The organism is Simplicispira sedimenti, from assembly GCF_022760965.1.
Classification (GTDB): Bacteria; Pseudomonadota; Gammaproteobacteria; order Burkholderiales; family Burkholderiaceae_C; genus Simplicispira; species Simplicispira sedimenti.
Genome location: NZ_JAKVIJ010000013.1, coordinates 57,672 through 115,342, shown reverse-complemented (window position 1 = coordinate 115,342; position 57,671 = coordinate 57,672). Strand labels below are relative to the sequence as shown.

Below are 57,671 nucleotides of genomic sequence, written 5' to 3'. Positions count from 1 at the left end.
TAGGACACATTCTGAAACGGCGGCGGGAGCTTGAAATTCAGCCCCGGCTCAGTAATCACTTCCTTGATCTGCCCCAGGGCATACACCACGCCGAACTGGCGCTGGTCAACCACAAACACCATCGAGCTGAGCAAAGCCAAGGCCACCAGAATCGATGTTGCAAAAAAACCTACCTTGTTCACACTGCTCTCCTAACGGGATTCACGGTCACGCGAACGGCTGAGATCGCGAGACCTGGAGTCATTGGATGCCGCTCCTGGGAGCGCAGGTACGGCCCCTGCGGCAATTCCTGCGCCAGAAGAGGCAGAACCATCTTGCGCAAGCACAGCAGGCTGCTGTGCCACGCTTTGCATGATTTTGTCCAACGGCAGGTACAGCAGATTGGATCCCTGGCGAGAGTCAACAATCACCTTGGTCACATTCGAATACACCTGCTGCATCGTGTCGAGATACATGCGATCGCGGGTCACCTGTGGGGCTTTCTGGTACTCCGCCAACACGGAACTGAATCGCTGCGCATCACCTTGCGCCTGGGCCACGATACGTGCTTTGTAGGCCTCCGCCTCTTCCTTGAGCCGGGCAGCAGTACCTGTCGCCCGGGGGATCACGTCATTTGCGTAAGCCTGCGCCTCATTCTTGGCACGCTCGCGCTCCTGACCCGCCTTGAGCACATCATCAAAAGAGGCTTGCACCTGTTCAGGTGGTCGCACGCCTCCCTGCTGCAAGTTGATTCCTACGATCTCCACACCCACCTTGTATCGATCCAGAATGGTTTGCATAAGGGTGCGCACCCTGGGAGCGATCTGATCGCGCTCATCCGCCAAGGCGGAATCCATACGCATCTTTCCGACCACCTCGCGCACGGCCGTTTCTGCGGCCTGAACGACGGCTTCCGCTGGATTGCGGCTCTCAAACAACCACGCCCGAGCGTCGCTGAGGCGGTACTGCACGGCAAACTTGATTTCGACGATATTCTCGTCTTCGGTCAGCATCGCCGAATCCCTCAAGCCCGTGGCCTTGATGATGGTGTCCCGCCCCACATCCACAGAACGGATCTGCGTCACGAACACCAGCTCATGGCGCTGGATGGGATAGGGCAGGCGCCAATTGAAACCGGCACCTACCGTGCTTTTGTATTTGCCAAACTGGGTGATGACCGCCTGCTGGCCTTCCTGCACGATAAAGAAGCCGGTACCTAGCCAAATCAACACTGCCACGCCAGCGATAAGCCCAACGCCCACACCAGCGCTCTTCATGTCTGGCTGAAAGCCGCCACCACCGCTGTTGGTCGGACCTCTTCCGCCACCATTCTTTCCGCCAAAAAGACCTGATAGCTTGCGATTGAGATCACGCCACAGCTCATCCAGGTCGGGCGGCTGCCCTCCCTGCTTCGGATCACGCCCACCGCGATCATTGCCTTGCTGCTCGGAGGAAGGACGGGTTGAATCGGGACGCGAACCCGCATCGTCATCACCCCTGCCCCATCGAGGATCATTGAGGTTGAACATCCCTCGCATGCGCTGAGGCAAGCTGGCCCAGCGGCGGACGTTGTGTTCAGAGTTCATGCGCAGTTTCTCAGGTTCTCTATCATGGTTGGCCCGGCGATTGTGCCCAATCATCCGGGGTATCCTGCAATGGAGCATCAAGTTCTGGGGACATCGTTGTCAAGCGCGCTTCCAGCACCCGTTCAGCCAACTCGGTGCGAAGAACCTCCAGGCCCTGTGCATTGCGCGCACTGAGGAAAAGGCGTACGACCTGTCTTCCCTCCAAATCGTAGCTGTCCTTGAGCACACCAGGGCGCGCTTCAGGATCCACTGCGTCCAGTTTATTGAATACAAGGATCTGCGGTATCTCATCTGCACCAATCTCCCTCAGCACCTTCTGGACTTGTTGAATCTGCTCGGGGTAGTGGGGATTGGCCGCATCAACGACATGCAGCAACAGATCAGCATCCACAGCCTCCTGCAACGTGGCCTGAAATGCGGCCACAAGCCCATGGGGAAGATCGCGGATGAAACCCACCGTATCGGAGAGAGAAACCGAGCAGCCAGCAGCCTCCAGATACATCTGTCGGGTGGTGGTATCCAGGGTGGCAAACAGCTGGTCTGCCGCATAGGCCCGCGCTTTCACCAGTGCGTTGAACAGCGTGGATTTGCCCGCATTGGTGTAGCCGACCAAGGAAACATTGAAGACCGCTGTCCTCTCCCGCTGGCGTCTCTGCGTCGAACGCTGGCGCTTCACCTTGACCAAGCGCTCTTTGGTTCTCTTGATCGCATCGTCGATCATCCGCCGATCCAGCTCGATCTGCTTTTCCCCTGGACCGCCTCGCACGCCCGCACCGCCCGTTTGGCGTTCGAGGTGCGACCAGCGACGAACCAAGCGTGTGCTCAGGTATTGCAGGCGCGCGAGTTCCACCTGCAACTTACCTTCATGGCTGCGGGCTCGCTGAGCGAAGATTTCAAGAATCAGCAGCGTGCGATCATTCACCGGCATTTCCAGATGCCTTTCGAGATTGCGCTGCTGCGCCGGACTCAGCGACTGATCGAAGAGCACCTCCTTCGCACCATGCATCTGCGCCAGCATACGAATCTCATCGGCTTTGCCACTGCCCACAAAAAGCGCAGCGTCAGGCGCCTTGCGCTTGCATGTCAGGTGCGCTACCGGCTCCATCCCTGCGGTCTTGGCGAGCAGGGCGAGCTCTTCTAGCTCCCCATCAAAATGGGGAAACCCGAAGTCCACTCCGACCAACAGCACGGGCGCTGGCCGACGATGGGTTGCAGAGGAATCGCTCAAGTCAGCAGTATGGGTACGGGCGCATGCCAAGGGTGACCGCGCTGTCGGCCATCAGACCATTCATGCAGGTGCAGAGCCTGGATCCGCAGTATCAGTGACCGAGAAGCTCACTGGGCGGCCCGGAACAATCGTAGAGATCGCGTGCTTGTAGACCATCTGGGTCACGGTGTTGCGCAGCAACACCACATACTGATCGAAAGACTCGATCTGCCCCTGAAGCTTGATCCCGTTGACCAGATAGATGGACACCGGCACATGCTCTCTGCGCAAGGCATTGAGAAAGGGATCTTGAAGGAGTTGGCCTTTATTGCTCACGATATTCTCCGTGTTCAAAAGTTATTCTTGGGAAGACACCTTACCACAGCCCGGTGCCTCGGCGCGAAAAGCAGACAACACCCCACTCGGGGCACAGGGGATCATCAAGAGCCCGATGACTCCGCGTACGGATTGTGGGAAGTTTTGAATTCAATGCGCAAAGGGGTTCCGACCAGGTCGAACTCCTTGCGGAAACGCCCTTCCAAAAACCGCTTGTAGGCGTCCGACACATGCTCCAAGGAGTTGCCATGGATCACGATCACTGGTGGATTCATGCCACCCTGATGGGCGTAGCGCAACTTAGGTCGAAACATACCGGAGCGCTTGGGACTCTGGAACTGCACCGCTTCCAGCAACAGCCGGGTCAGCACTGGTGTGGGCATTTTGCAGGTGGCGGCCTTGTACGCCTGAATGATCGACGCCCACAGGGGCCCCAGGCCCTGGCGCTTTTTCGCCGAAATGAAATGCATGGAAGCAAAGCGCAGAAAGGCAAGCCTCGTTTCGATGGAACGCTCCAATAGCTGGCGCTGGTAATCGTCCACCGCATCCCACTTGTTCACCGCCAGCACCACGGCACGGCCACTCTCCAAGATGTAGCCTGCAATATGCGCATCCTGATCTGTCACGCCCTGTGTCGCATCCAACAACAGCACCACCACATGCGCGGACTCAATGGCCTGCAAGGTTTTGACGACAGAAAATTTCTCGATCGCCTCAAAAACACGGCCCTTGCGTCGCAGACCTGCGGTATCCACCAACTCAAAGCGCTGGCCATTGCGTTCAAAGGGGACAGTAATAGCATCCCTGGTGGTGCCAGGCAAGTCGAATGCCACCAAGCGCTCTTCGCCGAGCCAGGTGTTGATCAAGGTGGATTTGCCGACATTGGGACGGCCGGCCACCGCCAGCCGTATGGTGGACTTGTCCGACGAAAGATCCTCTTCCTCGGGCTCTGGCAAATGCAACAAACCCAGTGCCATCTCCACCAGGCTGCGGATACCCTGGCCGTGCGCAGCAGAGATGCCGTGGACCTCACCCAAGCCCAACTCGTAAAACTCGCTGAGTTGCGCGCCCTCCTGCATCCCCTCCGCCTTGTTCGCCACCAAGACGCACGGCTTGCTCAAACGCCGCAGGTAATTGGCGATGTCATGGTCCTGCGCCGAAACACCCGCTCTGGCGTCGACTACAAATACCACCACATCGGCCTCCGCCACCGCCTGCTGGGTCTGCCTGGCCATCTCGCGGTAGATACCGCTGGACGCATCGGGTTCAAACCCGCCGGTGTCGATGACGATGTACTCGTGCTTTCCTTGCCGACCGTTACCGTAATGTCGGTCGCGGGTCAGCCCAGCGAAATCCGCAACGATGGCATCACGAGATTTCGTCAAACGGTTGAAGAGGGTCGATTTCCCGACGTTCGGCCGCCCCACGAGGGCGATTACAGGCTTCATGGCACGCTTCGTTTCATCAATCCGGTCGGTAGGCAAAAACCCCGCCGTTGCGGGTCACCACCACCAGCGTATCGGCCGCAACCACAGGTGCAGCCACTACCGCACTGCCATCGGTCGCCATACGGTTGAGCGGGGAACCATCTTCGCGCGATAGCAAGTGCACCCAACCCGTATCGTCCCCCACCACCACAGAGCGCCCCAACGCAAGCGGAGCGGTCAATTTGCGGTGTTGCAGACGCTCGGAGGTCCACATACGGCTACCGTCGTTGCGCCGCCATGCCACCACTGTGCCATTGCTCTCAGTGCCAAAGAGGACTTGGTCTGTGCCATGCACTCCCTGACCCGAACTGGCTTTCTGCACCCAATCCACCGTTCCGCGGGCCGTGTTGACGCAACCTACAGCGGCTTGGAATGCTCGCACACAAACCGAGGCATCGATCCGGCTGGCGGGCCCCACCAACTCTACCAAGCGCTCCACATCGTTCGTGCCACGGGAACTGGCGATAGGTGCCTCCCACCGCACCGTACCGGTATCTGGGTTCATACCGACCAAGCGCCCCGACTGGCCAACCACCAAGGTATCGCCCTGTGCCAACAGCACCCCTTGCTGACGCAACACCAATGGGTCACCTGGGCGGGTCTGGCTCCACAGCTTGGCTCCATTCTTGGCGTCAAAGGCAGACACTGACCGGTCCGAACCGAGCACAAAGACCCGGGCCCCTGCCACCAGGGGCGCAGTGAAAACCTGGAAGCCAAGGCTCTTGCGCCATGCCTCTCGTCCGGAATCCAGAACGATGAGTTCGTTGTCCCGAGAAACCACTGCTGACCAGCGACCATCACTTCCAACGCCAGCAGACAGTGCCGTATCCAGGCTGGCGCGCCACACCTCGCCACCCGTCCGTGCGTCCAACGCGGCCACCGCGCCATCGGCGGAAGCCAGGATCAATTGCGATCCCTGAACCTGAACCGCCAGAGGCAGGTTGTGGACAGGCGCGAGTTTGGCCATCCATACCTGGCGCACACCCAACACCGGCACATTCGGCCCCAAGTCTGCTGGTTTGGGCTTGTCGGAGCCCCCACCCCACAGTGAACAACCCACCACAGACGCCCCCAGCGCAAGAGCCAGGAATGCCCGCCCCCATACAACCACAGAGCGATGCGATACGTTCACTTGGATGCCTCCGTTGAACCCTTGGCTGACAGGCCTTGTGCCTGTACACCCAATGCATTGAGCTTCACTTCCACCAGACGCCGATATTCCATCGACTCAGAAAAAGCCTGGTAGGCACGGGAATACTCCTCCACGGCCTCCTGCTTCTTTCCTTGCAGTACCAGCACATCGCCCTTGCGATCTGCCACCACCGCGGCGTACTCTGCCGCAAAAGGCACGGAGAGTTGCTTGAGTGCCTCGTCATAGGCCTTCTCTTCCATCAACAGGGCCGATAGACGCAAGCGCGCAATGGCCTTGTGACCGTCGTCCTTGGCACTTTCAGTCACCCAGGTCAAGGCCGACTTTGCCAAGGCCGAATTGCCTGCCGACGATGCGGCCTTACCCACAGTCAGCCCCGCAAGCCCTGCTTGAGCGGTGCCGCCAAACTTGCTGCGCATATCCGAGAACGCCTGCTCCAAGCGCCCCATGTCGCCACTGGCTGCCGCCACATCCACAGCATCCAGCAGGGCTGCGGCTTGCCCGGCCTGGCGGTTCTGCCAGAACTGGTAACCGTTCCAGCCCGCAAGGCCTAGCGCGATCACCAGCGCCGCAGAGCTGATGAGCGTTCCCCAGGTGTTCCAGAAATGCTTGAGCTGGTCTATCTGTTCTTGTTCTTCGAGGTCGAGATGGTTTGCCATGGCTTGAGATGGAATTAACGCTGGGATTGTAGGTGGCCCGCCCAGGATGCCACGTCCTGCAGGGATTGTTCGACTTGCTGACCGCTGCCGTCACGCAAGGCCTTGACGAGGACAGTCCCCCGCAGCAGCTCGTCGGCACCGAACACCAGCGCAAATGCAGCCGCACTGGCATCGGCCTTCTTGAACTGGGATTTCATACTGCCCATGCCATCAGCCGCGCCCGTGGGGCTGTGCATCTGGGCACGCACCCCGAGGGCGCGCAACTGTTGCAGGGTCTTGATGGCAATCGGCAAGGCAGATGCCTCTGGGATGATGGCATACACATCCGGTACTGGTACCGGACTGTCCAGTCCTTGCTCTTTCAGCAACTCCAGCACCCGCTCCACGCCGAGCGCCCAGCCCACCGCCGGTGAGGGCTTGCCGCCAATCTGTTCAATCAGATAGTCGTAGCGTCCTCCACCACAGATGGTGCCCTGTGAGCCCAGGCGATCTGTAATGAACTCAAAGACCGTCAGGTTGTAGTAGTCCATGCCTCGAACCAGACGGGGGTTGAAGCGCCAGGCCACGCCGTTGGCGTCGAGAATGGCCTTGACCGCATTGAAATGTGCCAGCGATGCCTCCCCGAGATAGTCCACCAAACGCGGAGCACCCTCCACCAGTGCCTGCATGGCTGGATTCTTGGTGTCCAGAATGCGCAGCGGGTTGGTGTAAAGGCGCCTGCGCGCCTCCTCATCCAGTTGCGACGCGTTCTGCTCCAGATAGGCAATCAAGGCCGCACGGTGCGCCTTGCGCTCCTCCGGCTGCCCCAGGCTGTTGATCTCCAGGCGCACATCGGTCAAGCCGATTTCCTTCCAGAGCGCGTCAGCCAACAGAATCATCTCCGCATCGATCTCCGCCCCCGGAAAACCCAGGGCTTCCGCGCCAATCTGGTGGAACTGCCGATAACGTCCGCGTTGTGGACGTTCATGCCGAAACATCGGCCCCATGTAGTAAAGACGCTTGCCGCCGTCATAAAGCATGGAATGCTCCACCGTGGCACGCACTACGCCGGCAGTGCACTCCGGACGCAGGGTCAACTGCTCGCCATTGAGCCTGTCTTCGAAGGAGTACATCTCCTTCTCGACGATGTCTGTCACCTCACCCAGGCCGCGGACAAACAAGGCGGTGGGTTCGACAATCGGCGTGCGAATGTTGCGGTAAGCGTAACGCGCCATCAAAGTTCGAACCTTGTCCTCCAGCCATTCCCAACGACTGGACTCGCCCGGAAGAATGTCGTTCATTCCCTTGACGGCGAGCAGTTTTTCCGCCTTGGCAGGCGTCGATGCCTTTTCTGTGTTCACAGCACTGATGTTTGAGAGAAGTTAGAGGGGATGCGTCGATCTCGATCCTTCAAGGCGGCCGTCGCCTTGTTCAGGGTTTCGAGAATCCACGCCTTATGGATGGCCGCTCGGAGAACCAAACCGCTTTTCGATGTACGACTGCACCAGTTGATGAAACTCCTGGGCGATATTGTCACCACGCAAGGTCATCGCTTTTTGGCCATCTATGAAGACTGGGGCTGCAGGCGCCTCCCCCGTTCCGGGCAGGCTGATCCCGATATCTGCGTGCTTGCTTTCCCCTGGGCCATTGACGATGCAGCCCATCACGGCAACCTTCAGCGCTTCCACCCCGGGATACTGCTCGCGCCAGACGGGCATTTGCTCACGCAGAAAATCATCGATCTGCTTGGCCAGTTCCTGGAAGGTGGTGCTGGTCGTGCGGCCACAACCCGGGCAGGCAGTCACACTGGGCACGAACATGCGCAGCCCCAGGGCCTGAAGGATTTCAGACGCGACCACCACCTCCTGAGTACGTGCCTCACCCGGCTGGGGTGTCAAGGAGACCCGGATCGTGTCGCCAATACCTTCCTGCAGCAAAACCGCCAGCGCGGCCGAAGAAGCCACCGTCCCCTTGGTTCCCATGCCGGCTTCGGTCAACCCCAGATGCAACGCGTAATCGCAGCGCCTGGCCAATTCGCGGTACACCGAGATCAGATCCTGCACACCGCTGACCTTGCAGGACAGGATGATCTGGCTGCCATTGAGCCCCATGCGCTCAGCCTGCAATGCAGAATCAATGGCAGAGGCAATCAACGCCTCGTACATCACCTGACGGGCATCCCAAGGTTCTGCACGCTGGCTGTTGGCATCCATCAGACTCGCCAGCAGTTCCTGGTCCAGACTGCCCCAGTTCACACCAATGCGCACGCATTTATTCCAACGCACCGCCGCCTCGATCATCTGGCCGAACTGGCGGTCTCGCTTGTCCCCCTTGCCCACGTTGCCAGGATTGATGCGGTACTTGGACAGTGCCTGTGCACAGTCAGGGAACTCCGTGAGCAGTTTGTGTCCGTTGTAGTGAAAATCACCGACCAGAGGTACATCCACTCCCATGCGGTCGAGTTGTTCACGGATATAGGGCACAGCCTGAGCGGCTTCCGGGGTGTTGACGGTAATACGCACCAATTCAGAGCCAGCCTGGGCCAACTCCTTGACCTGGATGGCAGTGGCGATGGCATCGACCGTGTCAGTGTTGGTCATCGATTGCACACGCACCGGTGCGCCACCACCAATGGTGACCACTCTGCTGCCCCATACTGCGCGTGCTTGGCGCGTCTGGCGCTGGCGAGGGGTTGCGATGTCTATTGGAGCGTTGTTTGGCTGTGCCATCAGGGCTTCACCTCAAAGCGAGCAACGTTTTCACGGGTCACCGGGGCAAGGTCAAAAGGTTTGCCACGCACAAAGACCTCTGTGGCATCGGCCTTGCCGATGACCACCGACAGTGGCGGTTTTCCTTCTGCCACCACCGTCTCTCCCGCGGCCACGATACGCTGCAAGGTGGTTGCTCCCGAAGCATCCCGCACCTGAATCCAGGAAGCGCTTTTGGCCCGCAAAGCAAGCAAGTAGTCTCCGATCACCGGGCTGGACGCTGTCTCCACCGCTGCTTGCGCGACCAGCACCTCCGAAGCCGCAGGCTCGGCAGGACGCTGAACTTCTTGCACCGTAGCGGCGACAGGCCCTGCAGGCAGGACCTGCGGTGATGGCGACGGAGGCGGTGGTGCCGACTCGGTGGACAAAGGCGCCGCAGACTTCTCAGACACAGTCATGCGCTCGCCCATGGAGACCAACTCAGTCACCAGACCGGGGAAAAAGGCCAATACGGCCGCCCCCGCCAACAACAAAGCCACGGCCAAGAACATCGGACGTGTCAGAAAACTCAGTGCAGGCCCCACCCGGGAGGGCTCCGTTCCGTCACGGAAAGCCGTATTCACATCTGGCGCCTGAGGCTGCAAACGGGGCGCCGGGCCTGTCGGCATCAACGCAAGAATCGAAGCCGAATCGATTTTCAGGGCACGGCACACACTGCCCGCCAAAGCCCTGGCAAACACGGTGTCGGGCAAATGCTGGTAATCATCGGCTTCCAGCGCCCGCACCTTGCTCACAGGCACCTTCAACGACACCGCCAAGGCCTCGATGTGCATGCCTGCTGCCTCACGCGCAGTGCGCAGCATGGCCCCTGGAGAAGCCACTGCGCCCTGCCCCACATCGGTACCCACCCCTTCAGCGACGACGCCCATGTCACTCATCGAACGCCCCTCGATCCAACGCTGCCGTTTCCTTGGCTTGCGGGAAGCGCTTGCGCAGTTGCTCTGACAGCTGGCGCATCGCGACCGTCTCACCCAAGGCCCTCTCGACCTTGACGCCCAACCACAGGGTTTCAGCGTTGGCCAGCTCGCTGTTGTTGATGCGTCGGATGTAAAACTGGGCCCTGGTCAACTCACCCTTGCGGAAAAAGATGTCGGCAAGGTTGTAGCCCACGACGGGATTGGCCGTGTCCAGTTCATAGGCACGCAAAAAAGTCTTTTCGGCCTGAGCCAAATCACCGGCACGGGTCTGGCACAAGCCCTGGGCCATCAGCGTCTTGGTGCGAGCGGTGTAGCCCGGGTTGGCCAATGCCTCGATAAAACGCTTGTCGGCCTCGCCGTACTTTTGCTGGAGACACAAGAGCCAGGCATGGTTGTGCAACACGTTGGCATCACCGGGCCTGAGGCTCAACGCACGGCGAAAACTCTCGTCCGCCATCGGCAGATCGCTGAGTTGCATGTAGATCAAACCGCGCAGATTGTAGGCATCGGCAAAGCCAGGATCGGAAGCCAGAGCCTGCTTCACTTCGTCCAGCGCGAAAGCCACCTTGCCCGCTTCGAAATAACCCACCGCCAATTCCAGACGGATGCGTGCACGGCGCCGAGCGTCTGATTCATCAGAGGGCGTGACAATCTCTGCCGCAGCCCCTTGGGGTGCAGCGGCAGTGGAACAAGCCTGCAACGCAAGAACGCCAATCCACGGCAGCAGCATTGTTGCCAAGCGCACCCCAAACGCACTCCTAAGAGCCCTGCCTTCCGTCATGTCATGCCTCCTTGTTGTCAGATCCTGCGCCCATCACGGCAATGGGTATGGTGCGACGCTTGGCCATGCGTTGCGCAACGCGGGTGCGGTCCTGCACTTCTCCGGCCAGTTGACCGCACGCAGCATCAATATCATCACCCCGCGTTTTGCGTACCGTGGTGACAATCCCTGCCTCGCTGAGTATGCGTGCAAAAGCACTCACTTGCGCCGATTCAGATCGCCGCAACCCAGATGCGGGAAAGGGATTGAAAGGAATCAGATTGAACTTGCACCACACGCCTTTGCCGGCGTGCTTGCGCACCAATTCGACCAACTGGTGCGCGTGCTCCGGCTGATCGTTGACGCCATCGAGCATGCAGTACTCGAAGGTAATGAAATCCCGGGGTGCATGCACAAGGTAACGATTGCAGGCGTCCAGCAATTCGTCGATCGGATACTTGCGGTTGAGCGGCACCAGCACATCACGCAGCGCATCGTTGGGCGCATGCAGGGACACTGCCAAGGCCACCGGACAATCCGCAGCGAGCCGATCCATCATGGGGACCACACCGGACGTAGAGACCGTCAGGCGACGACGGGAAAGACCGTAGCCATGGTCGTCCAGCATGACACGCAACGCGGGAACCAGGGCCGAATAGTTCTGCAACGGCTCCCCCATACCCATCATCACCACATTGGAGATGACGCGGTCCTGGGTCTGGAAACGCTTGCGCAGCACATGCTCGGCAAACCACAGCTGCGAAACGATTTCGCCGGTGGTCAGGTTGCGGCTGAAACCTTGATGACCCGTGGAGCAGAAACGGCATCCCACCGCGCATCCGGCCTGCGAAGACACACAGAGCGTTCCTCGGTCGTCCTCGGGAATGAACACTGCTTCAACCGCGTTGCCCGCACCCACATCAAAAAGCCATTTGACGGTGCCATCTGCCGATTGGTGCTCACTGACCACCGGCAAGGGCAACACCTGGGCGCAACCCTTGAGCTTGTCCCGCAAGGACTTCGCCAGATCACTCATCTGGTCGAAATCCTGCGCGCCGCGCTGGTGAATCCAACGGAACAATTGGGTTGCGCGAAAACGCTTCTCCCCGAGCTGCTCACAGAAGGCCGTGAACCCATCGAGGTCGAAATCCAGCAGATTGACCGTCATGAGCTGGATTCCTGTTGGCAGATCCACAAGACACCGCAAGGCCCAGGGGCCACACGGCCGAGCCGGGGTTGCGGAATATGCAGCCTGCCAAAAACCATGTCAGCGGGAGTAAACGTTCAGGCCGGCAAAGAAGAATGCCACTTCCACCTGGGCGGTTTCTGCAGCGTCCGAACCGTGCACCGCGTTGGCATCGATGCTGTCGGCAAAGTCGGCGCGGATGGTGCCAGGGGCTGCCTTCTTGGGGTCGGTGGCACCCATCAGTTCACGGTTCTTGAGGATGGCGTTCTCGCCTTCCAGAACCTGGATCATGACGGGACCGGAAACCATGAAATCCACCAGGTCCTTGAAGAAGGGACGCTCTTTGTGCACAGCATAGAACTGCTCGGCCTCCAGGCGCGAGAGGTGCTGCATGCGTGCGGCAATGACCTTCAGGCCGGCAGCCTCAAAGCGGGCATAGATCTGACCGATGACATTCTTGGCAACTGCATCGGGCTTGATGATGGAAAGGGTACGTTCGATGGCCATTTTTTGTTCCTGGACAATGGGTTGAAGGTTATTTTTGCCGCCTTGGCAAAGCTTTTGATTTTAACCTGCGCGCGTGGGTGCCGTGATGTCAGCGTCCGCCACGTCGGCCTCCGCCCCCCGGCCCCGCTCGGCGCTGGGCCTTTCGCTGGCGCTGCAGACTGTCAGAGCCGATGTATCCGATGGACGTCTTGAGCGGGTCAGGCTGCCCAGCACCCGCTGCCGACCGCCCTGGTGTCTTGGGCCCTGCGACCCGGCCCGGCGCGGGCGCTCGCCCCCTGGGGGCTTGGGCGCGCCCATTGCCCTGACCAGGCTTTCCACGCCGCTGCGTGCCCTCACGGCCCGCCGCAGGTGGATTCCACTGTGCACCCGCAGCCCGCATCAGTGCGGCGATGTCTTGTGCATCCAGTTCCATCCAGGCACCGCGTTGCAGCCCCCGCGGCAGCACCATGGCGCCGTAGCGGATGCGGATCAGGCGGCTGACGGCATGCCCCACTGCCTCGAACATGCGACGCACCTCGCGATTGCGCCCCTCTGAGATGGTGACCCGGTACCAGCAATTGGAGCCTTCGCCCCCACCTTCCTCGATGGAGCCGAACGCCGCCACACCGTCATCCAACTGCACGCCCTCCAGCAAGCGGCTCTTTTCGTCCTGGCTCAGGGCGCCCAGAACACGCACCGCGTATTCGCGCTCCAGCCCAAATCGCGGGTGCATGAGCTTGTTGGCCAACTCCCCCGAATTGGTAAACAGCAGCAAGCCCTCCGTATTCAGATCCAGCCGTCCAACGGACTGCCACTTGCCCTGCGCCAGCCGGGGCAGCTTGCGAAAGACGGTGGGACGGCTTTGCGGGTCGTCATGGGTCACCACTTCACCCACGGGCTTGTGGTACGCCAGCACACGCGGTGGCGGCGGATCGATCCGAAAGCGGATGGGCTTACCGTTGACCTTGATCTGGTCACCGTACTGGATGCGCTGACCAATGTGCGCAGGCTCGTTGTTGACCGAGATACGGCCTTCCAGGATCAGTTGCTCCATCTCCAGACGGGAGCCCAGGCCTGCCTGGGCCAGCACCTTGTGCAACTTGGGCGTCTCGACCTGGGGCTGCAACACCCGCTTGGCTGGTGAGGGCACATCGGTTCGGGTCTCGTCTGCATCGAACTGCCCCGACACCACATCGGCGAACGCATAGCCTTCGACGCGCTCGGCTTGGTCTGCGGAACGGCGCGCACGCTGGGGCCGCACCGGTTCGGTAGAAGCCTCCGGCTCCACCGTCGAAGGTGTGGCAGTGGGCTCAGGGGTTGGTGTGTCGTTCATGGCTTCAAATCCAATAATGGGTCGGCGGGCGGGTCGTCACTGGCGGGCGCCTCCAGCAAAGCTGGCGGCTCTTGCGGCGCGGAAGCGTCGGCAGAGTCAGCCAGCTCGGGCAATGAGGCCTGGGCTGGGTCGGTGTCTTCCGAAAGGCCTGCCAGCAAACGCTCTTGCACGGACGACTCTTCCAGAGCCGGCAACTGATCCAGAGAAGACAGCCCCAGGTCATCCAGGAACTGTCTCGTGGTCGCCAGCAGTGCCGGGCGTCCCACGGTTTCGCGGTGGCCTATCACTTCCACCCAGCCCCGGTCTTCCAGTTGCTTGATGATGAGGCTGTTGACGGTGACCCCCCGAATGTCTTCGATGTCTCCGCGCGTCACGGGTTGCCGATAGGCGATGATGGCCAGCGTTTCCAGGGTGGCGCGCGAGTAGCGCGGAGGCTTCTCTGGATGCAACCGGTCCAGGTACACCCGCATCTCGGGGCGACTCTGAAACCGCCACCCCGACGCCACCTGCACCAGCTCCACGCCTCGCTGTGCCCATTCGTACTGAAGCTCCTGCAACAACATTTTGAGCGTATCGGAGCCCAGTGCATCATCGAACAGCGTCCGCAGCTCGCGCAAGGGCAAGGGCTGCGGTGCGCAGATCAATGCAGTTTCAAGGACCCGTTTGGCATCCACCGTGTTCATGGTTCAGCGGTTCCGGGAAAAAATGGGCCCCAGATTCCCTCTGGAACACCATACAAACAGAAGAAGCCCATCAAGGGGGGCTGGAGCTGCAGCGATCTTGTCGCTGCGCCATCGCCATTGCAGGCGAGGGCCTGTGGGCGACGAAAACACCGGCACGGATCAGCGAATGCCCGCCCAGGTCATTTCGGCGGATTGTAGCCCAGTCCCGCCGCAGCCAGGGCCTGCTGCATATCTGGCGGCAGGGGCGCGTGAAACTCCAGCGCAGTCCCCTGCACGGGATGGTTGAACGCCAGACGAAACGCATGCAGTGCCTGGCGCTGCAAGCCCAGCGCGGGATGACCGCCGTAGAGCGCATCGGCCACCAATGGGTGCCCCAGGTGGGCCATGTGCACCCTGATCTGGTGGGTGCGACCCGTGTGCAGGGTGCATCGTACCCAGCATACCTGGTCGTTACCGGCCAGCAGCTCCACATCCGTGCGCGCCGGCTTGCCGGAATGCTGGGCCAGATCCACCACCGCCATGCGCAGGCGGTTGCGCGGATCCCTGCCGATCGGCAATTCGACGCTCACCTGCATGCGCCCCCGCCATGGCCGGTGGGCCACGGCCTGGTACTGGCGCTGCACTTCGCGACGCCCAATCATGCCGACCAGCGTATCCATCGTGGCCCGCGTCTTGGCCACCACCATCAGACCACTGGTGTCCTTGTCCAGACGGTGGACGATGCCTGCGCGCGGAACACGGGTGCAGGCAGGGTCGTAGGCCAGCAAGCCATTGAGCAAGGTGCCGCCCCAGTTGCCGGGCGCCGGGTGCACCACCAGCCCTGAGGGCTTGTCGATCACCAGCAGGTGCTCATCCTCGTACACCACCTGCAGTGGCATGGGCTCCGGGCGGAAGGCCTGACTCTCCAGCGTGGGGCGCATCTCCAGGCGCAGCAGGTCGCCGACCTTGACCTTGTGCGCGGCCTTGAGGACGGGTTTGCCCTGCAGGCTGACGGCCCCCTGCTCGATCAGTTGCTGCAGGTAGCTGCGTGAGAACTCGGCCACGGCATCGGCCAGCATGCGATCGAGCCGCTGACCATGCTGAGCGGCGCCCACATCGATGGTGCGCCACTCGATGTCTTCCGCTGCCCCTGTCTCGTCGTCGCCGGGCTCAGCCGACCACGCCGTGGCAGCTTCATTGGGGTCGGCGGGAACGCCGGTAGCCTCCATGCAGTGGATCAACGAGAGGGCAGGAAGCGCGATGGATCCACCGGTTTGCCCTGGCGACGGATCTCGAAATGCAGCTTCACACGATCGGCGTCGGTGCTGCCCATCTCGGCAATCTTCTGGCCTTTGCGCACGTTCTGGTCTTCTTTGACCAGCAAGGTCTGATTGTGTGCGTAGGCAGTCAGATAGGTATTGTTGTGCTTGAGGATGATGAGGTTGCCATAACCCCGCAAACCTGCGCCGGAATACACCACCCGCCCATCCGCCGCGGCAAGCACCGGATCTCCGGCCTTGCCACCGATGTCCAGACCCTTGTTGCGGGCTTCGTCAAACCCTGCCAACACCTGCCCGCTCGCAGGCCAGATGAAGCCCATGTCATCGTCAGACCCAGCAGCCACGGGCGCTGGCGCCGGAGCCGGCGTTGGAGCAGAAGCGGCACTGGCCGCAGGTGCCGTCGCAGGTGCAGGCGCCGCACCCGACGCCGCAGGCTTGGCCGGGGTGGCCACCGGCGCAGGCGCCACGGTGGACGAAGTGACCGGCCGGGTCACCACCCCCGAAGACTCGCTGGCGGCCGCCACCACCGCGCCCGGCGCCAGTACCCGCAGCACCTGACCGACTTCGATCAGATTGGGGTTGTCCAGATTGTTCCAGCGGGCAATGTCCTTCCAGCTCTGGCCGGTATCCAGCCCGATGCGGATGAGTGTGTCACCGGGCTTGACTGTGTAATAACCCGGCTTGCCTGCATTTTCAGCACCCGGCATGGGCTTGGCAGGGACCACTTCGCCGGACTGCACCGGCACTGCCGCGGCGGTGCCCCGGTCCTCCACCGGCGCCTTGGTCATGCGGGTTCCACAGCCCGTCAGCGCCAGGCCCAACAGGACGGCAAACCACCAGTGACCGCGGCCACGCGAGAGCAACATAGACAAAACGAATCTCCTTCAGTCAGGCAACGCCCGATTTTAGGGGGACAAAATGCACGGGTTCGAGCACGGTTTGTTTCAATCCGTGCGTGGTCCTGTCCACCACCAGAAGCACTTGCTGCCCATCGGCAAGGGCTGTGGGTGCCACCAGACGCCCACCCACGGCGAGTTGCTCGCACCAAGCAAGCGGCAACTGCGACCCGCCGGCCGCAGCGACGATGCCGGCATAGGGTGCGCCCTTGGCATAGCCTTCCATGCCATCGCCCAGAATCAGATGCACATTGGCCAGGCGCAACGGCCGCAGGTTGGTGCGTGCCTTCTCGTGCAGCCCACGCAGACGCTCAATGCTGTAAACCTCACGCGCCAGACGCGCCAGCACGGCAGCCTGGTAACCGCAACCCGTACCCACCTCCAACACCCGGCCCAGGCCTGCGGCACTGCGTGCAATCTCGGCACCCAGCAACAGTTCCATCATGCGCGCCACGACACTGGGTTTGGAGATGGTCTGCCCCAGCCCAATGGGCAGGCTGGTGTCCTCGTAGGCCTGGTTGACCAGGGCACTGTCCACAAAGCGGTGGCGCTCCACCGCGCCCATGGCCGTGAGCACGGCACCTGAGCTCACCCCGCCAGCAGCCAGGCGCTGCACCATGCGCGCGCGCACCGCTGCGGAGTCCAACCCCAGCCCGGCCGGCGCCGGAATGGACACCGGCCGCTGCACCGCAGGCACCGCCGCAGGGCGCTGCCCGCCAGGCACAGACGGTGCGATGCGTGCCGGAAAACCAGGGCGGCGCTGCTGCATCATTCCCTCAGCGCAGCGGGTTCGGTCCCTGCGGACAAACGGGCCGCCGTCTGCGCCCAGTACCCCAGGTTCTGGTGGTCGGTCAGATCGACTTTGAGCGGCGTCACCGAGACATGCCCCAGCGCCGTGGCATGGAAATCGGTGCCTTCGCTGTCGTCCAGCGCCGCGCCTGCACCACCGATCCAGTACATGGTCTCACCCCGCGGGCTGACCTGGGTGATGACACGCTCGGCGGCATGGCGCCGCCCCAGGCGGCACAGCTTGATGCCACGCAGGGCCTGCAGGGGCAGGTTGGGAATGTTCACGTTGAGCAACCAGGGTGTCTGGCCCACGAGCTTCAGTGCAAGCATCTGACGCACCATGTCGGCCGCCTTCTGCGCCGCCGCTTCCAGCTCGCCCCAACCCTTGTCCACCTGCGAAAACGCGATGGCGGGTATCCCGAACAGGTAGCCTTCCATGGCCGCACCCACGGTGCCCGAATAAATGGTGTCGTCCCCCATGTTGGCGCCATTGTTGATGCCAGAAACCACCAGATCCGGCCGGTAGCCCAACAACCCAGTCAGCGCAATGTGCACACAGTCGGCAGGCGTTCCGTTGACGTAGCGAAAGCCATTGGCCGCCTCGTGCACATAGAGGGGCGCATTGAGGGTCAGCGCATTGGACTTGGCGCTGTTGTTGTGCTCAGGGGCCACCACCTCCACATCGGCCACTTGCTGCAATGCGCGGTGCAGGGCCACGATGCCCGGGGCCTGGTAGCCGTCGTCGTTGGACAGAAGAATCTTCATGGTTCAGCACAGGGTTGGCGGCGATTGTAGGCGCCCGCCCGCCCCTGTGCCGTGCCCCCGGCGCCCGTCGCCCGTGGGACACACGAGGCCATGGTGCACACCTATCATCTGGCGTTCGATTTTCACGACCGGAGACCCCCCCATGCACGCATGGTTATGCACCAATCCCACGGGCGTCGAGGCCCTGGCCTGGACCGAACTGCCCACCCCCACGCCCAAGGCGGGCGAGGTGCTGGTGGAGATCAAGGCCGCCAGCCTGAATTTCCCTGACCTCTTGATCGTGCAGAACAAGTACCAGATCAAGCCGCCCCTGCCCTTTGTCCCCGGCGCCGAATACGCGGGCGTGGTGCAGGCCGTGGGTGAAGGCGTCACCCACCTGCAGGTGGGCCAGAACGTGGCCTGCCTCTCGGGCACGGGCGGTTTTGGCACCCACACGCTGGCACCTGCGGCGCTGTGCATGCCCCTGCCCGCAGGCTTCGGGCATGTCGATGCCGCCGCCTTCATCATGACCTATGCCACCTCGCACCACGCATTGATCGACCGCGGCCAACTCAAGGCCGGCGAAACGGTGCTCGTGCTGGGCGCCGCAGGCGGCGTGGGCACAGCGGCCATCCAGATTGCCAAGGCCGTGGGTGCCAAGGTGATTGCGGCCGCTTCCACCGACGAGAAATGCGCGCTGTGCACCTCCATCGGTGCCGACGCCACCATCAACTACACCCGTGAAGACCTGCGCGAAGCCCTCAAGCGCCTGACCGACGGCAAGGGGCCGGATGTGGTGTACGACCCCGTGGGCGGCGACTTCGCCGAACCCGCCTTCCGCGCCATTGCCTGGCGTGGGCGCTACCTGGTGATCGGCTTTGCCGCAGGCCCCATTCCTGCGCTGCCGCTGAACCTGCCGCTGCTCAAGGGCGCCAGCATCGTGGGCGTGTTCTGGGGCGAATTTTCCAAGCGCGAACCCAAGGCCAACGCCGCCATGATGATGGAGCTGGCCCAGTGGTACGGCCAGGGCAAGATCAAGCCCGTGATCGATCGCACCATGCCCATGGCCGAACTGCCCGCCGCCTATGCCCACATGGGCTCGCGCAGCGTGCAGGGCAAGCTGGTACTGGTGAACTGACATCAGCGACCCCTGCGGCGCTTCGCACCTTCCCCCCCCCCCCGCTCTTGCAGCGCTGCAGGCAGGGGGACGCGCCCGGCGCGGCAGGGCGGCTCTTGCGCGGGAGCCCTGGGATGGCCCACGCCAGCGTCATGCGCTGGAGGTGCCGCATGCATACAACAAATAGCTGACTTGTCTCTGGGGCGTGCACCCGCACGCACTGTGCAATCAGCGCCGCCTCTGTCACACTAGCAGGCCTTTCGACAGCTCCCTGTCCCAACCGCTGCCTGCCATGGCCGAACGCCCCCCATCAGACATTGCGCGCGAAACGCTCAAGCAACTCGCCCAGCGCCGCCTCCCCCCCACGCCGGAGCATTTTCGGCAGATCTACGACGAAATCGCCGGGGCCAGCTCGCCCCTGCCCTTCCCAGAACTGCCACTGCGCCAGATCCTGCGCATCATTCCCGGCCAGACACCGGCACAGAAGCGCCTGCTGGAGCAGTTCGAATCCGCCGTCAACCAAAAAGACTGGTCGGCCATGCAGACCGTTCTGGTGGGCTACGCCAAGCTGGGCGCCAGCACGCCGGCCGCCCACCTGGACGCCGCGCCCGCCACCACTGGCCCTGCGCCACTCAGCCCCACCATCGGCAGCACCGTCGGCGCCCGCCCTGGCACGGTGCACAAAGAACTGGCCGAACAACTCGCGCGCCTCATTGAGCATACACTCCATGGCCTGAGCAGCGATGACGCCCGCGTCCATCTGCTGGGCGAGCAATTGGTGGGCTTCCTGCGCCAGCCCGACCCGCCAGCCAGCACCCTCCAGCTCATGCTGGGCAACTTCACCTTCCGCCTGTCTTTCGCCGCCGAGGACCAGGCTGCCATTCGCAGCATGCTGCTGGAGTTGCTGAACATGGTGTTCACCAACATCACGGCGCTGAGCATCGACGACCAGTGGCTGCACGGCCAGGCCGAAGCGCTGGTGGCCGCCACGGCGCAGCCGCTCACACTGCGGCGGCTCGACGATGTGCAGCGCCGCCTCAAGGACGTGATCTTCAAGCAGACCGAGGCCAAGGGCCGGATGGTCGAAGCGCAGGATCAGATGAAGGAAATGCTGGCCACCTTCATCGAACGCCTGTCAGCCATGACGGATGCCAGCAGCGGCTACCAGAACAAGATGGAACGCTACGCCGAGCAGATCTCGCAAGCCAGCCGCATCGAGGACATCACCCCTGTGCTGGGCGAGGTGGTGCAGGCAACGCGCACCATGGCACTGGACACTCGACTGGCCCACGCCGAACTGACCGAACTGCGTGAGCGCACCGCCGAAAAACAGGCAGAGATGACTCGCCTGCAGAAAGAGCTGGACCAGGCCAGCGCCCAGGCACGACACGACCCGCTGACCGGCTCGCTCAACCGCAAGGGGTTGGACGAAGTGATGGAGCGCGAGATCGCACGCGCGCGCCGTTCCGACACACCGCTGTGCGTGGCCCTGCTCGACGTGGACAACTTCAAGCAACTCAACGACCGCCTGGGGCACGATACCGGCGACGCCGCCCTGGTGCACCTGGCCAACGTGGTACGCGCTGTCATGCGCCCGCAAGACCAGCTGTCGCGCTATGGGGGCGAGGAATTTGTGATCCTGCTGCCCGACACGACCCAGGAACAAGGCGTGGAAGCCATGCAGCGCCTGCAGCGCGAGCTGACCACACGCTTCTTCCTGCGCAACAACGAAAAGGTGCTCATCACCTTCAGTGCAGGCGTGGCCCAGATGACGCCCCAGGAGACCGCCACCGAAACCATCCGCCGCGCCGACCAAGGCATGTACCTGGCCAAGCGTGCGGGCAAGAACCGCGTGATTGCGGCCTGAGGGCCACCTCCTGCCCGCACCCGGCCCGTGGATGACAAGGTGGCTGGAACGCAGCCCATGGGCCCGCCCTGGCGCGGCCTCAGTGCACGGCGCATTTTGCTACTATTTTTATAGCTGCCAGCGCCCGTATTTATTGCTGTACAAGGCATTTTTACTTAAAACCAGCACAACTTTTGCGGCAGGGCTACCATGGGCGGCCATCCTTTGCGAAAGACGCCCATGAACGCTTTGCATCCCTCCCGCCTGGGTGCGCTGGCCCTGGCCGCCGCGCTCGCTGGCTGCGCCAGCGCACCAACGTTCCACTACACCGCGCCCAGCCAGCCCGAGGCCGCCTCGGGCTACACCGAGAAGCCGGGCTGGACCACCGCGAAGTTCGCTGTGGCCGCCGCCAACCCACTGGCCACCGACGCAGGCTACCAGGTGCTCAAGGCCGGCGGCTCGGCGGTGGACGCGGCCATCGCGGTGCAGATGGTGCTGACGCTGGTCGAGCCGCAGTCCAGCGGCATCGGCGGTGGCGCCTTCCTGCTGCATGCCAGCGGCGGCAAGGTAGAGGCCTATGACGGGCGCGAGACGGCCCCGGCCGCGGCCGACGAAAAACTCTTCCTCGACGCCAGCAGCAAGCCCCTGGCCTTCCACGACGGCGTGGTGGGCGGTCGCTCGGTCGGCGTGCCCGGCACCGTGCGCATGCTGGAGATGGCGCACCGCCAGCACGGCAAGCTGCCCTGGGCCGCGCTGTTCCAGCCGGCCATCCAACTGGCCGAGGGCGGCTTCAAGGTCAGCCCGCGCCTGCACACGCTGGTCAAGGGCGACGCCCACCTGAAAAAGGACCCGGTGGCCGCCGCCTACTTCTACAAGCCCGACGGCAACGCGCACGACGTGGGCTCCCACCTGCGCAACCCCGAGCTGGCCGCTGTGCTGCGCCGCATCGCCGCCGAGGGCAGCAAGGCCCTGCACGAGGGCGAGATCGCCCAGGCCATCGTGGACAAGGTGCAGAAGCACCCCACCAACCCCGGCAAGCTCAGTCTGGCCGACCTGGCGGGCTACCAGCCCAAGAAGCGCGAGGCCCTGTGCGTGGACTACCGCGCCCGCGCGCAGGACTACCGCCTGTGCGGCTTCCCGCCGCCGAGCTCGGGCGCCATCGCCGTGGGGCAGATCCTGGGCATCCTGAACCACACCAACGCCGCCAGCCTGCCGCTGCAGGACGGCCTGCCCACGGCGGACTGGTTGCACCTCTACACCGAGGCCTCGCGCCTGGCTTTCGCCGACCGCGCGCTCTACGTGGCCGACCCCGACTTCGTGCAGCCCCCCGGCGGCAGCTGGATGAGCCTGCTCGACCCGGCCTACCTCGCCAGCCGTGCCCAACTGATCGGCGCGCAAAGCATGAAGGTGGCCCAGCCCGGCAAGCCCGCCGGCACCCAGACCAGCCTGGCCCCCATGCCCGACCAGCCCGAGTACGGCACCAGCCACATCAGCATCGTGGACGGGCACGGCAATGCCCTGGCCATGACCACCACCATCGAGGACGCCTTCGGCGCGCGCCAGATGGTCAAGGGCTTTTTGCTGAACAACGAGCTGACCGACTTCAGCTTCGCCCCCGCCGATGCGCAAGGCGCTTCAATAGCCAACCGCGTGCAGCCCGGCAAGCGCCCGCGCTCGTCCATGGCGCCCACGCTGGTGCTCGACAAGGCCAGCGGCCAGGTGCTCATGAGCGGCGGCAGCCCCGGCGGCGCGCTCATCATCCACTACACGGCCAAGACGCTCTACGGCACGCTGCAATGGGGGCTGTCGCCGCAGCAGGCCATCAACCTGCCCAACTTCGGCTCGCTCAATGGCCCCTCACTGCTGGAGGAAAAGCGCTTCCCGCCCGCCACGGTGGAACAGTTGCGCATGCGCGGCGCCGAGGTGCGCGAGATGAACATGACCAGCGGCCTGCAGGCCCTGCAACGCGGCCAGGCCCAGGGCCGCCCGGCGTGGCTCGGCGGCGCCGACCCGCGCCGCGAAGGCGTGGTCATGGGTGATTGAGAGCGAAAAATGGCTCTGACGCCCTATTTATAGGCGCCAGAAGCTATTAAAATAGGAGCGGTTCAGCCGCTTACTCGGCCGATTCCATGCCCGGCGATGCACCGCCATCGCCCGCTGCGGGGTAGCCCAGCGGCTGGGCCGCGCCTCCCTCTGTCTGCCCAGACAGCTCCGGCAACGCCGCGAGCCGCTGGCTGGCCTTGTAGCCCTGCTCCACGGCGCGGCGCAGGTCGCTGAGCCGTGACAGCCAGTCGTACACCGCATTGACATCGACCCCGCCTCCAGCGCCTGCGTGCAGGAGCGACGCCTTCGCCGTCTGGTAGGCCTCCTCGAAGGCCGCACGGGCCTCGCCCGCCAGCCACGGTCCGCCCTGCGCCTGCTGCGTGCCTTCCGGGTCGGCGGCGGCAAAGAAGGCCTCCGCTGCCGTGAAGACCGGCACCACGCAGGCCACGATGTCGGTGCCCGGTGGCGCCGCATCCGCAGGCGCGCGCTCGGGCATGCCTGGCAGGATCAGCAGCGACAGCCCGGGCGATTCGTCCGCGCGCGGCGTGTGGTTGCCCTGTACGCCCACATGGTGCATCACCCGCGCCAGGGTGTCGAAATGCGTGGCGATGCGCAGCAACTCCGGCAACTGGGTCGCCACCTCCTTGTGCATGGCGCCCCGGCTGGTTTCGCTCACGAACTTGCCGATCTGCAACTGCAACTGCTCGATGGACTGGAGCTGACGCCCCAGGCGCACATCGGCCTGGGGCACAGGTGCTGTCCAGGGCAATGCCACGGGGTTGAGGCGCGTGGCCTCGCGCGCCAGTTGCATGGCCAGATGGCCCAGACGCGCCAGCTCGTGCCGCAGCGCCTGCAAGGCCAGCACCGGCACGGCCGCCACGTTGCGGTCCAGGTAGCGCGGGCGCGCCGCGTCCTCGTCGGCCGTGGTGAACCGCGCCAGCAGGAACCGCACCAGCGGTCCGGACAGCGGCCACATCAGCAGCACGCCCAGCAGGTTGAACAGCGTGTGGAAGAGCACCAGTTGCGTCACGGCATCGCCGCTGCCCGTGAGCCAGACGCCCACGGCATGGATCAGCCGCAGCAAGGGCGAGAGCACCGCCACGGCCACCACGGCGGTCACCACGTTGAACAGCACATGTGCCGCCGCCAGCCGGCGGGCATTGGACGTGGCGCCGATGGCCGCCAGGATGCCGGTGAGCGTGGTGCCGACGTTGGCGCCAATCACCACGCCCGCCCCCACCTCAACGGGCATCATGCCCCCAGCCACGGCGGTCAACACCAAGGTCAGCGTGGCCGACGAGGCCTGCAGCAGGATCGTCAGCCCAATGCCCAGCAGGCCTGCGAGGATCACTCCCGGCAGTGTTCCGTCGAGCTGCGGCAGGGCCTGGGGCCCCAGTCCTTCAAAGCCCTCCTTGAGCAAATCGATGCCCAAAAAGAGCACGCCAAACCCGGCCAAGGCCATGCCCAGCCCGCCCCGGCGCGTGCCCTCGCCCGTGAGCTTGAGCGCCATGCCCAGGCCGATGAACGGCAGGGCAAACGCGTCCACCTTCATCTTGAAGCCAATCCATGCCACCAGCCATCCCGTGACGGAAGAACCGAGGTTGGAGCCAAACACCACCCACAGCGCCGAGGTAAAGCTCAGCAGCCCGGCGTTGACGAAGCCGATGGCGGCCACGGTCATGGCCGTGGACGACTGCACCAGCGCCGTGAGCAACACACCCGTGGCCAGCCCGTGCAGGCGGGTGCGCGTCCAGGCGGCGAGAATACGCTCCAGGGCCCGGCCTGCGGCCAACTTGAGGCCGTCGGTCAGCATGGTCATGCCGAGCAGGAACAGGCCGATGCCGCCCAGCAGTGACACGGTGAGCATGCCGAAGGTGGGAGAGCTATTCATCGCACAACCGGATGCGGCCAAACCGCCACACGGATCCAACAATGGTCACACATCGATCGCACCCGCCGATCCAGCCTGCTTGCGCAATTCAAATTTCTGGATCTTGCCGGTGCTGGTCTTGGGTAGCTCACCGAACACCACGGCACGCGGCACCTTGAAGCCTGCCAGGTGCTTCTTGCAGTGCGCCACGATGTCCTCGGGCGTGGTGGTGGCGCCGACCTTGAGTTCGATGAAGGCACAGGGTGTTTCGCCCCACTTCGGATCGGGCTTGGCCACCACGGCGGCGGCCAGCACGTCGGGGTGGCGGTAAAGCACGTCTTCCACCTCGATGGACGAGATGTTCTCGCCGCCCGAGATGATGATGTCCTTGCTGCGGTCCTTGATCTTGATGTAGCCGTCGGGGTACTGCACGGCGAGGTCGCCGCTGTGGAACCAGCCCCCGGCAAAGGCCTCCTCGGTCGCCTTGGGGTTCTTCAGGTAGCCCTTCATGGCGATGTTGCCCTTGAACATGATCTCGCCCATGGTCTCGCCGTCCTGGGGCACCGGCTGCATGGTTTCGGGGTCGAGCACGCGCACGTCGCGCTCCAGGTGGTAGCGCACGCCCTGGCGGGCATTGAGACGCGCGCGCTCGCCGATGTCGAGGTCGTTCCAGGCCTCGTGTTTGGCGCACACGGTGGCGGGGCCATACACCTCGGTCAGGCCGTACACATGGGTCAGGTCAAAGCCCATCTTCTCCATGCCCTCGATCATCGAGGCCGGTGGCGCAGCGCCCGCCACCATGGCCTTGACGCCTGCGGGTACGCCCGCCTTCATGGCCTCGGGCGCGTTCACCAGCAGCCCATGCACGATGGGTGCGCCGCAGTAGTGCGTGACGCCGTGGTTGCGGATGGCGTCGAAGATGGCCTGCGCCTCCACGCGTCGCAGGCACACGTTGACGCCCGCGCGCGCCGCCACCGTCCAGGGGAAGCACCAGCCGTTGCAATGGAACATGGGCAGCGTCCACAGGTACACGGCGTGCTTGGGCATGTCCCACTCCAGCACGTTGCTGATGGCGTTGGTATAGGCACCCCGGTGGTGATACACCACGCCCTTGGGATTGCCCGTGGTGCCCGAGGTGTAATTCAGCGCGATGGCATCCCATTCGTCAGCAGGCAGTTCCCAGGCGAACCGTGGGTCGCCGCCCGCCACGAAGGCCTCGTAGGTCGTGCTGCCGACCGTCTGGCTGGCAGGGCCGTAGACGGCATCCTCCACGTCGATCAGCAGCAGTGGCGCGGTGGACTGGCGCAACGCCAGCGCCTTGGCCAGGGTGGGCGCGAACTCGGGGTCCACGATCACGGCCTTGGCCTCGCCGTGGTCGAGCATGAAGGCGATGGCCTCGGGGTCCAGGCGCGTGTTCAGCGCGTTGAGCACGGCGCCCGCCATGGGCACGCCAAAGTGCGCCTCGACCATGGGCGGCGTGTTGGGCAGCATCACGGCCACGGTGTCGTTCTTGCCGATACCGGCACGGCGCAGGCTGCTGGCGAGCTGGCGGCAGCGCGCGTAGGTCTGCGCCCAGGTCTGGCGCAGGCTGCCGTGCACGATGGCCAGGCGGTCGGGATACACCTCGGCGGTGCGCTCGATGAAACTCAATGGGGACAGCGGTGCGAAGTTGGCGGCGGTGCGGGGCAGGTGCTGGTCGAAGATGGAAGTCATGGGCAAACAATCGGTAGAGGTGGTATGGGGAACAGCGCGTTACCGCGAGATCTCGCGGTGCCGGAGCTTGGCCTGGTACATCGCGACATCGGCACTGGCCAGCAGGGTGCGTGCATCATCGCCGTCCTTGGGATAGAGGCTGATTCCCATGCTGGCGCGCACCACCATGGGCTGGCCATCGACCTGCAGCGGCTGGGCAAAGGCCTGGCGCAGTTTGTCGAGCACATGCTGTGCAGCATCGTCGGTGTCCACGTTTTCACACAGCACGGTGAACTCGTCTCCTGCCAGGCGGGCCACAGTGTCCACCTGGCGCACCGCGCCGACAATGGCCTGGGCCGCGGCCCGCAGCACGGCGTCACCCACGGCATGGCCCAGCTTGTCGTTCACCGACTTGAAATCGTCCAGATCGACAAACACCAGCGCGCAGGGCCTGCTGCTGCGGCGGGCGCGGTCCAGGGCCTGCTCCAGGCGCTGCTCGAACATGCGGCGGTTGGGCAGACCCGTCAACGGATCGTGGTGTGCCAAATGGGTCATCGCGTCGCGGCTGCGGTTGAGTTCGTCCATCTGCTGGCCGATCTGTGCCTCCATGTCGCGAAATCCCCGTGCCAGCTCGCCCAACTCATCCAGCCGCTCCACCGGCAGGGCACCGTGCGGCATTCCTTGTGAAAAAGCTTCGGTCGCCTGCACCACGGCCCGCAAGGGGCCCGTAACCACGCGCGATACCCAGGCCGCGAGCAAGGCGGCCACCAAGGCCAGCACGGCAATCATCTTCACGATGGTGCCGCCCAGATCCTGCGCCTCCGCCAGCACGGCCGACATGGACTGCGACAGGCCCAGCAGCAGAAAGCGCCCGTCGTCACGCGCTCCGAAGGGCACGCGCACAAACGCCTGAATCTGAGCCCCCCCTGGGGACTCGGTGTGGGAAAACACCAGTTCACGCTCAGCGCCCGAGAGCAGGGCCGCCGTGGCGACGAACTCCTCCTGCACCAGCACACGCTGGCCACGATCAAAGCCAAAGGCCTTTTCCCGCTCAGGATGCGCCAGAAAATCGCCCCAGCGGCTGGCCAGATAGAACCCATAGGGGGCGGGCAGGGTCGCTCCAAAATGCCGCAAAAAGGCTTCTGCATCCACTCGCAGCACCACCACCGCCACCACCGCTGTCCCCTGTACCACGGGCGCTGCCACGCTGAACACCGCACGCTCTTCCTGCGGTACGCCGTCTTCGCGGTTGATACCAAACTCCGTGAAGTACACCCCGCCGCTGGTCAGGCGCGCTGTCTCGTACACATAGGGGAAATGGGCTTTTTCCTGCAGCGCCGCCCCGACCACACGCACAATGCGCTCGTCCGCCAAACGCTGTAGGTGCACGAGCTCCAAGCCATGATCGCGCAGGCCAATCAACTGAACCTGCAACAGTCCTGGCCGCGCCAGTAGCTGGGCACGAAACATCTGGGCCAGCGTTTCCAGGCTCTGCGCCTGTGCAGCGGTTGGCACGGGTCCACCCGGCAATGGCAAGCCACCGGCCAGCATCGCGAGCATGGTGGCGTCACGCCCCAACTGACCAAACCCCGCTTGCAGGTGCGACGAGAGAATGCGTGTGGTGTCCAGCAAGGTACGCTGCGCGCGCTCGACCAGCATGTCGCGCGCAGCGGTATAGGTCAAGTAACCCAAAAGCAAGGCCGCCAGCAGGCTGAAGCTGGCCAACAGCAGCCCCAAGCGTTGCCCGATGTTGATGCGCATCATGGCTAAAACCGTTCGGGCCTGTCGCCCGCCACAATGCGTTGCCACAGCCGCGTGCGCTGGGCATCGTCTTCCACTGGCTGCAACCAGACAATGGGGCCCAGCAGGCTTTCGCTGTCCAGCGCCGCCGGCTCCTCCAGCGTGTTGGCCAGCCCCTGGCGGCGTGTGAGTTCCAGGCTTACCGAAGGGTGCAGCATGTGGTTGACCCACTGCGCTGCCAGCGCCTGCTGCGCCGAGCGGCGCAAGACCGCCCAACAGTCCAGCCACGCCAGTGCCCCTTCGCGCGGCACCACATAGCCCACGTTGAACCCCGCATCGCGCAGCAGCTTGAGCTGTTGCTGACCGTAGTTGGCGTGCATCACCGCCACGCGGTGCCGACGGAACAGGTCCACCGACTCCTCGGGCAGCGAGTAGAGCGACAGCAGGTTGCGCCGCAATCGCACCAGGTGGCGCGCCAGAGGCGCGAGTTGATCCTGGGCAATGCGAAAGGGCAACTGCCCCTGCTCCAGCGCCGCCAGCGAAAACGCATGGGTCGCACCATCGAAGGCCAAAACCTTGCCGCGCCAGCGCGGATCCCACAGTACGGAAAGCGACTGGGGCGGTGCGCTGAACTGCTGGCGGTCGTACACCAGCCCCATTTCTGAATAGGTGTAGGGCACGGCATAGGTCTTGCCACCACGCACAATGCCCTCGATAGGGCCGCGAAAACGTGGCAGCTGGCGCGCCACCTGGGGCAGGTCGGCCAGGGTCAGCGGCGCCAATTCGTCACGCGCCAACAAGGCCGCCAGTTCCACCGTGTTGGCCGCCACCACGTCATAGCCCGGTCCCCTGGAATCGGCCAGCTTGGCACGCAGCACCTCGTCCGAGCCGACAATGGTGACCTCCACCCGCGCGCCATGGCGTGCCTCGAAGGCTTGCACCCAGTCTGGATCAGCGTAACCTGGCCAGGCGAGTACGCGCAGCACTGGCACGGCCGCGTGCGCAGGGCCGCGCCACAGCGCGGCCTGCGCTGCACCGACCAACACCGCACGCCGCAGCAGTCCATGGCTGGCTAGCACTTTCCCCGCCTCTCTTTCGTACATGTCCACCGTTGCGGTGTGAGACGATTACCCCAACTACCAGTGATTACGGACAGTTTACGCGGACAATCCCAGCCGTGACGATCCCCCAGTCTTTCATCCAGGAACTGCTCGCCCGCGTGGACGTGGTCGAGGTGGTGGGCCGCTATGTCGCGCTCAAGAAGGGCGGCGCCAACTTCATGGGGCTGTGCCCCTTCCACGGCGAAAAATCGCCCTCGTTCAGCGTCAGCCCGTCCAAGCAGTTCTACCACTGCTTTGGCTGCGGCAAGAACGGCAATGCCATCGGCTTTCTCATGGAGCACGCGGGCATGGGCTTTGTCGATGCCGTTCAGGACCTGGCACGCCAGGTGGGCCTCCAGGTGCCGGAAGACGATGTCTCGCCCCAGGAGCGCGAACGCGCCGCCGCCGCCCGCCAAAAACAGGCCACCTTGAGCGATGTGCTGGAGAAAGCCGGTGCTGCCTACCGCCGCCACCTGCGTGAATCGCCCCGTGCCGTGGCCTACTTCAAGGGGCGCTGCGTCTCGGGCCAGGTGGCCAAGCAGTACGGCCTGGGCTACGCCCCCGAGGGCTGGCGCAGCCTGGCCAGCGTGTTTCCGCACTATGACGACCCGTTGCTCGAAGAAAGCGGCCTGGTCATCGTCAATGAAGAAGACGGCAAGCGCTACGACCGTTTCCGCGACCGGGTCATGTTCCCCATCCGCAACGTCAAGGGCGAGTGCATTGGCTTTGGCGGCCGCGTCCTGGGGGACGACAAGCCCAAGTACCTCAACTCCCCCGAGACCCCGGTGTTCCACAAGGGACGCGAACTGTACGGCCTGTTCGAGGCGCGCAACGCGATCCGCGAACAGGGCTACGCACTGGTCACCGAAGGCTACATGGACGTGGTGGCGCTGGCCCAACTGGGCTTTCCCAACGCCGTGGCCACGCTGGGCACGGCCTGCACGCCAGAGCATGTGCAAAAACTGCTGCGCTTCACCGACGCCGTGGTGTTCAGCTTCGACGGCGACGCCGCCGGGCGCCGCGCCGCGCGCAAGGCGCTGGAGGGCGCCTTGCCCCACGCGGGCGACACGCGCAGCATCAAATTCCTGTTCCTTCCCCCCGAACACGACCCCGACAGCTTCGTGCGCGCACACGGCAGCGATGCCTTTGCGCGCATGGTGGGCGACGCCATGCCGCTGAGCCGCTTCCTGATCGACGCCGCCAGCGACGGCTGCGACCTGGGCACCAGCGAAGGCCGTGCGCACATGGCCAGCAATGCCCGGCCTCTGTGGAGCGCCCTGCCCGACGGCGTACTCAAACGCCAGTTGCTGGGTGAGCTGGCCGAGCTGGCCCAGCTCGACGCACGCGACCTGCTGGACCTGTGGCAACGCGCCAACGCCCGCGAGATACAGCGCAGCCCTCGCGCCACCCCCCACCCTGCGCGCCACCCCCCCCAGGGCAGCGGCGATCTGCACCCCATACCCAACGACCATGCGCCACGCCAGGCTCGGAGAAGCAAATCGGTGCCCCCGCCCTGGCCCGGCCCCTCCCGTATGCCGCGGGGTCTGCCCAGCGCCCGGATCGACCATGCGGCGCGCCTGCTGCTGTCGCACATGGACTTCATGGAGCATCTCAGCCATGAAGACCATGCCGTGCTGTGCGCCCAGAGCGCACCCCACGGGCCACTGTTCATGTGGATCGAAGACCTGTTCCACACCACAGGCCCCCTGCCCTGGGCCGTGCTGCGCGAGCGTCTGCGCGACCACCCCTGCGAGGACCTGGCGCTGCGGGTAATGACCGGTGCCCACGCCCAGACCGAGGGCGACCTGAAGGAGCTGCGCCTGGAGCTGCGTGACCTGCTCAACCGCATGCTGGTGGAAGACATCAAGGCCGAGCAAAGCGCACTCATCGAACGCGCCGCACACGATCCTTCGGCGCTGGAGCGCTACCGCGCCCTGGAGCAAAAACGCAACGCATTGCTGGGCCATCCAGCCCGAAAAGCCTGAAAAAGCTTGAAAAACGCTCCGACCGGTATAATGTAAGGTTTGTCGGCAAGAGCGACAGCAGCACCTCCGGACCGGGCCACCGTGGCATCCACGCAATTGCAGCAACTGCAAAGGCCCACCCCACCGCAAGGACTGCACACCAAATGTTCGCCCACACATCTTGCCCCTGAGGGTTTCCCCTCGAACCGCGAAGGCTCTGCCTTCGCCGTGCCTCCCGCGCCGGGAACCGTGGCGCTTGCGTTTTCTTTGTCTTCTTTTTGATTCTGAGGTTGTCCATGCCCGCTCAAAAGTCCGCGAAGTCGCCCAAGTCCACCCCTGGCAGCAAGGCCGCTTCCGCAACCGCTCCCAAGGCGCCCGCCAAAAAAGCCGCAGCCCCCGCCCAGAAGGCAGCCGCTGCGCCCCGGCAGGCACCTCAGAAAACCCGTACCGCGCCCGTGACCAAGACCGCAGCATCCAAGACCACCGCCACCGAAGTGAAGACCAAGTCCCCCCGTGCCAAGGCAGCCGCCGAAGCCGAGGTGACCGACGAAGCCGAGGCCCCCAAGAAGCGTCCGGGCCGCCCCGCCAAGGCTGCAGGCACCGCAGCCGCCAAGACACCCGCCAAGCGTGGCCGCAAGCCCAAGGCGGCAGCCGCCGAGGGCGACAGCGATGACACCGACCTGTCGGATATCGAATCCGAACTGGAAGGCGAAGTCGAAGAAGCGCCCGAGGCCGTCAGCGAGGTCGAAAAGGTCAAGCCTCTGCGCATGAAGATCAGCAAGGCCAAGGAACGGGCCTTGATGAAGGAATTTGGCCTGGACGAAACCGTGCTCTCCGAAGAGGACATGGCCAAGCGCCGCATGCGCCTCAAGACCCTGATCAAGCTGGGCAAGACGCGCGGCTACCTGACGCACGGCGAAATCTCCGACCACCTGCCCGACAAGCTGATCGACGCCGAAACGCTCGAAGTCGTGATCTCCATGCTCAACGACATGGGCGTGGCGGTGTACGAGCAAACGCCCGATGCCGAAACCCTGCTGCTGACCAACACCGCGCAGACGGCGGCCACCGAGGAAGAAGCCGAAGAAGCCGCCGAAGCCGCCCTGTCCACCGTGGACAGCGAATTCGGTCGCACCACCGACCCGGTGCGCATGTACATGCGCGAGATGGGCACGGTGGAGCTGCTCACGCGCGAAGGCGAAATCGAGATTGCCAAGCGCATCGAAGGCGGCCTGCAGGCCATGATGGAAGCCATCAGCGCCTCGCCAGCCACCATCGCCGAGATCCTCAACATGGGCGAGGAAATTCGCGAGGGCAAGATCGTCATCTCCACCGTGGTGGACGGCTTTGTGAATGCCGATGAGAACGACGACTACGTGGCCGAGGAAGACTTCGACGAATACGACGAAGCCGACGACGACGACGGCAAGGGCGGCAGCAAGGCACTGACCAAGAAGCTGGAAGAACTCAAGAACGAAGCGCTGCGCCGCTTCGACCGCATCCGCGAACTGTTCGAGAAGGTGCACAAGGCCTACGACAAGGAAGGCTACGGCACCCCCGCGTACATGAAGGCCCAGCACGCCCTGTCGGCCGAGCTGATGACCATCCGCTTCACCGCCAAGACCATTGAAAAGCTGTGCGACATGGTGCGCGGCCAGGTCGATGATGTGCGCAAGAAGGAACGCGAGCTGCGCCGCATCATCGTGGACAAGTGCGGCATGCCGCAGGAAACCTTCATCAAGGAATTCCCGCCCAACCTGCTGAACCTCAAGTGGGTCGAAAAGCAGGCTACGGCCGGCAAGCCCTGGAGCACCGTGATGGGACGCAACATCCCGCCCATCCAGGACCTGCAGCAAAAGCTCATGGACCTGCAGGCGCGCGTGGTCGTGCCGCTGGCCGAGCTCAAGGACATCAACAAGCGCATGAACGAAGGCGAGGCTGCCTCGCGCGATGCCAAGAAGGAGATGATCGAGGCCAACCTGCGCCTGGTGATCTCCATCGCCAAGAAGTACACCAACCGCGGCCTGCAGTTCCTGGACCTGATCCAGGAAGGCAACATCGGTCTGATGAAGGCGGTGGACAAGTTCGAATACCGCCGCGGCTACAAGTTCTCGACCTACGCCACCTGGTGGATTCGCCAGGCCATCACGCGCTCGATCGCCGACCAGGCACGCACCATCCGTATCCCGGTGCACATGATCGAGACCATCAACAAGATGAACCGCATCTCGCGCCAGCACCTGCAGGAGTTTGGCTACGAGCCCGATGCGTCCGTCCTGGCCGAGAAGATGGAGATCCCCGAGGACAAGATCCGCAAGATCATGAAGATCGCCAAGGAGCCGATCTCGATGGAAACCCCCATCGGCGACGACGACGACAGCCACCTGGGCGACTTCATCGAGGACAGCGCCAACACCGCCCCCGTGGACGCCGCCATGCAGGCGGGCCTGCGCGACGTGGTCAAGGACATCCTCGACAGCCTCACCCCGCGCGAAGCCAAGGTGCTGCGCATGCGATTTGGCATCGAAATGTCCACCGACCACACCCTGGAGGAAGTGGGCAAGCAGTTCGACGTCACGCGCGAGCGCATCCGCCAGATCGAAGCCAAGGCGCTGCGCAAACTCAAGCATCCCAGCCGGTCTGATAAGCTGCGCAGCTTCATCGATTCGCTGTAAAAGCCACCCGACCTCGACACAACCCCGCCCCACAAGGAGCGGGGTTTTTTCTTGCAGCCATGGCGGCACCGTTCGTGGCACCTCTGCAACACTTTGCAGCAATCCGGCCCATTTGCCGCAGTGGCGCATGACTGGCAAGCGTTTTGAGCTATTAAACTTGTAGCAATTCAGCGCAAGGAGAAGCCCGATGAGCTCCAAAGACAACGCCGCCATCCATCAACTGTTCGAAAAGCTAGAGTGCCGCTACGCCCTGCGCGTGCTGTGGGCGCTGCGCGATGGGCACCCGCAGACCTTTCGCTTGCTGCAGGACAGCGTGGGCGGCATCACGCCCAACACGCTCAACACGCGCATCAAGGAGCTGCGCGAGGTCGGCCTGATCGACCATGGCAGCGATGGCTATGCCGTCACTGCCGCTGGCAGCGACCTGCTCAAGCGCCTGAGCGACGTGCAGGCCTTTGCCAACCGCTGGGCTGCCAGCCGCAATAAGAAGTAAGTCCTTGCACCGGCCTGCGGGCCAGCTTCAAGGTTTTTTCGCTTCCAGCGCAATATCCACGGGCGCTGGAAGCTATTTTTTTGATAGCACCAGGAGAAGCACCATGGCATACACCACCACCCCCTCGGGCCTGCAGTACGAAGACGCCGTGGTCGGCGAAGGCGCCGAGGCCACCAAGGGCAAGCAAGTGGCCGTGCATTACACGGGCTGGCTGTACAACGACGGCGTGCAAGGCGCCAAGTTCGACTCCAGCCGCGACCGCAACGACCCCTTCATCTTCGGCCTGGGCATGGGCATGGTCATCCAGGGTTGGGACGAAGGCGTGCAGGGCATGAAGGTGGGCGGCCAGCGCACGCTGATCATCCCCCCCGGCCTGGGCTACGGCGCTCGCGGCGCGGGCGGCGTGATTCCGCCCAACGCCACGCTCAAGTTCGACGTGGAACTGCTGAACGTGGGCCGCTGAGGCCCCGGCTCACATCTCCAGCCGCACCGGCGGCTGGGGCGGCGCAGGGCGGGTGATCCGGCTCACGAGCGCTGCCGCCAGCAGGCCCGCCGGCACCCCGAAGACGCCGGCCGAGATGGGCTGAATGGCAAACCACAGCCCATCGGCCAGCAGCCAGACCGGCAGCAGGGCCTTCACACCGGCCACATGCGACAGCATGTAGTACACCGTCACCCCCAGGCCGCACAGCATGCCGGCCACCGCGCCCTGGCGCGTGGTACCACGCCAGAAGATGCCCAGCACCATGACCGGCACAAATGCCGACGCGGCGAGTGAAAACGAGGCCGTGACCAGCGGCAGAATGTCCGAGGGCTTGAGCGCCGCCACGAACGCTGCGGCAATGGCCACCGCCAACAGCGCAAACTTGCTCAGAATCACGCGCTGCTCCAACGAGGTGCTGCGTGGCCGGGCCTGGAAGTACAGATCGCGCACCAGCGCGTTGCTGATGGTGAGCAGCAGGCCATCGGCGGTGGACAGCGCCGCTGCCAGCCCCCCGGCAGCCACCAGGCCAGATACCACGTAGGGCAACCCCCCCAGCTCAGGCGTGGCCAGCATGATCAGGTCGGCCCCCAGGCGGATTTCGCCAAACTGCACGATGCCGTCACCGTTGACGTCCTCGATGGACAGCAGCGACGCATCCACCCGCGCCCACTGCGCGATCCAGCCGGGCAAATGATCAAAACTGCTGCCCACCAGGTTGTTCATCACTTCGAACTTGGCCAACACGGCCAGCGCGGGGGCGCTCAGGTACAGCAGGGCAATGAAGAACAGGGACCAACCCACGGAGGCGCGGGCATCGGCCACCGTGGGCGAGGTGTAGTAGCGTGTCAGCAGATGCGGCATGCCTGCCGTGCCCACCATCAGGCAGAACATGAGCGCCAGAAAGTTGCGCCGCGACTCGGTGTAGTCCTTTTGCTCATCGGGTGTACCGTCGGGATAGCCCGCATAGGCCTGGCTGTGCGGCGGCAGGCCGCCCAGGGGTTGGGCACGGGCGTAGTTGTCGCGCATCAGGCGCGTCCAGCGCTCGCGGGCCACGGCGGCATCGCGCGGCAAGGCGGCCAGCTCGCGGCTGGCGGCAACAATCAGGCCCACATCCGCGTTCTGCGCCCGCAGATCATGGATACGTTCCTGAATGGCCTGGCGCTCCTCCTCCAGCGCCAGCTCCACGTTCTGCAAGCGGGCTTCATAGTCCCGGGCGCGCTCCAGGTAAATGGCCATCACCTGGTATTCGGCCGGCGACGCCAGCAACTGCGCCTCCAGGTCCGCAATCTTGCCGATCTGCTGGCCATACACCAGCGGCGCCACCGGGTTGCCCAACTGCTTGTAGGCCAACCAGGACACCGGAATCAGGAACGCCAGCAGCAGCACCACATACTGCGCCACCTGCGTCCAGGTGATGGCGCGCATACCCCCCAAAAACGAGCACAGCAGCACCCCGCCCAGCCCCAGCATGATGCCGATCTCGAACTGCACCCCGGTCAGGCGCGATGCAATCAGGCCCACACCGTAAATCTGTGCCACCACGTAGGTGAACGAAGTGAGCATCGCCGCCAGCGCCGCAATCACACGCGGCCAGCGTCCGCCAAAGCGCACGTGGAAGAAATCCGGAACCGTGTACAGCCCCATGGCCCGCAGGTGCGGGGCCACCAGAATGGCCACCAGGCAAAACCCGCCCGTCCAACCCAGCAGGTAGGCCAGGCCCCCGGCGCTTTCGGGCGTGCCGGAAAAACCCTGCAGATACAGTGCGCCCGACAGGCTGATGAACGACGCAGCGCTCATCCAGTCGGCCGCGGCGGCCATGCCGTTGTACATGGGCGGAATGCGGCGCCCAGCCACGTAGTATTCCTCGGCGTCGGTGGTGCGGCCGTACACGCCGATGCCTGCATACACCATGACCGAGAGGAAAAGAAAGATCGGTCCGATCCACAGGCGCGACAAGCCCTGCGCCTCGGCCCAAGCCATCAGCCCCAAAAAGCACAGCACCCCAAGAACGTACAAGGCCAGGATGCGGTGCACGCGCCACGCATAGCCGCGCCCCGGCGGTGCCCCGGACGACTTAGCCATGGCCCTTCGGCGGGGAAGAAGCCTGCGTTGCCTCGGCCTGCGCGTCCAGCCGCTCCAGCCGGTTCATGGCCCAGCCATAGGCCACCACGATGCCGATGAACACCACCACCCCGCCCTGCGCTGCGATCCAGTAACCCAGCGGCCAGCCCGCCACCACGATGCTGGCCAGATCACGCGCAAAGTACATGGCCACAAAGGACACCAGCACCCACAAGAGCAGCAGCACCGCCTTGAGTTGCAGGTGGCGCACATCGTGCAAGTCCGGTGGGAACAGGTGGGCCTGCTCCTGATCGGGATCTTGCGACGATGGTTGCATGCTGGGTTATCAGTTCGCTAGTTGCTGCCAGGTGGCGATCACGCTGTCGGGGTTGAGCGAGATGGACGTGATGCCCTCCTTGGCCAGCCACTGGGCGAAGTCCGGGTGGTCGCTGGGGCCTTGGCCGCAAATGCCGATGTACTTGCCCTGCGCACGGCAGGCCTTGATGGCCAGGTGGATCAGCGCCTCGACGGCCGGGTCGCGCTCGTCGAAGTCCTGCGCCAGCAGCTCCAGGCCCGAGTCGCGGTCCAGGCCCAGCGTGAGCTGGGTCAGGTCGTTGGAGCCGATGGAGAAGCCATCGAAGAATTCCAGGAAGCGCTCGGCCAGGATGGCGTTGCTCGGGATCTCGCACATCATGATGAGCTTGAGCTCGTTCTCGCCGCGCTTGAGGCCATGCTGCGCCAGCAGCTGGGTCACGCGCTCGGCCTGGCCCAGCGTGCGCACGAACGGCACCATCACCTGCACGTTCGTCAGGCCCATGTCGTTGCGCACACGCTTGAGCGCCTCGCATTCCATGGCGAAGGCTTCACCGAAGTCCGCGCTCACATAGCGTGCCGCGCCGCGGAAGCCCAGCATGGGGTTCTCTTCCTCGGGCTCGTAGCGGCTGCCGCCGATGAGCTTGCGGTACTCGTTGCTCTTGAAGTCCGACAGGCGCACGATCACCGGCTTGGGCCAGAAGGCCGCCGCAATGGTGGCCACACCCTCGGCCACCTTGTCCACATAAAAGGCACGGGGCGAGGCATGGCCGCGCGCCACGGATTCCACGGCCTTCTTCAGATCGGCATCGATCTGCGGATAGTCCAGGATGGCCTTGGGGTGCACGCCGATGTTGTTGTTGATGATGAACTCCAGCCGCGCCAGACCAACGCCCTCGTTGGGCAGCTGGGCAAAGTCGAAGGCGAGCTGCGGGTTGCCCACGTTCATCATGATCTTGGTCTTGATGGGGGGCATGGCGCCGCGCTGCACCTCGGTCACTTCGGTTTCCAGCAGGCCATCGTAGATTTTCCCGGTATCGCCCTCGGCGCAGCTCACGGTGACCAGGGTGCCATCGCTCAGCTTGTCGGTGGCGTTGCCGCAGCCCACCACGGCCGGGATGCCCAGCTCGCGCGCGATGATGGCCGCGTGGCAGGTGCGCCCGCCCCGGTTGGTGACGATGGCGCTGGCGCGCTTCATCACAGGTTCCCAGTTCGGGTCGGTCATGTCGGTGACGAGCACGTCGCCGGGCTGTACCTTGTCCATCTCGGAAATGTTGTGCACCAGGCGCACGGGGCCGGTGCCGATCTTCTGGCCGATGGCGCGGCCCTCGGCCAGCACCGGGCCCGTGCCCTTGAGCTTGTAGCGCAGCTCGGCCTGGCCCTGCACCTGGCTCTTCACCGTTTCGGGGCGGGCCTGCAGGATGTAGAGCTGGCCGTCTTCGCCGTCCTTGCCCCACTCGATGTCCATGGGGCGGCCGTAGTGCTGCTCGATGACCAGCGCGTACTGCGCCAGTTGCTGCACATCGGCGTCGGTGAGCGAGTAGCGGTTGCGCAGCTCGGCGGGCACGTCGGTGGTCTTGATGAGCTTGCCCGAGGCAGCCTTCTCCTCGGGGGTGGAGAACACCATCTGGATCAGCTTGGAACCCAGGTTGCGGCGGATCACCGCCTGCTTGCCCGCCTTGAGCATGGGCTTGTGCACGTAGAACTCGTCGGGGTTCACGGCGCCCTGCACCACCGTCTCGCCCAGGCCGTAGCTGCTGGTGATGAAGACCACGTCCTCAAAGCCGCTCTCGGTGTCGATGGTGAACATCACACCCGCCGCGCCCAGGTCGGAGCGCACCATGCGCTGCACACCCGCCGACAGGGCCACCACGTCATGCGCAAAGCCCTTGTGCACGCGGTAGCTGATGGCGCGGTCGTTGTAGAGGGAGGCGAACACCTCCTTCATCTTGTGCAGCACCTCGTCGATGCCGTGCACGTTCAAAAAGGTTTCCTGCTGGCCAGCGAACGAAGCGTCGGGCAGGTCCTCCGCCGTGGCCGACGAGCGCACGGCAAAGCTGGCGTGCGGGTTGCCCGCCGACAGGCGCGCAAACTCCTCGCGGATGGCCTGCTCCAGATCGGCAGGGAAAGGCTGTGCCTCCACCATGGCCCGGATCTCGGCGCCCACCTGGGCCAGCGCGCGCACGTCCTCGGTGTCGAGGGCGGCCAGCTTGGCACTGATCTTGTCGGCCAGGCCGTCGTAGGCCAGGAATTCACGGAAGGCGTGGGCCGTGGTGGCGAAGCCCGTGGGCACACGCACGCCCTGGGGCAGCTGCGAGATCATCTCGCCGAGGCTGGCGTTCTTGCCGCCAACCGCCTCGACGTCGGTCATTCTCAGGTTTTCAAACGGAACGACCAGGGCGGTCGCGTTGAACAGTGCAGACATGGGAAAGCTCCAGAAGTTAAAACCGGGTCTGCGCCCATGCCCTGGAGTAGGAGCGATGGACGGGCATGCGCGCGCGGGGCTCGGCTTTGTCGTTGTGGTTGTAGGCCGTGAACGCGAAACATGCTGAGAAATCAGATAAATTGGCAACGATTGTAGGCCCAGCCCACTGGCGATAGCCTGACGCTCAGGATAACCCCCTATATGCACACACGAACCGTATTCTTTGTCTCCGACGGCACCGGCATCACCGCCGAAACCTTCGGCAACGCCATCCTGGCGCAGTTTGAAATGACGCCCCGCCACGTGCGCCTGCCCTTCATCGACACCGTGGACAAGGCCCACCAGGCCGTGCGCCAGATCAACCACACGGCCGAGCTGGAGGGGCGCAAGTGCATCGTCTTCACCACGCTGGTGAACATGGAAGTGCTCAAGGTCATCCAGGAAGGCTGCAAAGGCATGCTGCTGGACATGTTCGGCACCTTTGTGCACCCGCTGGAGGTGGAGCTGGGCATCAAGTCGCACCACCGCGTGGGGCGCTTCTCCGACATCAGCAAGAGCAAGGAATACCACGACCGCATCGAAGCCATCAACTTCAGCCTGGCGCACGACGACGGCCAGACCCACCACGACCTGGAAGGCGCCGACGTCATCCTGGTGGGCGTGAGCCGCAGCGGCAAAACCCCCACCAGCCTGTACCTGGCCATGCAGCACGGCCTGAAGGCGGCCAACTACCCGCTGATCCCCGAAGACTTTGAGCGCCGCCAGCTCCCCCCCGCGCTGGTGCCACACCGCAAGAAGATTTTCGGCCTGACCATCAGCCCCGAGCGCCTGTCCGAAATCCGCAGCGAACGCCGCCCCGACTCCCGCTACGCCAGCCTGCAAAACTGCCGCCACGAGGTGGCCGAAGCCGAAGCCATGATGCGCCGCGCCGGCATCCGCTGGCTGTCGTCCACCACCAAATCCATCGAGGAAATCGCCACGACCATCCTGCAGGAGATTCGGCCGGAGCGGTTGGTGTACTGATCTGCACGGGTGGACAGGGACGGGTATCCCGAGTTCGACACCAAACGCTGCAAGTTATTGATTTGCTTGAAGTGACCGTCTGAATTTGTCACTACAGAAGTGTCATTTGAGCGTCGTGTGCGGGTTTCTTGATGCTGAGTGCGGCCAGGATATCGGTCTGACGTTGATGAATATTGGAGACGCCCTGGATGGGAGCGCCGTGGTCGATGCTCACGCTGTGGCGCTGGATGCGACGCAAATCGGCCAAGGCGGCTTCGGGGGACAAATCGCTGCCCGCACACTTGAGGCGCTGGCGCATGACGCGGGAGGCCGCGCACCAGCATGGCCTCTTGCATGCGTTGGCGTAGTTCGGTCATGACAGTCTCCTTCAATGCCGGGCAACATTGCCCAGATCGAAGGCTTGTCCTCAATGCCCTCTACCGCAAGCCTGCGCAAACAAAAACGCGGTGGCAGCCTGTGAAAACCAACCACCGCGTCAGCGGTTTAGTTCAACGAATGAAAGGGACTTCCCCGTCCCGAGTGATCCGCGCAGCTGCGGGGTACGGCATCAAAGTGCCACGATGGGAAGTTCGATCTCTCATCAATTCACTCGTTTTTTGGAAGGGGAAGTCCATGTCTGCCATTGTCACCATCGGCATCGATCTCGCCAAGAACGTCTTTGCCGTACATGGCGTGAACGCCACAGGCCAGCCTGCGCTGGTGCGCCCCAGCGTTCCGCGCGCCAAGCTGCTTGAACTCTTTGCCTCACTGCCGCCTTGCCTGATCGGCATGGAAGCTTGCTCAGGTGCCCACCACTGGGCGCGTGAGTTTCAACGCTTTGGCCATACCGTGCGCCTGATGGCGCCCAAGTTCGTGATCCCCTACCGCCTCTCGGGCAAGCGCGGCAAGAACGATGCCGCAGACGCCGCCGCCATCTGCGAAGCCGTCACCCGGCCTAACATGCGTTTCGTACCCATCAAGAGCATCGAGCAACAAGGCCAGTTGCTGGTGCACCGCGCCCGCCAGGGCTTTGTGGAACAGCGCACCGCCACGCTCAACCGCATCCGGGGCCTGCTATCTGAGCTGGGCATCGTGTTGCCGCTCAAGGCCGCCGTGGTGCGCCGCGAAGCCTTGGCCCGCCTGGAAGATTTGCCCGGCTGGGCCAACACCGTGATCGGCGATCTGCTGAGCGAGGTGTCGCGGCTGGATGAGCGCATCGCGCAGTACGACCAGCACATCAAGACCATGGCCCGCCAGAGCACCGAGGCCCAGCGCCTGATGCAGCTCTCGGGTATCGGCGAGACCACGGCCACCGCACTCCTGAGCACGATCGGCAACGGGCGCGACTTCAAGTGCGGACGCCAGTTGTGCGCCTGGCTGGGGTTGGTGCCCGGGCAGTACAGCTCGGGCGGCAAGCAGCGCCTGGGGCGCATCACCAAGGCGGGTGACCCGTACTTGCGCAGCCTGCTGGTGCTCGGTGCACGAGCGGTGCTCGTGGCCGCCAAGAACAAGACCGACCCCATCAGCCGCTGGGCAGTGAGCCTGGCGCAGCGGCGGGGCTACTGGAAGGCCATCGTGGCCATTGCCGCGAAGAACGCCCGCATGTGCTGGGCCGTGCTCAGCAAGGGTGAAGACTTCCACCTGCCCGCCTGAGCACCCGAATCCGGCGCCAAACACCACAGAAACAGGGAGGCATTGATTCGATTTTCTTCACCGCGTGCAACCAGCAACATCGATGAGTCAAGGTTGGACCTGCGCGGGGCGTGACCGATTAACTCAAGGAGATCAGGGCCATCGGCCACAGCAAGGCGATGGCCATCCTCGGCTAACGAATGGGTCCCCCGCGCGCGTCTTTCATCAGGGTCCGCTGCAACGAGCAGCTTCAATGACCGTTTGTAGTTTCGCTGTCCGCATCCCTTGCTCACACCGCAACGAAGCACTGGCGCAGAAGGTGAAAAGAATCAGGTCAATTCAAAAATGCATTCCGTGATGCATCGCTGCGCGATGCATCACGGTGGGGAAAGCGTTTGACTTTTGGGGAAAGCCCTTGTTGTTGGTGTTCAGGGCGCGGCACGAGCCGCGAAGCGGCAAGTGTCGTCGCCATGGAATGAAGGTTAGACCTCTGCATACCATGCCTCCGAGCGAAAGGTTGCAGGAATATCTTGCACCCAGGGGTCGTCGAATCCGAGCCGCTCCAATTCATCGAACCACTTGTCGCGAAGCGATCCGGGCAGCTTGAAACCACACCAGGGGCAGAAGTCAATTTGGACGAAGGAAGTGCCGCCGTCTTGTACGCGCAAGCCGTATTCCCTGAAACGGGATTCGAACACTACGAGCGCGTCCGGACACTCGCCGGGCTCATGCTGATCGCAGGGCGGCGCAATGTGCGCGCGCATCGAATCGCAACAATGCTTGCTCATGGGAGGTCTAACGAGGCTGTGCAAAAACCCCAATTCCAGCCACCGGCTGGCGCTGGGTTGCGGTGATGGTGGTGATCATGGCTTGGCCTCTTCCTGATGTCGTCTGCGGTTGATCGGCTCGCTCAATCGGGCTTCTGATCGGGCCTGCAGCGCTCATTCTGGCACCGAACAAGGCCCACTCCTGCCCGCTATTTCCTCAGCCCGCACCCGGCCAGTTTCTCGATGTTGTGCACCAGTCAATACAGCCGCTACTGCGTGCCCACCTTGTGCTGCCCGCGCAGCGTGAACCGGTTCAGCCGCCTGTTGTGCCGGATGTTGCTAAACACAGGCTCCACCGTGCCGATGCGCTGGCTGTAACGCTGCCGTCCCTCGGGGCTGTCGATGCGCTGCTTCATCGCCTCAAGCACAGCATTCGCGCTGGCCTGACCCTTGGCAAAGATCGCCACCTGCCGCACCGCTGTGCGCTGTGGGTGGCGCAGGCACAGGTGGCCTTGCACTTGTCGCCCGGCTGAATGACGGTTTTGGTGCTTTCATCTGGATGGCTGTCGGCCGCTGGCTACCCCCTGCCTGAAGGCGTCAAATACATCGACACCCAACGGTCTTTTGATCGATAGCCGCATCCATTCAAATCACTCCTGATTTCATAGCTGCCAGCGCAATATAGACGGGCGTTACAGCCTGATTTTTCTTGAAATTCAGGTCCACTCCATCACAGCAGGTGCCGCGGCGGCGGCCCCCGCCGCCTGCTTGCCCGGCACGGTGACCGACGCCACCACCCTGGTGCCCCGCGCCTGCGGGGCAGAGGGTGGCTTTGGCTACCTCGCTACCGTTGAGCAGGTTGAACCTTCAAACGCTTTCAATTTGATAGCAGCTCACGCTTGATCCATAAGCGCCAGAGGCCAATTTGGCCAAAAACTCACGCCATCTGCGCAATCGCCCGCCGAAAGCGCCGCAGTGACAGGGCAAACAGCACGCTGCCGATGAGCGCCAGCGCCAGCAGCGAGGGCCAGACCACGGCCAGGCCTGCGCCGCGGTAGAGGATGGCCTGGCTCAGTTCGGTGAAGTGGGTGGTGGGGGCCAGGGACATGGCCCATTGCACCCAGGTGGGCATGCTCTCGCGCGGGGTCATGCCGCCCGAGAGCATTTCCAGCGGCATCATCACCAGCATGACCAGCAGGCCGAACTGCGGCATGTTGCGCGCCAGGGTGGCCATGAAGATGCCCATGGACGTGGTGGCAAACAGGTGCAGCGCGGCGCCGCCAAAGAACAGCCAGAGCGAGCCGTCCACCGGCACCCGCAGCGCGCCCAGGATGATGCCGCGCATGGACAGCACTGCCGCCAGCAACACCACCAGGCCCATGGCGCCGACCTTGGCGAGCATGATTTCGGTGGGTGTGACGGGCATGACCAGCAGGTGCTCGACGGTGCCGTGCTCGCGCTCGCGGATGAGCGCGGCGCCGGTCAGGATGATGGAGACCATGGTGATCTGGCCCACCAGCTCCATGAGCGAGCCGAACCACACGTTGGACAGCGTGGGGTTGAAGCGCATGCGCGGTACCAGTTCCACCGGCGGGGCCTGCACGGCGCGGTGGCGTTGGGCGAACTCGGCCACCTCGCCCGCCACGATCTGCTGCACCAGGCCGCTGCCGGCAAAGGCCTGGCTCATGCGCGTGGCGTCCACGTTGAGCTGCAGCGTGGGCTGGCGCCCGGCGAGCACGTCGCGCTGCAGGCCTGGCGGGATGACCAGCACCAGGGTGTAGTGCCCGGCGTCGAGCAGCGCGTCCACCTCGGCGTGGGTGATGCGCACGGGCGGCAAAAAGGCCGGGGGGTAGAAGGCGCCGGTGATGCGCGCCGAGAGCGCGGAGTCGTCCTCGTCCACGATGGCGATGGGGGTCTGGCTGAGCGTTTCGGGCATGGCCGTGCCCGAGGTGTACACCGCCACCGTGAAGGTGTAGAGGATGAGGAACAGCATGACCGGGTCGCGCCACAGGCTCCACAGCTCCTTGACCCCCAGGCGCCGGATGTTGGCCAGGTGCATGCGCAGGCGGTGCAACCCCATGGTCAAGAACATGTTCTAACGCTCCTGTTTGCGCAGCAGCGCAATGGCCAGGCCCAGGATGACCACGGGCGCCAGCAGCAGCGGCCCGAACGAGGCGCCGAGGTCGGCAAAGCCCAGCGCCTTGTTGAACACGCCGCGGCTGATGGTGAACATGTGGCTGGCGGGGTAGATTTCGCCAATCCAGCGCCCTGCCCCTTCGAGCGATGACACGGGGTTGATGAGCCCGCCGAACTGGATGGCCGGCAGCATGGTGCCGATCATGGTGAAGAACATGGCCGCAAGCTGGCTGCGCACCAGGGCCGAGGCCATGAGCCCCAGGCCCGTGGCGCTGAGCGAGAACAGCACCATGGCCACGGTGAGTGCGGCCAGGCTGCCGGTGAGCGGCACGTCGAACACGGTGACGGCCAGCAGCACCATCATGGCGAAGTTGAGCAGCGACAACAGCAGGTAGGGCAACTGCTTGCCCAGCATGAATTCGGTGCGCGTGGTGGGCGTGACGTAGAAGTTGAAGATGGAGCCCAGCTCCTTCTCGCGCACCACGGCCAGCGCCGTGAGCATGGCCGGCAGCATGAGCAGCAGCATGGGAATGACGGCGGGCACCATGGCCGGCAGGCTCTTGATGTCGGGGTTGTAGCGAAAGCGCGTTTCCACGTTGATCAGGCCTGCGGGCGCGGCGCCGGTGGCCTCGGTGATCTTCTGCACCAGCCAGTACTGGTGCATGCCCTGCACGTAGCCCGCCACGGTTTCGGCGCGCTGGGGCATGGCGCCGTCGATGAAGGCGCCGATCTCGGCACGCTCGCCGCGCTGCACGCTGCGCGCAAAGCCGGGCGGGATTTCCAGCGCCAGCGTGATGTCGCCACTGCGCAGGCGCCGATCCATGTCGGCGTCATCGCGCAGCGGGGGCTGCTCCTGAAAGTAGCGCGAGCCCGCCAGTTGCAGCGCGTAGTCGCGGCTCAGGCTGGTCTGGTCGTGGTCGAGCACGGCAAAGCGCAGGTCTTCCACGTCCATGCTGATGCCGTAGCCCATCACAAACATCAGCAGCAGCGAGCCCAGCAGCGCCAGCGCGCCGCGCACGGGGTCGCGCTGCAGCTCCAGCGCCTCGCGCCAGGCGTAGCTGTACAGGCGCCGCAGGCTGCGGCGCCAGCGGCCATCGCGCGGGGGCTTTGGTACAGGCGCAGGGGTGTCGGCACCGGGGTCGGCGGCGGGCTGCGCGGGCGTGGCCGATGCCACCGCGCCACCGGCCTGCACCAGGCAGTCGATGAAGGCCTGCTCCAGCGTGGCCGCGCCGTGGGCCTGCACGATGGCCTGCGGTGTGTCGCTGGCCAGCACCTTGCCCGCGTGCATGAGCGAGATGCGGTCGCAGCGCTCGGCCTCGTTCATGAAGTGGGTGGAGATGAAGATGGTCACTCCGTCGCGGCGCGAGAGCTCGATCATCAGGCGCCAGAAGCTGTCGCGCGCGATCGGGTCCACGCCCGAGGTGGGCTCGTCCAGGATCAGCAGCTCGGGCTGGTGCACCATGGCCACGGCCAGCGACAGGCGCTGGCGCATGCCCAGCGGCAGCTTGTCGGGCAGCGCGTCCATCACGTCCTGCAGGCCAAAGCGCTGCGCCATGTGCGCCACGCGCTCGGGCACCTGGGCCTCGGGCACGTGGAACAGGCGTGCGTGCAGCACCAGGTTCTGGCGCACGCTCAGCTCGGTGTAGAGCGAGAAGCCTTGCGACATGTAGCCCACGCGTTTGCGCGTGTCCATGTCGCGCGGGTCCACGGCGTGGCCGAACAGCAGCGCCTGGCCTGCGCTGGCGGGCAGCAGGCCGGTGAGCATCTTCATGGTGGTGGTCTTGCCGCAGCCGTTGGAGCCGAGGAAGCCAAAGATCTCACCGCGCCGGATGCGCAGGCTCACGCTATCGACGGCGGTGAAGTCGCCAAAGCGCATGGTCAGGCCGTGCGCCTCGATGGCCACGGCGTGCTCGGCACCTTCGGGCAGCGGCTGGTGCTGCACGGGCTGGTGGCCGCGGCGCCGCTCCTCGGGCAGCAGGGCGATGAAGGCGGCCTCCAGATCCTGGGCCCCGGTGCGCTGCAGCAGCGCGGCAGGCGTGCCTTCGGCCAGCACGCGCCCGCCGTCCATGGCCACCAGCCAATCAAAGCGTTGGGCTTCGTCCATGTAGGCGGTGGCCACCACCACGCTCATGCCGGGGCGTTGGCTGCGGATGCGGGCGATCAGCTCCCAGAACTGGGCGCGCGCCAGCGGGTCCACGCCTGTTGTCGGCTCGTCGAGGATGAGCAGGTCGGGGTCGTGGATGAGCGCGCAGCACAGGCCGAGCTTTTGCTTCATGCCGCCCGAGAGCTTGCCTGCAGGCCGTGCCAGGAAGGGGTGCAGCCCGGTGGCGCGGGTGAGCGCATCGATGCGCGTGCGCCGCTCGGCCGCGCCGTGGCCGAAAAGGCGGGCAAAGAACTGCAGGTTTTCTTCGACCGAGAGCGTGGGGTACAGGTTCTTGCCCAGGCCCTGGGGCATGTAGGCAATGCGCGGGCACACGGCCCGGCGGTGCGCGGCACGCGCCATGTCGCCGTCCAGCACCTGCAGGCTGCCCACCTGCACGGCGCGCGCGCCGGACAGCAGCGCCAGCAGGCTGGATTTGCCCACGCCGTCGGGCCCGATCACGCCCACCATGCACCCGGCGGGCAGGTCGAGGCCGATACCCTCCAACGCGCTGACCGCGCCATAGCGCAGACCCACGCCGCGCAGTTGGGCGACATGTCTGGCGGGTGGCGGCTGTGTGCTCACGGCTGGCGCGGCAGGGCCAGGCGTTCAGGCCAGGGGGCCTGCGGGTCGATGCGCACCCAGGCCACGCCGGGCAGGCCGGTCTTGACCTGCTCGATGTGGCGCTGCAGCAGTTCGCGGTCGATCTGCGCGCGCACGCGGAACATGAGCTTCTGGCGTTCGCTGGCGGTTTCCACCGTCTTGGGCGTGAACTGCGCGGTGCTGGCCACAAACGACACGCGCGCCGGGATGACGTACTGCGGCGCGGCGTCGAGCACGATGCGCACCTCGCTGCCCAGCGCCACACGGCCCGCCACGGTTTCGGGCAGAAAGAAGGTCATGTACACGTCGGCCAGGTCGATGAGCTGCAGCACGCGCCCACCGGGCGCCACGATTTCGCCGGGGTGGGCAATGAGGAACTGCACGCGCCCGGCGCGCGGGGCCTTGAGCTCGCTGTCGGCCAGCTCCACGGCAATGCGCTGCACCGTGGCTTCCATGGCCTGCACGTTGGCCTGCGCGGCAGGCACCTGGGTGCGCGCTGCGGCCACGCCCGCCTCGGCGGCACGGGCTTGGGCGTGGGCGGCGGCCAGCGCGGCCTCCAGGTTGCGCAGCTTGGCATGTTCGTCCTCCAGCACCTGGTCGGACAAAAAGCCGTCGCGCGCCAGTTGTTCGGTGCGCGGCAGGCGGCGGCGGGCGGACTGCAGGTCGGTTTCGCGCTGCACCACCTGCGCCAGCGCGGCCTGGTGGTTGCCCTGGGCCTGCGCCACCTGTACCTGGGCGGTGGCCACGGCCTGGTGGGCCTGCTGCAGGCGGGCGCGGGCCTCGTCGTGCTGGGCCTGCAGGCCTTCGACCTGCAGGCGCGCCAGCACCTGCCCGGCCTGCACGAAGTCGCCCTCGCGCACGCGCACCTCCTGCAGGCGCCCGGCGAGCTTGCCCGCCACGGCGATTTCGGTCGCCTCGATGCGGCCATTGCCGCTGACAAAGCCCGTAGGCGGGCCGTTGGAGCGCCAGGGCGCCCACAGTGTCAGCACCAGCGCAGCGCCAGCCACCACGGCAGCGGTGCTGGCCCAGGTTTTCCATTGGATGGCCATGGAGCGGGAGTCCCTTCGGCTTGGAGGTACGGGTATCCACCCATTGTGCCCGCCCCTGGAAGCGCGCCGGTGACACGCCTGGCCCCACCCATGCACTGCACCCCAGCCTACGCCTCGGTTCAGCAGCAGTTTGCTATATTTTTAATAGCTACCAGCGCTTTATTTACGGGCGCTGGAGGCCTTTTTTGCTGTATTTTTTGAGGCACCCGGCAGATGGGCCCAGCGCGCGTCGATGCCGGTCAGCAGCACGTCCAGCAGGATGTTCAGGTGCTCGTCCAGCGGCAGGCGCTGGAACCAGGGGTCTTGGTCGATGGTCAGGCGCAGGGCCACCAGGCCGTGCACGCCTTCCCAGATGATTTGCGCCACGGTCTGGATTTCCTGCATGGGCACATCAAGGCCGCGTTCGCTGGCCATGGCCTGCACCAGGCCGCACAGCAGCGCGTAGGCGTCTTCGGAAAGGTTGCCGTATTCGATGCCTGCGTTCTCGATGGTGGTGAGCGGGCGCTGCTCCATGAACAGCAGCCGGTACTGCAGCGGGTGCGTCAGGCCGTGCTTGGCATAGGCCAGGGCCACGCGGCGCACACGCTCTGTGGCGCTGCCGCTGTCGCCAGCGGCCTCCAGCAGCAGGCGCGACAACTCGGTGAAGTCGCGTTTGAGCGCGTGGGAGATCAGCGTGGCCTTGTCGGGAAACAGCGAATAGACCATGGTGGTCGATGCGCCAATGGCATCGGCCACGGAGCGCATGGTCACGGCCTGCACCCCACCCTTGCGGATGAGGGTGCGCACAGCCGACAGCATAGCGCTGCGGCGGCGCTGCAGTTCACGGTCGCGCAACTGGGTGCTGCGCGGGCGGGGCTCACTGGCCCCGTCCTGGGGCTTGGGTGTACGGGCGGTCAAAGGGGCGTCTCCGGTAGGGCGTGTCTGGGCACGCTCACCGGGTAAGCATACAGCGTCCAACGCCCCGTGGCCCCCCGTGCCTCCCCCAGGTTCAGGCCGGTGCCGTGCTGCGGATCAGGTGGTCGAAGGCGCTCAGCGCGGCCGTGGCGCCCGCCCCCGCGGCAATGATGATCTGCTTGTAAGGCACCGTGGTGCAGTCGCCGGCGGCAAACACGCCGGGCACGCTGGTGTGGCCCTTGGCGTCCACCACGATCTCGCCGAACTTCGACAGCTCCACCGTGCCCTTGAGCCAGTCGGTGTTGGGCAGCAGGCCGATCTGCACGAAGATGCCTTCGAGCGGGATCTGCTTCACCTCGCCGCCCACGCGGTCCTTGTAGGTGATGCCGGTGACCTTGTGGCCGTCGCCGTTCACTTCGGTGGTCTGGGCGTTGACGATCACCTCCACGTTCGGCAGGCTCTTGAGCTTGCGCTGCAGCACGGCGTCGGCCTTCAATTCAGGCGCGAATTCGAGCACGGTGACATGCGCCACCACGCCCGCCAGGTCGATGGCGGCCTCGATGCCGGAGTTGCCGCCGCCGATCACCGCCACGCGCTTGCCCTTGAACAGCGGGCCGTCGCAGTGCGGGCAGTAGGTCACGCCCTTGGTGCGGTACTGCTCCTCGCCGGGCACGTTCATGTTGCGCCAGCGCGCGCCGGTGGACAGGATCACGGTCTTGCCGCGCAGGGTGGCGCCGCTTTCCAGCTCGACCTCGATCAGGCCGCCCTCGGTGGCAGCGGGCTTGAGTGCCTTGGCACGCTGCAGGTTCATGATGTCCACCTCGTAGTCGCGCACATGGCGCTCCAGCGCGGCGGCGAACTGCGGGCCTTCGGTCTTGCTGATGGAGATGTAGTTCTCGATGTCCACGGTGTCGAGCACCTGGCCGCCGAAGCGCTCGGCCGCCACGCCGGTGCGGATGCCCTTGCGCGCCGCGTACACGGCGGCAGCGGCGCCCGCGGGGCCACCGCCGACGATGAGCACATCGAACGCGTCCTTGGCGTTGAGCTTGGCAGCGTCCTTGGCGGCGGCGCCCTTGTCGATCTTGCCGACGATCTCGGCCAGCTCCATGCGGCCCTGGGCGAAGCGCTCGCCGTTGAGGAACACGGTGGGCACGCCCATGATTTCGCGCGCCTCGATCTCGCCCTGGAACAGGCCGCCGTCGATGGCGGTGTGGGTGATGCGCGGGTTGAGCGCACTCATGAGGTTGAGCGCCTGCACCACGTCGGGGCAGTTGTGGCAGCTCAGGGAGTAATAGGTCTCGAAGTGGAAGTCGCCGTCCAGCGCGCGGATCTGCTCCAGCAGGTCGGCCGCCTCCTTGGAGGGGTGGCCGCCCACATGCAACAGCGCCAGCACGAGGGAGGTGAATTCATGGCCCAGGGGCACGCCGGCGAAGCGCACGCCGCTGTCCACGCCGGGGTTGGTGATGAGGAACGAGGGCTTGCGCACGTCCAGGTCGTTCTTTTCGACCACGGTGATCTTGTCCGACTGGGCGCGGATGTCGTCCAGCAGCTCGCGCAGCTCGTTCGACGTGGCGCTGCCGTCCAGCGTGGCCACCAGTTCCACCGGGCGCTGCAGGCGCTCCAGGTAGGCTTTCAACTGGGCTTTGAGGTTGTCGTCGAGCATGGCAAAACTCCTGAAATGTCGATGTATGGGCGTAAAAAAGCCCGGGCGCCAGGCACCCGGGCGTCGTGGTCAGTGCGACTGACGGGGTGGCGATGCCTTAGATCTTGCCGACCAGGTCGAGCGAGGGGGCGATGGTCTTGGCACCTTCGTTCCACTTGGCGGGGCAGACTTCGCCAGGATGCGCTGCCGTGTACTGGGCTGCCTTGAGCTTGCGCAGGGTTTCCTTCACATCACGGGCGATTTCGTTGGAATGCACTTCCATGGTCTTGATCACGCCATCGGGGTTGATGATGAAGGTACCGCGCAGTGCCAGGCCTTCTTCAGCGATATGCACGTCAAAGGCGTTGGTCAGCTGGTGCGTGGGGTCGCCCACCAGGGGGAATTGGGCCTTGCCCACGGCGGGGGAGGTTTCGTGCCACACCTTGTGCGAGAAGTGGGTGTCGGTCGTGACGATGTACACCTCGGTGCCAGCCTTCTGGAACTCGGCGTAGTGTTCGGCGGCGTCTTCCACTTCGGTGGGGCAGTTGAAGGTGAAGGCGGCGGGCATGAAGATCACCACGGACCACTTGCCCTTGAAGGACTGTTCCGTCACCTCGATGAACTTGCCGTTGTGGAAAGCCTGGGTCTTGAAGGGCTGGACTTGGGTGTTGATCAGGGACATGGTTGCTTCCTTTGTAGAGAGGTTAGAACTGAACACAGGACGAAGTATGGCGCCACAGGCTGCATTTGACCAATCGATTGATTCGATTGTTTTGATGGTTTTTAACTATTTACAGCGACTCCGTGCGATCGATTGCCGCGCCCTACATGCAGCCCACGCAAAAATGGCATACGCTGCGTGTTTTTCAAGCCCCCTCAGCACCACAGGAGCCCACCATGAAAGGCGACCCCCAAGTCATTGCCCACCTGCAGGCCCAGCTCAAGAACGAGCTGACCGCCATCAACCAGTACTTCATGCACTACCGCATCCTGGAGCACTGGGGTTTTGGCAAGCTGGCCAAGAAGGAGCATGACGAATCCATCGGCGAAATGAAGCACGCCGACTGGCTGATGACCCGCATCCTGCAGCTCGACGGCCTGCCCAACCTGCAGGACCTGGGCAAGCTGCAGATCGGCGAAGACGTGCCCGAGATTCTGGCCTGCGACCTGCGTGCCGAACAAGGCGCCCAGGCCACCGTCAAGGCGGGCATGGCGCACTGCGAGGCAGTGCAGGACTATGTCTCACGCGACCTGCTGCAGCGCATCCTGAACGACACCGAAGCCCACATCGACTACCTGGAAACCCAGATCGACCTGATCGGCCGCGTGGGCGTGCAGAACTATCTGCAATCGCAAATGGGTGAGCAGGACTGAACCCTTTCTGCACCCTCTCAAGAAACGGGCTTCGGCCCGTTTTTTGTTGCGCGCGCGCCGCAGGTTTTTACCTCTTGTTTACACAAATGCGAATTTGTATCAATCGCAAGCGATAATGCACTGATATCGCCAGCCCGCAGCGCCCGGCCCACAGCGCCACTGCAGCCAGCCACTGTTGTGCAACCTGTCCGGAGCTTTGCCGATGCCGCGCCTGTCTTCGCGCCGCGCATGCCATGCTGGCCTGGGCCGCTCGCCCGCTAGGGCCGGGGCCTGGTCATGCGCGTGACCCACCCCCTTTGGCGCTACCGCCTGAATGTGGCTTCGCGCACCCTTGCCGCCACGGCGGGCGGATATGCCCTGGCGGCCGCCGTAGCAGCGGCACTGTCGTTGGTGCTGGCGCCTGCTCTGACGCGGGTCGATGCCGTGCTCACCGCCACCATGCTGGCCTGGTTTGTCTATGCAGGCGCTGCAGGCTGGGCCTTTTACGCGCGCAGCGCCTGGACGGCCTGGGCTGGCACCTTGCTGCCCGCGCTGGCCCTGGGCGCCCTGACCCTGGCGCTGCGCAACCCGGGAGCGGCGCCATGAGCCACCCCGCCGCCGCCGAGCGCGTAAGTCTGCGCCAGGCCATGGCCTGGCTGCACACCTGGTCAGGACTGGTGCTCGGCTGGTTGATGTTTGCCATCTTCCTGACCGGCAGCCTGAGCTTCTACCGCCAGGAAATCAGCCTGTGGATGCGCCCCGAACTGCTGGCTGGCTACAGCCCTGGCCAGCCGCCCTCTGCCCAGGCCCTGCAGGCAGCGCAGCGCACCGCAGCGCAGGCCGCGCAATGGAGCCTGCGCCTGCCCGACGAACGCGACCCCACGCTCACGCTTCAATGGCGCCCCAGTGGCGAACAGCAGCGTCCGCAAACCTTGCGCCTGCACCCGCAGACGGGCGAGGTGTTCACCCCGCGCGAGACCATGGGCGGCGACTTCTTCTACCGCTTCCACTTCGAACTGCGCACCGCCCAAAACGGCCGCTGGGTACTACAAGGGCGCTGGGTGGTGGGCGTGGCCACGCTGCTGATGTTCATTGCGCTGCTGTCGGGCATCGTCACGCACCGGCGCATCTTCAAGGACTTCTTCACCTTGCGCCCCGGCAAGAACGCCCAGCGCGCCTGGCTGGACGCGCACAACCTCAGCGGCGTGCTGGTGCTGCCCTTTTACTTGATGATCACTTTCAGCGGGTTGATGATCTTCCACAGCCTGTACCTGCCTGCGGGCATCGCAGCCGCCTATCCCGGCCCCAGCGGCAACGACGCCGCCCATTACTTCGCGCAGTTGCGCGGTGAGCCCACCGACCTGCGCCTGCGCCCCGAGCGCGACACGCCCGCCCCGCCGCTGGGTGAACTGGACCTGGCGCATTGGCTGGCAGTATCCACGCAGCGCAGCACCCACCCCATTGCCCTGCTGCAAGCCTACCGCAACCCGCAAGGCCAGCCCATGGTGGAGGCTGTGGTGACCGACCACGCGCGCCTGCAGTACCGCCCCGAGCGCCTGGTGTGGGACGCGCGCAGCGGCACGCTGGCGCACCACCTGGACGCCGCAGGCCCTGCCGTGCGCACCTACGGCGTGCTGTACGGGCTGCACATGGCGCGCTTTGCCGGGCCGGGGCTGCGGGCCTTGCTGTTGCTATTGGGCCTGCTGGGCTGCCTGATGATTGCCACCGGCCTGGTGCTGTGGACCGTCAAGCGCAGCACGCGGGCGCAGGCTGGCGCGCGCCGGGGCACAGCATCCCCTGGCACCCCCACCTTCCGCCCCTGGGGCGAGCGCCTGGTGGCAGCCACGAACATGGCCGCGCTGGGCGGCCTGCCGCTGGCCTGCGCTGCCTATCTGGCGGCCAACCGGCTGCTGCCCACCCAGTGGCCCGACCGGCCCGACGCCGAGCTGGCCTGCTTTTTTGCCGCCTGGGGGCTGGCGCTGGCCTGGGCACTGGGCAGCAGACTGCTGCGCCCCCACCTCTGGGGCTGGCCGGTGCTGATGGGCCTGGCGGGTGCGCTGTGGGCAGCCTTGCCGCTGATCAGTGCCTTCACCACGCCAGCCCACCTGGGCCGCACGCTGGCCCAAGGCGCCTGGCCCTGGGCTCTGGCCGACCTGGCCTTTGCCTGCACCGGCCTGGCCCTGCTGGGCGTGGCCCGCAAGCTGCGCCCAGCACCCGCGGCCCAAAGCGCCCCCCGCCCCCAAGGCACCGACCTGCCCCCTGCGCCCAGCGCAGCACCTGGAGGCTGAATCCATGGTCGCTGCATTTCTGTGGTGCTTTGCGGGCTGGTGCGCACTGGCTCTGGGCATGGACCGCCACCACCTCGACGTGTTTGGCACTCACGCCAGCGCCCGGCACCTGGCCTGGCTGAGGGCCTGCGGCTGGTTGGTGCTGCTGCTGTCGCTGGTCCTGGCATTGCAGGCACCGGGTGGGAACGCGCCGCCAGAACCTGCCTCACTGCGCGCCACGGCATGGGCCGTGCTGTGTTCGCTGGCGGCCTTGGCCGTCGCGGCCTGCCTGACCTGGAGGCCGCGCCACGCACCCACCCTGGCCCCGCTGGCCCTTGCAGTGGGCTTGCTGCTGCACGCCAGTCGCTGAGCACCTGCAACCCCTTTTGCGCGCCGGCCGGTGCAGGCACCGGCTGGGCAACGCCATGCCATCCCGCATTTTTTAGAGAGGAAAAACCATGCGATCCCCTTATGTCATTGCCTTGAACCCGCTGGCCGCCGCACTGCTGGCAGCCTTTGGCAGCGCCTGTGCGCAGGCCCAGACCCCGCCGCAAACGCTGGGCGAAGTGACCGTGCAGTCCAGCGCGCAGCAAGACGGCTACTCCCCCGCCGCCAGCACCACCGCCACCAAGGGCAGCGCCCCGCTGCGCGACGTGCCGCAGGCCGTAAACGTGGTGCCTGGCCAGTTGCTGCGCGACCAGGGTGCCCGCTCCATGGAAGACGCCTTGCGCAACGTGCCCGGCGTGGCCATGAGCCATGGCGACGGCCAGCGCGACCAGGTGGTGATCCGGGGCTTCACGGCGATTGCCGACCAGTTTGTGGACGGCGTACGCGACGACGCGCTGTACTTCCGCGACCTGGCCGACATCGAGCGCATCGAGGTGCTCAAAGGCCCGGCCGCCGTGCTCTACGGGCGCGGTTCTTCGGGCGGGCTGATCAACCGCGTCACCAAGAAACCGCACTGGAACCGCAGCGGCGGCGAAGCCACACTCTCGCTGGGCAGCCACGATCTGCGCCGCGCCAGCGCCGACATGAACCTGGTGGTGAACGACAACGCAGCCCTGCGCCTGAACGCTGCCATCGAGGATTCGGGCAGCTACCGCGACCAGCAGTTCGTCAAGCGCCACCACCTGGCGCCGTCCCTGGCGCTCAAGCTCGCCACCGACACGCAGCTGCTGCTGCAGTACACCCACGCGGCCGACAAGCGGCTCACCGACTTTGGCATTCCCGCGCTCAACGGCCGCCCGGTGAATGTGCCTGCGGGCACGTACTACGGCTCGTCCAACGCTGCCCAGGACGACACCACCGCCAGCAGCAACCAGGCCTTCACCGCCACGCTGAGCCACCGCTTCAACGACGCCTGGTCGGTGCGCAACATCACGCGCTGGTACGACTACGAACTCGACCGTTACAACACCCTGCCGGGCGGAACCACCGACCCCGCCACACGCACCGTGGGGCGCACGCGCTCCTTCATCCTGCGCGACGAAAGCGGCCTGTTCAACCAGACCGACCTGACCTGGCGCAACCAGCTCGGCGGCCTGCGCCAGGAATGGCTCATGGGCATGGAACTGGGCCAGCAGAAGAAGCGCTCCGAATCGGTCTCGGGCGGCGCCGACCGGGTGCCCCTGTTCAGCCCTCAGGGTCGCCCTGCGCCCATCATTCCCGCTGCCAACTACAACGCCGACAGCGCCATTCCCAGCCACACCACGCAGGACACCGCAGCCCTCTACTGGCAGAACCAGATCACCCTGGCCCCACAGTGGAAGGCCTTGGTGGGCGCGCGCTACGACGTGTTCGACCAGGACACCCGCTTCGAGCGCAAGCTGGCCACGCTCGCACGGACCGACAAGAAGTTCAGCCCCCGCGCGGGCCTGGTGTGGCAGCCCAGTGAAGCCGTGTCGTACTACGTTTCGTACAGCAAGTCCTTCCAGCCGTCGGCGGAGTCGTTCGCGCTGAGCAGCAGCAACACCGACAACGCGCCGGAGATCACCGAGAACAAGGAAATCGGCGTCAAGCTGGATCTGCTGGACGGCCAGCTCAACCTCACGGGCGCGCTGTTCAACCTGGAACGCAGCAACATCAAGAACACCGACCCCAGCAACCCCGCCCGCCAGATCAACGTGGGCGTGCAGCGCACCAACGGCCTGGAGCTCACCC

At 64.7% G+C, this 57,671-nt stretch carries 48 protein-coding genes and 1 pseudogene (2 of these 49 cut by a window edge); 14 read left to right on the top strand and 35 right to left on the bottom strand.

What is annotated here, in order from left to right:
- The 19 genes from hflC to surE all read right to left on the bottom strand — a co-directional run.
- Positions 1 to 182 carry the 5' portion of a protease modulator HflC gene (gene hflC, locus MJ602_RS14310; protein WP_162015727.1) on the bottom strand. Its footprint begins 718 nt before the window's first position, so only the first 182 of its 900 coding nucleotides appear in the window; its start codon is at positions 180 to 182; its stop codon lies beyond the left edge, outside the window.
- A gap of 9 nt (positions 183 to 191) precedes the next feature.
- Entirely contained in the window at positions 192 to 1,565 is a 1,374-nt protein-coding gene (hflK, locus tag MJ602_RS14305; RefSeq protein WP_243021509.1) for an FtsH protease activity modulator HflK, read from the bottom strand.
- A gap of 22 nt (positions 1,566 to 1,587) precedes the next feature.
- Positions 1,588 to 2,754: a GTPase HflX gene (gene hflX / locus MJ602_RS14300; protein WP_243021514.1), complete on the bottom strand. Its 1,167-nt coding sequence runs from the start codon at positions 2,752 to 2,754 to the stop codon at positions 1,588 to 1,590.
- Positions 2,755 to 2,853: 99 nt separating this feature from the next.
- Complete coding sequence (gene hfq / locus MJ602_RS14295; RefSeq protein WP_242455304.1) at positions 2,854 to 3,108, bottom strand: RNA chaperone Hfq; 255 nt, start codon at positions 3,106 to 3,108, stop codon at positions 2,854 to 2,856.
- A gap of 104 nt (positions 3,109 to 3,212) precedes the next feature.
- Positions 3,213 to 4,556, bottom strand: a complete 1,344-nt coding sequence (gene der / locus MJ602_RS14290; RefSeq protein WP_243021508.1) for a ribosome biogenesis GTPase Der — start codon at positions 4,554 to 4,556, stop codon at positions 3,213 to 3,215.
- 16 nt (positions 4,557 to 4,572) lie between these two features.
- Positions 4,573 to 5,727 (bottom strand): outer membrane protein assembly factor BamB, encoded by a 1,155-nt coding sequence (bamB, locus tag MJ602_RS14285; protein WP_243021507.1) that lies wholly within the window; start codon positions 5,725 to 5,727, stop codon positions 4,573 to 4,575.
- On the bottom strand, positions 5,724 to 6,404 hold the full coding sequence (locus tag MJ602_RS14280) for a YfgM family protein (RefSeq protein WP_162015722.1): 681 nt from the start codon (positions 6,402 to 6,404) through the stop codon (positions 5,724 to 5,726). Before MJ602_RS14280 ends, bamB begins: the two co-directional genes overlap by 4 nt.
- A 14-nt stretch (positions 6,405 to 6,418) precedes the next feature.
- Positions 6,419 to 7,684: a histidine--tRNA ligase gene (gene hisS / locus MJ602_RS14275; protein ID WP_243021513.1), complete on the bottom strand. Its 1,266-nt coding sequence runs from the start codon at positions 7,682 to 7,684 to the stop codon at positions 6,419 to 6,421.
- Between the two features lie 153 nt (positions 7,685 to 7,837).
- Positions 7,838 to 9,112 carry a flavodoxin-dependent (E)-4-hydroxy-3-methylbut-2-enyl-diphosphate synthase gene (gene ispG / locus MJ602_RS14270; protein ID WP_243021506.1) on the bottom strand — a complete coding sequence of 425 codons (1,275 nt, stop codon included), beginning with the start codon at positions 9,110 to 9,112 and terminating at the stop codon, positions 7,838 to 7,840.
- Positions 9,112 to 9,924, bottom strand: a complete 813-nt coding sequence (locus tag MJ602_RS14265; RefSeq protein ID WP_243021505.1) for a RodZ domain-containing protein — start codon at positions 9,922 to 9,924, stop codon at positions 9,112 to 9,114. The genes ispG and MJ602_RS14265 overlap by 1 nt, the downstream gene beginning before the upstream one ends.
- Before the next feature lie 97 nt (positions 9,925 to 10,021).
- Positions 10,022 to 10,849, bottom strand: coding sequence for a type IV pilus biogenesis/stability protein PilW (pilW, locus tag MJ602_RS14260; protein WP_243021504.1), 828 nt, complete (start codon positions 10,847 to 10,849; stop codon positions 10,022 to 10,024).
- Between the two features lies 1 nt (position 10,850).
- Positions 10,851 to 11,996, bottom strand: coding sequence for a dual-specificity RNA methyltransferase RlmN (rlmN, locus tag MJ602_RS14255; protein ID WP_243021503.1), 1,146 nt, complete (start codon positions 11,994 to 11,996; stop codon positions 10,851 to 10,853).
- Positions 11,997 to 12,095: 99 nt separating this feature from the next.
- Entirely contained in the window at positions 12,096 to 12,521 is a 426-nt protein-coding gene (gene ndk / locus MJ602_RS14250) for a nucleoside-diphosphate kinase (protein WP_162015717.1), read from the bottom strand.
- Positions 12,522 to 12,609: 88 nt separating this feature from the next.
- Entirely contained in the window at positions 12,610 to 13,833 is a 1,224-nt protein-coding gene (locus MJ602_RS14245; protein WP_243021502.1) for a pseudouridine synthase, read from the bottom strand.
- Positions 13,830 to 14,516, bottom strand: a complete 687-nt coding sequence (scpB, locus tag MJ602_RS14240; RefSeq protein WP_243021501.1) for an SMC-Scp complex subunit ScpB — start codon at positions 14,514 to 14,516, stop codon at positions 13,830 to 13,832. Before scpB ends, MJ602_RS14245 begins: the two co-directional genes overlap by 4 nt.
- A 179-nt stretch (positions 14,517 to 14,695) precedes the next feature.
- A complete protein-coding gene (locus MJ602_RS14235; protein WP_243021500.1) occupies positions 14,696 to 15,724 on the bottom strand; it encodes an RluA family pseudouridine synthase in 1,029 nt (342 codons plus the stop codon).
- A gap of 8 nt (positions 15,725 to 15,732) precedes the next feature.
- Positions 15,733 to 16,641, bottom strand: a complete 909-nt coding sequence (locus MJ602_RS14230; RefSeq protein ID WP_243021512.1) for a peptidoglycan DD-metalloendopeptidase family protein — start codon at positions 16,639 to 16,641, stop codon at positions 15,733 to 15,735.
- A gap of 22 nt (positions 16,642 to 16,663) precedes the next feature.
- Positions 16,664 to 17,440, bottom strand: coding sequence for a protein-L-isoaspartate(D-aspartate) O-methyltransferase (locus tag MJ602_RS14225; protein ID WP_243021511.1), 777 nt, complete (start codon positions 17,438 to 17,440; stop codon positions 16,664 to 16,666).
- Entirely contained in the window at positions 17,440 to 18,225 is a 786-nt protein-coding gene (gene surE, locus MJ602_RS14220) for a 5'/3'-nucleotidase SurE (protein WP_243021499.1), read from the bottom strand. The genes MJ602_RS14225 and surE overlap by 1 nt, the downstream gene beginning before the upstream one ends.
- 142 nt (positions 18,226 to 18,367) lie before the next feature.
- Here surE and MJ602_RS14215 point away from each other — a divergent pair, with 142 nt between their 5' ends.
- From MJ602_RS14215 to MJ602_RS14205, 3 genes are all read left to right on the top strand, one after another.
- On the top strand, positions 18,368 to 19,342 hold the full coding sequence (locus MJ602_RS14215) for an NADPH:quinone oxidoreductase family protein (protein WP_162015714.1): 975 nt from the start codon (positions 18,368 to 18,370) through the stop codon (positions 19,340 to 19,342).
- A gap of 271 nt (positions 19,343 to 19,613) precedes the next feature.
- A complete protein-coding gene (locus MJ602_RS14210) occupies positions 19,614 to 21,188 on the top strand; it encodes a GGDEF domain-containing protein (protein ID WP_243021498.1) in 1,575 nt (524 codons plus the stop codon).
- 219 nt (positions 21,189 to 21,407) lie between these two features.
- Positions 21,408 to 23,210: a gamma-glutamyltransferase family protein gene (locus MJ602_RS14205; protein WP_243021497.1), complete on the top strand. Its 1,803-nt coding sequence runs from the start codon at positions 21,408 to 21,410 to the stop codon at positions 23,208 to 23,210.
- A 70-nt stretch (positions 23,211 to 23,280) separates the two neighbouring features.
- On the opposite strand, the gene MJ602_RS14200 is transcribed toward MJ602_RS14205, so the two are convergent.
- Genes MJ602_RS14200 through MJ602_RS14185 form a run of 4 tightly spaced genes read right to left on the bottom strand, consistent with a single transcriptional unit; the run spans position 23,281 to position 29,591 of the window.
- Positions 23,281 to 25,101, bottom strand: coding sequence for a Na/Pi cotransporter family protein (locus MJ602_RS14200; RefSeq protein WP_243021496.1), 1,821 nt, complete (start codon positions 25,099 to 25,101; stop codon positions 23,281 to 23,283).
- A gap of 45 nt (positions 25,102 to 25,146) precedes the next feature.
- Positions 25,147 to 26,793, bottom strand: coding sequence for an acyl-CoA synthetase (locus MJ602_RS14195; RefSeq protein WP_243021495.1), 1,647 nt, complete (start codon positions 26,791 to 26,793; stop codon positions 25,147 to 25,149).
- A 39-nt stretch (positions 26,794 to 26,832) separates the two neighbouring features.
- Positions 26,833 to 28,536, bottom strand: coding sequence for a diguanylate cyclase domain-containing protein (locus MJ602_RS14190; RefSeq protein WP_243021494.1), 1,704 nt, complete (start codon positions 28,534 to 28,536; stop codon positions 26,833 to 26,835).
- Between the two features lie 2 nt (positions 28,537 to 28,538).
- Positions 28,539 to 29,591 carry an ABC transporter substrate-binding protein gene (locus MJ602_RS14185; RefSeq protein WP_243021493.1) on the bottom strand — a complete coding sequence of 351 codons (1,053 nt, stop codon included), beginning with the start codon at positions 29,589 to 29,591 and terminating at the stop codon, positions 28,539 to 28,541.
- Positions 29,592 to 29,689: 98 nt separating this feature from the next.
- On the opposite strand from MJ602_RS14185, the gene dnaG reads away from it, so the two are divergent.
- From dnaG to MJ602_RS14165, 4 genes are all read left to right on the top strand, one after another.
- Complete coding sequence (gene dnaG, locus MJ602_RS14180; protein WP_243021492.1) at positions 29,690 to 31,597, top strand: DNA primase; 1,908 nt, start codon at positions 29,690 to 29,692, stop codon at positions 31,595 to 31,597.
- A 275-nt stretch (positions 31,598 to 31,872) separates the two neighbouring features.
- The gene (gene rpoD / locus MJ602_RS14175) at positions 31,873 to 34,251 is read left to right on the top strand and encodes an RNA polymerase sigma factor RpoD (protein ID WP_243021491.1); all 2,379 of its coding nucleotides are present in this window, start codon (positions 31,873 to 31,875) and stop codon (positions 34,249 to 34,251) included.
- A 187-nt stretch (positions 34,252 to 34,438) separates the two neighbouring features.
- Positions 34,439 to 34,744: a winged helix-turn-helix transcriptional regulator gene (locus MJ602_RS14170; RefSeq protein WP_162015706.1), complete on the top strand. Its 306-nt coding sequence runs from the start codon at positions 34,439 to 34,441 to the stop codon at positions 34,742 to 34,744.
- 103 nt (positions 34,745 to 34,847) lie between these two features.
- Complete coding sequence (locus tag MJ602_RS14165; protein WP_162015705.1) at positions 34,848 to 35,207, top strand: FKBP-type peptidyl-prolyl cis-trans isomerase; 360 nt, start codon at positions 34,848 to 34,850, stop codon at positions 35,205 to 35,207.
- Between the two features lie 9 nt (positions 35,208 to 35,216).
- Here MJ602_RS14165 and MJ602_RS14160 read toward each other — a convergent pair whose 3' ends face one another.
- The 3 genes from MJ602_RS14160 to ppsA are packed head-to-tail and all read right to left on the bottom strand — an operon-like array spanning position 35,217 to position 40,026.
- On the bottom strand, positions 35,217 to 37,310 hold the full coding sequence (locus MJ602_RS14160; protein WP_243021485.1) for a VC_2705 family sodium/solute symporter: 2,094 nt from the start codon (positions 37,308 to 37,310) through the stop codon (positions 35,217 to 35,219).
- Complete coding sequence (locus MJ602_RS14155; RefSeq protein WP_243021483.1) at positions 37,303 to 37,626, bottom strand: DUF4212 domain-containing protein; 324 nt, start codon at positions 37,624 to 37,626, stop codon at positions 37,303 to 37,305. The genes MJ602_RS14160 and MJ602_RS14155 overlap by 8 nt, the downstream gene beginning before the upstream one ends.
- Before the next feature lie 9 nt (positions 37,627 to 37,635).
- Positions 37,636 to 40,026: a phosphoenolpyruvate synthase gene (ppsA, locus tag MJ602_RS14150; protein WP_243021481.1), complete on the bottom strand. Its 2,391-nt coding sequence runs from the start codon at positions 40,024 to 40,026 to the stop codon at positions 37,636 to 37,638.
- Positions 40,027 to 40,227: 201 nt separating this feature from the next.
- Here ppsA and ppsR point away from each other — a divergent pair, with 201 nt between their 5' ends.
- Positions 40,228 to 41,049, top strand: a complete 822-nt coding sequence (gene ppsR, locus MJ602_RS14145) for a posphoenolpyruvate synthetase regulatory kinase/phosphorylase PpsR (protein WP_162015701.1) — start codon at positions 40,228 to 40,230, stop codon at positions 41,047 to 41,049.
- A gap of 91 nt (positions 41,050 to 41,140) precedes the next feature.
- On the opposite strand, the pseudogene MJ602_RS14140 reads toward ppsR, so the two are convergent.
- Positions 41,141 to 41,353, bottom strand: a pseudogene (locus MJ602_RS14140) (IS1634 family transposase); the annotation flags it as partial.
- A gap of 308 nt (positions 41,354 to 41,661) precedes the next feature.
- Between MJ602_RS14140 and MJ602_RS14135 the strand changes: the two are divergent.
- Positions 41,662 to 42,681 (top strand): IS110 family RNA-guided transposase, encoded by a 1,020-nt coding sequence (locus tag MJ602_RS14135; protein ID WP_243021479.1) that lies wholly within the window; start codon positions 41,662 to 41,664, stop codon positions 42,679 to 42,681.
- A gap of 461 nt (positions 42,682 to 43,142) precedes the next feature.
- Here the strand turns inward: MJ602_RS14135 and MJ602_RS14130 are convergent, their stop codons facing one another.
- From MJ602_RS14130 to ahpC, 8 genes are all read right to left on the bottom strand, one after another.
- On the bottom strand, positions 43,143 to 43,448 hold the full coding sequence (locus MJ602_RS14130; RefSeq protein ID WP_243021477.1) for a DUF6980 family protein: 306 nt from the start codon (positions 43,446 to 43,448) through the stop codon (positions 43,143 to 43,145).
- 248 nt (positions 43,449 to 43,696) lie between these two features.
- Positions 43,697 to 43,945, bottom strand: coding sequence for a transposase (locus tag MJ602_RS14125; RefSeq protein WP_243021476.1), 249 nt, complete (start codon positions 43,943 to 43,945; stop codon positions 43,697 to 43,699).
- Between the two features lie 419 nt (positions 43,946 to 44,364).
- A complete protein-coding gene (locus MJ602_RS14120) occupies positions 44,365 to 45,519 on the bottom strand; it encodes an ABC transporter permease (RefSeq protein WP_243021475.1) in 1,155 nt (384 codons plus the stop codon).
- Positions 45,520 to 45,522: 3 nt separating this feature from the next.
- Positions 45,523 to 48,288 carry a ribosome-associated ATPase/putative transporter RbbA gene (rbbA, locus tag MJ602_RS14115; RefSeq protein WP_243021473.1) on the bottom strand — a complete coding sequence of 922 codons (2,766 nt, stop codon included), beginning with the start codon at positions 48,286 to 48,288 and terminating at the stop codon, positions 45,523 to 45,525.
- Complete coding sequence (locus MJ602_RS14110) at positions 48,285 to 49,355, bottom strand: HlyD family secretion protein (RefSeq protein WP_243021471.1); 1,071 nt, start codon at positions 49,353 to 49,355, stop codon at positions 48,285 to 48,287. Before MJ602_RS14110 ends, rbbA begins: the two co-directional genes overlap by 4 nt.
- A 159-nt stretch (positions 49,356 to 49,514) precedes the next feature.
- Positions 49,515 to 50,252, bottom strand: a complete 738-nt coding sequence (locus tag MJ602_RS14105; protein ID WP_243021469.1) for a TetR/AcrR family transcriptional regulator — start codon at positions 50,250 to 50,252, stop codon at positions 49,515 to 49,517.
- 91 nt (positions 50,253 to 50,343) lie between these two features.
- Positions 50,344 to 51,912 (bottom strand): alkyl hydroperoxide reductase subunit F, encoded by a 1,569-nt coding sequence (gene ahpF / locus MJ602_RS14100; RefSeq protein ID WP_243021468.1) that lies wholly within the window; start codon positions 51,910 to 51,912, stop codon positions 50,344 to 50,346.
- Between the two features lie 97 nt (positions 51,913 to 52,009).
- Positions 52,010 to 52,573 carry an alkyl hydroperoxide reductase subunit C gene (gene ahpC, locus MJ602_RS14095; protein WP_162015690.1) on the bottom strand — a complete coding sequence of 188 codons (564 nt, stop codon included), beginning with the start codon at positions 52,571 to 52,573 and terminating at the stop codon, positions 52,010 to 52,012.
- Positions 52,574 to 52,788: 215 nt separating this feature from the next.
- On the opposite strand from ahpC, the gene bfr reads away from it, so the two are divergent.
- The 5 genes from bfr to MJ602_RS14070 form a co-directional block, all read left to right on the top strand.
- The gene (gene bfr, locus MJ602_RS14090) at positions 52,789 to 53,265 is read left to right on the top strand and encodes a bacterioferritin (RefSeq protein WP_243021466.1); all 477 of its coding nucleotides are present in this window, start codon (positions 52,789 to 52,791) and stop codon (positions 53,263 to 53,265) included.
- A 276-nt stretch (positions 53,266 to 53,541) separates the two neighbouring features.
- On the top strand, positions 53,542 to 53,850 hold the full coding sequence (locus MJ602_RS14085; protein WP_243021464.1) for a DUF3649 domain-containing protein: 309 nt from the start codon (positions 53,542 to 53,544) through the stop codon (positions 53,848 to 53,850).
- Positions 53,847 to 55,532 (top strand): PepSY-associated TM helix domain-containing protein, encoded by a 1,686-nt coding sequence (locus MJ602_RS14080; protein ID WP_243021462.1) that lies wholly within the window; start codon positions 53,847 to 53,849, stop codon positions 55,530 to 55,532. Before MJ602_RS14085 ends, MJ602_RS14080 begins: the two co-directional genes overlap by 4 nt.
- 4 nt (positions 55,533 to 55,536) lie before the next feature.
- Positions 55,537 to 55,881 carry a DUF3325 domain-containing protein gene (locus MJ602_RS14075; RefSeq protein WP_243021461.1) on the top strand — a complete coding sequence of 115 codons (345 nt, stop codon included), beginning with the start codon at positions 55,537 to 55,539 and terminating at the stop codon, positions 55,879 to 55,881.
- 88 nt (positions 55,882 to 55,969) lie between these two features.
- Positions 55,970 to 57,671, top strand: partial view of a TonB-dependent receptor gene (locus MJ602_RS14070; protein ID WP_243021459.1) — the 5' portion only. It continues 443 nt past the right edge of the window; the window shows 1,702 of its 2,145 coding nt (coding positions 1-1,702); the start codon lies at positions 55,970 to 55,972; the stop codon falls past the right edge of the window.

Excerpts from the sequence above, each read along its gene's own strand:
- MJ602_RS14200 (WP_243021496.1), bottom strand. The coding sequence starts at position 25,101 with ATGAATAGCTCTCCCACCTTCGGCATGCTCACCGTGTCACTGCTGGGC.
- bfr (WP_243021466.1), top strand. The coding sequence starts at position 52,789 with ATGAAAGGCGACCCCCAAGTCATTGCCCACCTGCAGGCCCAGCTCAAG.
- hflK (WP_243021509.1), bottom strand. The coding sequence starts at position 1,565 with ATGAACTCTGAACACAACGTCCGCCGCTGGGCCAGCTTGCCTCAGCGC.
- MJ602_RS14225 (WP_243021511.1), bottom strand. The coding sequence starts at position 17,440 with ATGCAGCAGCGCCGCCCTGGTTTTCCGGCACGCATCGCACCGTCTGTG.
- scpB (WP_243021501.1), bottom strand. The coding sequence starts at position 14,516 with ATGAACACGGTGGATGCCAAACGGGTCCTTGAAACTGCATTGATCTGC.
- ppsR (WP_162015701.1), top strand. The coding sequence starts at position 40,228 with ATGCACACACGAACCGTATTCTTTGTCTCCGACGGCACCGGCATCACC.
- MJ602_RS14210 (WP_243021498.1), top strand. The coding sequence starts at position 19,614 with ATGGCCGAACGCCCCCCATCAGACATTGCGCGCGAAACGCTCAAGCAA.
- MJ602_RS14120 (WP_243021475.1), bottom strand. The coding sequence starts at position 45,519 with ATGTTCTTGACCATGGGGTTGCACCGCCTGCGCATGCACCTGGCCAAC.
- ppsA (WP_243021481.1), bottom strand. The coding sequence starts at position 40,026 with ATGTCTGCACTGTTCAACGCGACCGCCCTGGTCGTTCCGTTTGAAAAC.
- MJ602_RS14165 (WP_162015705.1), top strand. The coding sequence starts at position 34,848 with ATGGCATACACCACCACCCCCTCGGGCCTGCAGTACGAAGACGCCGTG.
- ndk (WP_162015717.1), bottom strand. The coding sequence starts at position 12,521 with ATGGCCATCGAACGTACCCTTTCCATCATCAAGCCCGATGCAGTTGCC.
- MJ602_RS14265 (WP_243021505.1), bottom strand. The coding sequence starts at position 9,924 with ATGCACATCGAGGCCTTGGCGGTGTCGTTGAAGGTGCCTGTGAGCAAG.
- MJ602_RS14160 (WP_243021485.1), bottom strand. The coding sequence starts at position 37,310 with ATGGCTAAGTCGTCCGGGGCACCGCCGGGGCGCGGCTATGCGTGGCGC.
- ispG (WP_243021506.1), bottom strand. The coding sequence starts at position 9,112 with ATGGCACAGCCAAACAACGCTCCAATAGACATCGCAACCCCTCGCCAG.
- MJ602_RS14170 (WP_162015706.1), top strand. The coding sequence starts at position 34,439 with ATGAGCTCCAAAGACAACGCCGCCATCCATCAACTGTTCGAAAAGCTA.
- MJ602_RS14085 (WP_243021464.1), top strand. The coding sequence starts at position 53,542 with ATGCGCGTGACCCACCCCCTTTGGCGCTACCGCCTGAATGTGGCTTCG.
- rlmN (WP_243021503.1), bottom strand. The coding sequence starts at position 11,996 with ATGACGGTCAATCTGCTGGATTTCGACCTCGATGGGTTCACGGCCTTC.
- MJ602_RS14110 (WP_243021471.1), bottom strand. The coding sequence starts at position 49,355 with ATGGCCATCCAATGGAAAACCTGGGCCAGCACCGCTGCCGTGGTGGCT.
- MJ602_RS14245 (WP_243021502.1), bottom strand. The coding sequence starts at position 13,833 with ATGAACGACACACCAACCCCTGAGCCCACTGCCACACCTTCGACGGTG.
- hisS (WP_243021513.1), bottom strand. The coding sequence starts at position 7,684 with ATGAACGACATTCTTCCGGGCGAGTCCAGTCGTTGGGAATGGCTGGAG.
- MJ602_RS14230 (WP_243021512.1), bottom strand. The coding sequence starts at position 16,641 with ATGTTGCTCTCGCGTGGCCGCGGTCACTGGTGGTTTGCCGTCCTGTTG.
- ahpC (WP_162015690.1), bottom strand. The coding sequence starts at position 52,573 with ATGTCCCTGATCAACACCCAAGTCCAGCCCTTCAAGACCCAGGCTTTC.
- surE (WP_243021499.1), bottom strand. The coding sequence starts at position 18,225 with ATGAAGATTCTTCTGTCCAACGACGACGGCTACCAGGCCCCGGGCATC.
- MJ602_RS14155 (WP_243021483.1), bottom strand. The coding sequence starts at position 37,626 with ATGCAACCATCGTCGCAAGATCCCGATCAGGAGCAGGCCCACCTGTTC.
- MJ602_RS14190 (WP_243021494.1), bottom strand. The coding sequence starts at position 28,536 with ATGATGCGCATCAACATCGGGCAACGCTTGGGGCTGCTGTTGGCCAGC.
- MJ602_RS14205 (WP_243021497.1), top strand. The coding sequence starts at position 21,408 with ATGAACGCTTTGCATCCCTCCCGCCTGGGTGCGCTGGCCCTGGCCGCC.
- pilW (WP_243021504.1), bottom strand. The coding sequence starts at position 10,849 with ATGACGGAAGGCAGGGCTCTTAGGAGTGCGTTTGGGGTGCGCTTGGCA.
- MJ602_RS14080 (WP_243021462.1), top strand. The coding sequence starts at position 53,847 with ATGAGCCACCCCGCCGCCGCCGAGCGCGTAAGTCTGCGCCAGGCCATG.
- MJ602_RS14195 (WP_243021495.1), bottom strand. The coding sequence starts at position 26,793 with ATGACTTCCATCTTCGACCAGCACCTGCCCCGCACCGCCGCCAACTTC.
- MJ602_RS14235 (WP_243021500.1), bottom strand. The coding sequence starts at position 15,724 with ATGGAGGCTACCGGCGTTCCCGCCGACCCCAATGAAGCTGCCACGGCG.
- der (WP_243021508.1), bottom strand. The coding sequence starts at position 4,556 with ATGAAGCCTGTAATCGCCCTCGTGGGGCGGCCGAACGTCGGGAAATCG.
- MJ602_RS14130 (WP_243021477.1), bottom strand. The coding sequence starts at position 43,448 with ATGAGCAAGCATTGTTGCGATTCGATGCGCGCGCACATTGCGCCGCCC.
- MJ602_RS14215 (WP_162015714.1), top strand. The coding sequence starts at position 18,368 with ATGCACGCATGGTTATGCACCAATCCCACGGGCGTCGAGGCCCTGGCC.
- MJ602_RS14075 (WP_243021461.1), top strand. The coding sequence starts at position 55,537 with ATGGTCGCTGCATTTCTGTGGTGCTTTGCGGGCTGGTGCGCACTGGCT.
- MJ602_RS14135 (WP_243021479.1), top strand. The coding sequence starts at position 41,662 with ATGTCTGCCATTGTCACCATCGGCATCGATCTCGCCAAGAACGTCTTT.
- rpoD (WP_243021491.1), top strand. The coding sequence starts at position 31,873 with ATGCCCGCTCAAAAGTCCGCGAAGTCGCCCAAGTCCACCCCTGGCAGC.
- MJ602_RS14280 (WP_162015722.1), bottom strand. The coding sequence starts at position 6,404 with ATGGCAAACCATCTCGACCTCGAAGAACAAGAACAGATAGACCAGCTC.
- ahpF (WP_243021468.1), bottom strand. The coding sequence starts at position 51,912 with ATGCTCGACGACAACCTCAAAGCCCAGTTGAAAGCCTACCTGGAGCGC.